This is a genomic window from Bradyrhizobium mercantei (genome assembly GCF_001982635.1).
Classification (GTDB): domain Bacteria; phylum Pseudomonadota; class Alphaproteobacteria; order Rhizobiales; family Xanthobacteraceae; genus Bradyrhizobium; species Bradyrhizobium mercantei.
In genome coordinates this window covers 1-57,671 of sequence record NZ_MKFI01000006.1, presented here as the reverse complement: position 1 = coordinate 57,671, position 57,671 = coordinate 1, and the positions used below count along the sequence as shown (strand labels likewise).

Below are 57,671 nucleotides of genomic sequence, written 5' to 3'. Positions count from 1 at the left end.
CGACGAATGCGCATGAAGCGGACGGCGAAATCGTGCAGGCCTGACGCCCTAGTGGTAGGTGTCTTTTCACAAAACGCTAACGCGTCTTGTGAAGGCGGTGACAACAAAGCCCAGTCTCGCCGGGGAGAGCACGTATAAGCCGTAACCCATCGCGCAGGGAAAGCCGGATTGCTCCGGTTACACCTGTGGTCCTACCCCCGAGCTTTCTACCCTTTTGCTCGGGGCCCATGGGTGCAATCGGCACCCGGCTTTCCCTGCGCCCTCTGAGTAAGAGAGGGCGGAACGAAATCCAAAAACTCGGACGATTCATGTCGCGAGAACGCGAAGCTGTATCCCCACCAATGCTGTCATCGCCCGGCTCGACCGGGCGATCCAGTACGCCGCGGCCTCTCGGTTCAAGCACTGCTGCCTCTGGAATACTGGATCACCCGGTCAAGCCGGGTGATGACACCGAGCAAGCTGTTATCGAGAACCATCCTCGTCGTCGTCCTGGCGAAAGCCAGGACCCATTACCCCGAATCTCAATTGTTGCGCGACGCTGGGGCCAGTATCTCGTTCATCACCGCATGCGGTGGTTATGGGTCCTGGCTTTCGCCAGGACGACACCGGTGGATGTGGCGCGGATGGAGATCGGTCGCGGGCTACATCCGCTGCTCCGCACCACCCCATGCCACTCCGCGCGACCCCGCAGCGCGCGCGACGGGCTACCCATTGCTGGTCCGATCTTCTATGGTGAACCATCCGGTTCGCATGCGGCGAACTCGATAATTCCACGATATCAAAGGCTTAAGGCTCGGATCGAGGCCTTTGGAGGGCGGTTTGACGCGGTATATTTCGACCAGGGGTGAGGCCCCGGTGCTTGGCTTCTGCGATGTGATGCTGACCGGGCTTGCCCGCGACGGCGGGCTTTACGTGCCCGAGACATGGCCGCAATTGTCGCACGAGACCATCGCCGGCTTGTTCGGCCGTCCCTATTGGGAGGTCGCGGTCGAAATCATCCGCCCGTTCGCCGCCGGCGAGATTTCCGATGCCGAGCTCGGCCGCATGGCGAATGAGGCCTATGCCACCTTCCGCCATCCCGCGGTGGTGCCGCTCGATCAGGCCGGGCCGAACCAGTTCCTGCTCGAGCTGTTCCACGGGCCGACGCTGGCGTTCAAGGACGTCGCGATGCAGCTGATCTCGCGGCTGATGGATCATGTGCTGGCCAAGCGCGCGCAGCGCACCACCATCGTGGTCGCAACGTCAGGTGATACCGGCGGCGCCGCGGTCGAGGCGTTCGCCAATCTCGACAATGTCGACCTCGTGGTGCTGTTTCCGAATGGGCGCATCTCCGAGGTGCAGCGCCGCATGATGACGACGACGGGCGCTGCCAACGTCCATGCGCTCGCGATCGAAGGCACGTTCGACGATTGCCAGGCGCTGGTGAAGGAGATGTTCAACAACCATCGTTTCCGCGACACGGTGGCGTTGTCGGGCGTCAACTCGATCAACTGGGCGCGCATCGTGGCGCAGGTGGTTTACTACTTCACCTCGGCGGTGGCGCTCGGCGCGCCGCAGCGCACGGTGGATTTCACGGTGCCGACCGGCAATTTCGGCGACATCTTCGCCGGCTATGTGGCGAAGCGCATGGGGCTGCCGATCCGCTGGCTGCGCATCGCCGCCAACGTCAACGACATCCTGCCGCGCACGCTGAAGACCGGCAATTACGAGGTGCGCGAGGTGCATGCCACGGCGTCGCCGTCGATGGATATCCAGGTGTCGTCGAATTTCGAGCGGCTGCTGTTCGAGGCGTCCGGCCGCGACGCCGATCAGGTCCGCCGACTGATGGCCTCGCTGAAGCAGTCCGGCCGCTTCGTGCTGCCCGATGCGACGCTGGCCGCGGTGCGCCGCGATTTCGACGCCGGCCGCGCCGACGAGACCGAGACGGCGGCCGCGATCCGCGCCGCCTGGCGCGAGGCGGGCGATCTGGTCGATCCGCACACCGCGGTGGCGCTCGCGGTTGCCGACCGCGACACCTCGGACTCCAGGATCCCGAACATCGTGCTGTCGACCGCGCATGCGGCCAAATTCCCGGACGCGGTCGAGGCCGCCTGCGGGGTGCGTCCGCAGCTGCCGGCCTGGCTCGGAGGGTTGATGACCAAATCCGAACACATGACGGTCATGAAGAATGATTCTGCCGAGGTCGAGCGCTTCGTGCTGTCGGTCAGCCGTGCCGCCAAGCAGGGAGTAGCCTGATGAGCGTTGAGATCACCAAGCTGCCGAGCGGCCTGACCATCGTCACCGACACCATGCCGCATCTGGAGACTGCGGCGCTCGGCGTCTGGGCCGGCGTCGGCGGGCGCGACGAGAAGCCGAACGAGCACGGCATCTCGCATCTGCTCGAACACATGGCGTTCAAGGGCACCGCCCGGCGCTCCTCGCGCGAGATCGTCGAGGAGATCGAGGCGGTCGGCGGCGACCTCAACGCCGGCACCTCGACCGAGACCACGGCCTATTATGCGCGGGTGATGAAGGCCGACGTGCCGCTGGCGCTCGACGTGCTCTCCGACATCCTCGCCAACCCGTCCTTCGTGCCCGACGAGCTCGAGCGCGAGAAGAGCGTCATCGTGCAGGAGATCGGTGCTGCGCAGGATACGCCCGACGACGTCGTGTTCGAGCATCTCAACGAGCTCTGCTATCCGGACCAGCCGATGGGCCGCTCGCTGCTCGGCACCGCCAAGACGCTGAAAGCGTTCAACCGCGACATGCTGCGCGGCTACCTCTCGACGCATTATCGCGCCCCGGACATGGTGGTCGCGGCTGCCGGCGCGGTCGATCACCAGCGCATCGTCGAGGACGTCACGCAGAAGTTTGCGAGCTTCGACGCCACGCCGGCACCGAAGCCGCAGCCGGCGATGTTCGGCAAGGGCGGCTCGAAGGTGGTGCATCGCGATCTCGAGCAGGCGCATCTGACGCTGGCGCTCGAAGGCGTGCCGCAGACCGATTTGTCGCTGTTCTCGCTGCAGGTCTTCACCAACACGCTCGGCGGCGGGATGTCGTCGCGGCTGTTCCAGGAGGTGCGCGAGAAGCGCGGGCTGTGCTACTCGATCTACACCTTCCACGCGCCCTACACCGACACCGGCTTCTTCGGCCTCTATACCGGGACCGATCCGGCCGACGCGCCGGAAATGATGGAAGTCATCGTCGACGTCATCAACGACGCCGTGGAGACCCTGACCGAGGCCGAGGTCGCCCGCGCCAAGGCGCAGATGAAGGCCGGCCTGTTGATGGCGCTGGAAAGCTGTTCATCGCGGGCCGAACAGCTGGCCCGCCATGTGCTAGCCTATGGGCGGCCGCAGACCGTCGAGGAACTGGTGGCGCGGATCGACGCGGTCTCAGTCGAATCGAGCCGCAACGCCGCTCGTGCCCTGCTGGCGCGCAGCCGGCCCGCCGTTGTTGCCCTCGGCAGTGGAAGAGGTCTGGACACGGCGGTGTCTTTTGCGGAAGGATTGACGAAGTCGAAGGCAAAGACGCTGCTGCATTAAAGGGGGCCGCAAGGCTCGGGGCAGGGTGTCACGCCCGAATGGGCGGGGGAGTGTTGGGCCATGGCCCTGTTTCGTTTGCCGTCTAATGGACCCGCTGCACTGATGCCGCGCGGTCACGGGCTGCTGCTGCGGGCGCCGCAGATGTCGGATTTCCCGCAATGGGCGCAACTGCGCGAATTCAGCCGCGCCTATCTCACCCCATGGGAACCGATCTGGCCCTCCGACGACCTGACCCGCGCGGGCTTCCGCCGCCGGCTGCGCCGCTACACCGAGGATATCGCCGCCGACCGCTCCTATCCGTTCATCATCTTCCGCGAATCGGACGGGGTGATGATCGGCGGCATCACGCTCGCCAATGTCCGCCGAGGCATCGTGCAGGCCGGCACGATCGGCTATTGGGTCGGCCTGCCGCACGCCCATCGCGGCTACATGACGACGGCGCTGCGGGTGCTGCTGCCCTCGCTGTTCGGCGAGCTCAATCTGCATCGCATCGAGGCCGCCTGCATTCCCTCCAATGCGCCGTCGATCCGCGTGTTGGAGAAGTGCGGCTTCACCCGCGAGGGCCTCGCCCGGCGCTACCTCTGCATCAACGGGATCTGGCAGGACCATTTGCTGTTCGGCCTGCTGCACGAGGATTTCCGCGGCTGAATCATAAGCCTATTGGCTGATGGCCGGCGCCGCCCGGTGTCTTCTAGATGCCTTGTTACGCCTTGGGTTCGCCGCCATTGCCTTGCTATAACGCCCGCGAAACGGGGAACCGGGTTTGGAGATTTGAGGGTATTGATGGCTGACAGGGTGATCAGGTTCGCGCTCGCGGCGGCGGTATCGATCGGACTCGGTGCCACCCTGCTGCCGTCAGCTGGCTCGGCGCAGTCGCTCAGCGACCGCTTCAAGAGCCTGTTCGGCGGCGGTTCGTCTGACCAGGACAAGCCGGCCGCGCCCGCGGCGCCGCAGCAACTCAACGACGCCGACGCCGAATTGACCTGCCCGCCGGTGCAGATCCGTTCCGGCGCCTCGACCTATTCCGTGGCCGCGAGCGGCAAGGAAGCCGTCGGGAACGACGTCAAGTTCCTGGCCTCGATCACCCGCACGGCGCGGCAATGCAATCTGGGCGGCGGCATGATCACCGCCAAGATTGGTATCCAGGGACGGATCATCGTCGGTCCGCAGGGCGCGCCGCCGAGCATTCAAGTGCCCCTGCGCGTCGCCGTGGTGCAGGGCGGCGTCGGCGAGAAGACGATCATGACCAAGGCCTACACGACCACGGTGCAGATGGACGAAAGCGGCAGCGTGCCGTTCAGCCTGGTCGCCGAGGATGTCGTCTATCCGGCGCCGTCGCCGGCCGACAACGACAATTACATCTTCTATATCGGGTTCGACCCGCAGGCCCTGAAGCCGGAGCCCAAGCCCCGCGCGCCGCACAAGAAGAAGTAGCAGCACAGCGTTTTCCAGCGGAGCGGGTACCGGTTCGCGTGAAGAGAAACGCGTCAAAACAAAAGTGCGCCGCGCGGCGCGGCCAGATTTGAATAAAGAAAAAGGCCGGCGCGATCAGCTCGCGCCGGCCTTTTCTGGAAGGAAGTGGGATCGCGTCAGTTCAGCTTGGAGCGGACTTCGGCGATGCCCTTGCCGACGAGGTCGTCGGCAACCGAGCCCTTGACCGACTGCGACAGGATGGTCGAGGCGGCGGTCACGGCGGCGTTGGCCGCGGCGGCGCGGACGTCGGCGACGGCCTGGGCCTCGGCCTGGGCGATCTTGCTCTCGGCGGTCTTGGTCCGCCGGGCGACAAAATCTTCCATCTTGGTCTTGGCCTCGGCCGCGATCCGTTCGGCTTCGGCCTTGGCGCTGGAGATGATCTCCTCGGCCTCGCGCTCCGCGCTGGCACGGCGCGCCTTGTACTCGCCGAGCAGCTTGTTGGCCTCGTCCTTCAGACGGCGGGCGTCCTCCAGCTCGGCCTTGATGCGCTCGGCACGGTGGTCGAGCGCCGTCAGCACGGTGCGATGGACGCCGAGGTAGCCGAACACGATCAGCAGAATGACGAAGGCGATCGCAACCCAGGTTTCCGGTTCGTAAAACATCGTCTATCCCTTCAGCGACGCGTCGACGGCGCTGTTGACCGCATTGGCGTCCGGCGTGACGCCGGCGAGTTGCTGGACGATGGCGCCGGCCGCATCCGCCGCGATGCCGCGGACGTTGCTCATGGCGTTGGTCCGGGTCGTGGCGATCTGCTTCTCGGCATCCGCGAGCTTGGCCGCCAGCTTTTCTTCCAGCGCCTTGCGTTCGGCTTCCGAGGCCGCGTTCAGCTTCTCGCGGGTCTCGTTGCCGATCGCCTGCGCGTTGGCGCGCGCATTCGCCAGCTCGGTCTCATAGGCCTTCAGCGCCGCGTCGGACTCGTCCTTCAGCTTCTGCGCCTCGGCCAGATCGCCCTCGATCTTGTTCTGGCGTGCATCGATCGTCCCGCCGACGCGCGGCAGTGCGATACGCGACACGATCAGATAGAGCGCGACAAATGCGATCGCCAGCGACACCAGCTGCGAGGCGAAATTGGACGAATCGAACGGCGGAAAGGCTCCGCCGTGATGTCCGCCATCGGTCTCGGTGTGGGCGCCGGCTTTCTGGCCTTTTGCCTCGCCATGACTCTCAGCCATGGTGTTCTCCTGTTGCTGTCATGCGCGCCGCCCTTGGTATCACCTTTGGGCGGCGCGACAGGTTACCGCTAAAGCGGAACCGGGGTGCCGCTCAGAGCGGAACGAACAGCAGGAGCAGCGCGATCAGCAGCGAGAAAATGCCGAGCGCTTCGGTCACGGCGAAGCCGAAGATCAGGTTGCCGAACTGGCCCTGAGCGGCCGAGGGGTTACGCACCGCAGCGGCGAGGTAGTTGCCGAAGATGATGCCCACGCCGACGCCCGCACCGCCCATGCCGATGCACGCGATGCCCGCGCCGATAAGTTTTGCTGCTGCCGGTTCCATTTGTAGCTCCTTGAGAAAGATAGACAGATTGGTGGGTGGAGATTCCCCGGACCGCTTAGTGTCCCGGATGAATGGCGTCGTTGAGGTAGATGCAGGTCAGGATCGCGAACACGTAGGCCTGCAGGAACGCGACCAGCAGTTCGAGGGCGTACAGCGCGATGGTGAGCGCCAGCGGCAGCACGCCGCCGACCCAGCCGAGCGCGCCCAGCGAGAAGCCGAGCATCGCGACGAAGCCTGCGAACACCTTCAGTGCGATGTGGCCGGCCAGCATGTTGGCGAACAGACGAACGCTGTGCGAGACCGGCCGCAGGAAGAACGACAGGACCTCGATGAACATGACCAGCGGCAGGATGTAGACCGGAACGCCTTGGGGGACGAAGATGCTGAAGAATTTCAGGCCGTTCTTGTAGACGCCGTAGATCAGCACGGTGAAGAACACCAGCAGCGCAAGCGCCGCGGTGACGATCAGATGGCTCGCGATCGTGAAGGTGTAGGGGATGACACCGACCAGGTTCGAGACGCAGAGGAACATGAAGAGCGAGAAGATCAGCGGGAAGAACTTCATGCCTTCCGAGCCGGCCGTGCTGCGGATCGTGGTGGCGACGAACTCGTAGGAGATTTCGGCGACCGACTGCAGCCGACCCGGAACCAGCTCCCGGCCGCTCGCCAGCATCAGCAGCGCGATCAGGAGCACCGCGATGAGCATGAAGAGCGACGAATTGGTGAAGGCGATCGTGTGATTGCCGATGTGGCCGAGCGTGAAGAGGGGCTCGATATTGAACTGATGGATCGGGTCGATTTTCATCCGCGCGGCTCTTGGTCCACCGGCCGTCGTGCCGGTTATCGAATTTCAAATGTCGTGACTTCCGCCAGCGCTCAACGCTTGCCCGAGGCTACGCCCGCGGACCTCACCACGTTGACCACCCCGGCGACGAAGCCGAGCAGCGTTAACACGATGAATCCGAATGGCGACGTCGACAGCCAATGGTCGACCCCCCAGCCAATCGCCGCTCCGACGGCAACGCCCGCGATCAGCTCCGAGGAAAGACGAAAACCGAGCGCCATCGCCGAAGCTCTGGCGGCACTGTCCCCGCTTTCAGTACCGGATTGATCAGTCTTGCTCCTGCGGCTGTCGCGAATTTCTGACAACCGATGATCGAGACTTCCGAGCCTTGCGGAAAGCGCAGCTTCGTCAGGCGACGATTGATCGCGACTTCCATTTGCGCCGTCGTTGGTGTTTCCAGCCATGCTGCAAACACTAACCGATGCCGCGGATGATGGAAATTGCGCCCGTCCCCGTCAAAAGCCGCGCGGACCATACTTACCGCGTCTAATCAAGTCAAGATTGCGTCGTCACCGCTTATTGCTTTGATTCTGCTGGTTTTATTTGGAGATATTCAAGGTCAGAGTGACGCAGTGATCGCAGTGCAACAGCTTGCGTGACATTGCGCGCTGTTGCGTGGCTTTTCCCGCTCTGCTGGGATCACCGAAAGTCCCGTCCTCTTATGCAGTCAAGGTTCCGCATGTCGCGCCAGATCGACTACTACTTCTCGCTGCAATCACCCTGGGCCTATATCGGCCACAAGCCCTTCGTCCGGCTCGTAAGCACTTACGATCTCACGGTAAATTATCGGCCCGTGCTGCTGGTCGATCTGTTCTCGGAGACTGGCGGGCTGCCGCTCGCCAAGCGCCATCCGGTGCGGCAACGCTACCGGATGATCGAGTTGCAGCGCTGGCGCGACAAGCGCGGGCTGAATTTTCACCTGCAGCCGGCCAACTGGCCGTTCAACGGGCGGCTCGCCGATGGCGTCGTGATCGCGCTGCTCGAGGCGGGTCTCGATCCCGAGCCGTTTTTGCAACGCGCCTATCCCGCGGTGTGGGAGCAGCAGCTCAACCTTGCCGATCCCGCGACGCTGGAGAAGCTCGCCGATGATGCCGGTTTGCCGGGCCGGCAGCTGGTGGAGCGCTCGGGCAGCGACGCGATCAGCGCGGCCTATGAGCAGAACCGCCAGGACGCATTGGACGCCGACGTATTCGGCTCGCCCGGATATGTGCTGGACGGCGAGGTGTTCTGGGGGCAGGACCGGATCGAATTGCTCGAGGACGCGTTGAAGTCAGGCCGCAAGCCCTATAGCTCTGTGGAGTAGGGGCAGGGATCAGGTTGAGGCGGAGCAAGCCATGCCCATCGCGATGTCGTCGCCGAGATTGTCGATCGCAATTGCTGCCGTCCTGATCTCGGGCGGCGCGGCAATGGCGCAAGCGGCGCCCGACACCGAGAATGGCCGCTACGCGCTGTCTCCGGCCGGCGACGGCTTCCTGCGGCTCGACACCCGCACGGGCGCGGTGTCGACCTGCACCAATTCCAGTGCCGGCTGGGCCTGCTACATGGTGCCCGACGAGCGCGCGGCGCTGGATGCCGAGATCGGGCGCCTGCAAGCCGACAATGACAAGCTGAAGGGCGAACTTGCCGCGCGCGGGCCGTCGGCCAAGACCGACGAGGCATTGCCGAAGTCGGACCAGCTGAAGAAGCCGGAGCCGAAGGTCGCCGAAGGCGAGCGCAAGATCGAGATCCCGCTGCCGAGCGACCGCGACATGGATCGCATGATGTCGTTTCTGGAGCGGGCCTGGCGGCGGCTGATCGAGATGGCCAACCGCGTGCAGCGCGACGTCAACGGCGGCAAGATTTGAGGCGGCGTTTGCAATATCCACAGCGTCGTCCCGGCGAAGGCCGGGACCCATAACCACCGAAGCGTATTGGTTATGAAAGACATCAACTCCGAGTCTTTCGAACTTGAGGGGCCGCGGAGTATGGGTCCCGGCCTTCGCCGGGGCGACGCGTTGAGAATGCTTAGATGACCTCACCAAGAACAACGTCCCGCTCGGCGCCATCCTCCATCGCGCCAACCAGCATCGTGTCGTCGCGATTGACCGTCGAGACGCAGGGCGCCGGCTTTACTGACATCACGCGCGAGGTCGCAAAATTCCTGCGCGAGGTGCGTGCCGGCGAGGGCGCGGTGACGCTGTTCATCCGTCACACCTCGGCCTCGCTGACGATCCAGGAGAATGCCGATCCGGCGGTGCTGGTCGACCTGATGACGGCACTCGATCGCACCGCGCCCGAGGACGGCGGCTGGCGGCACGACACCGAAGGTCCAGATGACATGCCGGCGCATATCAAGACCATGCTGACTTCGACCTCGTTGCAGGTCCCGGTACTCGATGGCGGGATGGCGCTCGGCACCTGGCAGGGCATCTACCTGATCGAGCATCGCGCCCGCCCGCACCGGCGCGAGATCGTGCTGCAATTCATCGGCGCCACGCGCTGACGCGTCTTCCAGAGCAGATGAGTTTAGATCGAGTCGCTTTGGCCGCGCGCTCGCTTCACCTCTCCCCATTGGGGAGAGGTCGATTTGCGAAGCAAATCGGGTGAGGGGACTTTAGCTCCAACGAGAGCCGTAACCCCTCACCCGGCGCGGAGCCTGTGCTCGGACGGCGCAAAGCGCCGATCCGAGTGCGCCGACCTCTCCCAAGGGAGAGGTGAAGCTCCGCTGCCGATCCGGTTCAACCTAAGCTCATCGCGCTTTAAGGCCTGGCTTCCAAAACGACATCGGCCGCGGATCGCTCCGCGGCCGATGCATGTGGTTCGAAACGTCGACGGCTCAGGTCTTGGTGATGTCGACGTCCTTGGTTTCCGGGATAAACAGCGCGCCGACCACGACGGTGATCGCCGCGAAGATGACCGGATACCAGAGACCGGAGTAGATATCGCCGGTCGATGCGGTGATTGCGAACGCGGTCGCCGGGAGCAGGCCACCGAACCAGCCGTTGCCGATGTGATAGGGCAGCGACATCGAGGTGTAGCGAATGCGGGTCGGGAACAGTTCGACCAGCATGGCGGCGATCGGGCCGTAGACCATGGTGACGTAGAGCACCAGGACGAACAGCAGGCCGATGACCGACGCCACCTGCGGACGGAACACGTCGAACGGGTTCGACATCTTCACGATGCCGGCGTCACCCGCCTTCGGATAGCCTGCCGCCTGGACCGCCGCTGTGATCGCGGGGTTCGACGTCTTGGCGTCCGCGTACGGCACTTCCTTGTCGTTGACCATGATCTTCACCGGCGAGCCGGCCGGGCCCGGCACGGTGGAGTATTTCACCGACGACTGGGCAAGGAAGGCGCGGGCGGTGTCGCAAGGCGCCGTGAAGACGCGGGTGCCGACCGGGTTGAACAGATCGCCGCAGCCGGCGGGATCGGCCACCACCTGCACCTTGACCGTCTCATAGGCCTTCTCCAGTGCCGGGTTGGCGTTGGTCGTGATCATCTTGAAGATCGGGAACAGGGTGAGTGCGCCGATCAGGCAGCCTGCCAGGATGATCGGCTTGCGGCCGATCCGGTCGGACAGGGCGCCGAACACCAGGAAGAAGCCGGTGCCGAGCAACAGCGACCAGGCGATCAGGAGGTTGGCGGTGTAGCCGTCGACCTTGAGGATCGATTGCAGGAAGAACAGCGCGTAGAACTGACCCGTGTACCAGATCACCGCCTGGCCCATGGTCAGGCCGAGCAGCGCGAGGATCACGATCTTGGCGTTGCTCCAGGTCGCGAAGGCTTCGGTCAGCGGCGCCTTGGAGGTCTTGCCTTCCTCCTTCATCCGCTGGAACACCGGCGACTCGTTCAGCCGCAGACGGATCCAGACCGAAATGCCGAGCAGCAGCACCGACACCAGGAACGGAATGCGCCAGCCCCATTCCGCGAAGTCCTTCTCGCCGGTGATGGTGCGGGTGAACAGGATCACCAGCAGCGACAGGAACAGTCCGAGCGTTGCCGTGGTCTGGATGAACGAGGTGTAGTAGCCACGCTTGCCGGGCGGTGCATGCTCGGCGACGTAGGTCGCGGCACCGCCATATTCGCCGCCGAGCGCGAGGCCTTGCAGCAGGCGGAGCGAGATCAGGATGATCGGCGCCGCGATGCCGATGGTCTTGGCGTTGGGCAACAGGCCGACGATGAAGGTCGACAGGCCCATGATCAGGATGGTGACGAGGAAGGTGTATTTGCGGCCGACGATGTCGCCGACCCGGCCGAACACGATCGCGCCGAACGGGCGAACCAGGAAGCCCGCGGCGAAGGCCAGCAACGCGAAGATGTCGCGGGTCGCCGGCGGATAGTCGGAGAAGAACTGCGCGCCGATGATGCCGGCCAGCGAACCGTAGAGATAGAAGTCGTACCACTCGAACACGGTGCCGAGCGACGACGCGAGGATGACGAACCGTTCATCCTTGGTCATGCCGGCGGGCCGCGCCGAAGTTGCAGTCATAGTGGACATCTGGATAGCTCCCCCCGAGTTGTTGCTGCCATGCTCGCCCCGCCTGGCGGGTTAGGCTCGAATGAGCCTCAAGCTTGAATTAAGGGTAACATCGCAGTGAAACCCGCCCCAATAAGACTTTTGGCTTTTGCACGGTCGAACTTATCTTGAGAGGTGAGGCCGGGGTGGAACGCCCCGGCCTGCGTCTATTGCGGCGCACAAGCTGAGCGGGTTAACTGCGTTGGCATCTGGTATTATCAAGCACTTGCGTGATACTGCCGCGCGGGCCAAAACCGAACCGCGCGGGTTTGCTGAAATCCGCTAGTGGGACTGAGATGACTGCTACTGCCAATACTCATCTTGTCATCGCCGACGACCATCCGCTGTTCCGCGATGCGTTGCGCCAGGCGGTGTCGAGCGTCGTGAGTTCGGCCACGATCAGCGAGGCCGGATCGTTCGAGGATTTGACCGCGCTGCTGGAACGGGACACCGAGGTCGACCTGATCCTGCTCGATCTGAGCATGCCGGGGATCAGCGGCTTTTCCGGCCTGATCTATCTGCGGGCGCAATATCCGGCGATTCCGGTCGTGATCGTCTCCGCCAGCGACGATGTCGGAACCATCCGCCGGTCGCTCGATTTCGGCGCCTCCGGTTTCATCCCCAAGCGCTTCGGCGTCGAGACGCTGCGCGATGCCATCATGAAGGTGATGGAGGGCGACGTCTGGGTTCCGCCGGACACCGATCTGTCGGCTGCCGGCGATCCCGACATGACCCGGCTGCGCGACCGCCTGGTGACGCTGACCCCGCAGCAGGTGCGGGTGCTGATGATGCTGTCCGAGGGGCTGCTCAACAAGCAGATCGCCTATGAGCTCGGCGTCTCCGAAGCGACCATCAAGGCTCATGTCTCGGCCATCCTGCAGAAGCTCGGCGTCGAAAGCCGCACCCAGGCCGTGATCGCCGCCGCCAAGATCGCCGGCGGCCAATGGCGCCAGGGCACGCCGCCGACTTAGGTCCCGGTCAGCTCCAACTGCGATTGCCGGGCTCGAACCTCGGCATTGCGGGTCAACGGGCGGCGCGAATGCGCGTCCGATGGCAGGCGTCCGCGACGTCATCCAGCTCTCCACCTGAAGTGTGCGTTGGTCGAAAACCGAGTATCCTGCCCGGCATCGGCCCGTGAGAGGCCGTTTGCTTTTGGGGAGAACGCTATGATCTCTGCAACTCGTGTCGCCGGATTGTCTCTGGCTGCGGCAATCCTTCTCGGTGCCGGCGCTTTCAATTGCGTTCAGGCCAAGCCGCTGATGATCGTCGGCCTGGACGAGAAACTGTTGTGGGACGACGACGGCAAGCCGGTGTTGTCAGCGTCCGGCAAGGATCAAGTGCTGATCGTCGATCTCGCCGATCCCGAGAACCCGAAGATTGCGGCTTCTCTCCCATTGAAGAACTCAGTGGTCGGTCCCCCGGTCAACGTCGCTATCGATCCGACCGGAACAGTGGCGCTGGTCGCGGATTCGGTCGACGTGGTCAAGGAGGGCGACGCTCTGAAGCAGGTGCCGGACAACAAGATTTATGTGATCGATCTCAAGACGACCCCGCCCAAGCTGGCGGCGACCATTACTGGCGGAAAGCAGCCATCAGGGTTGAGCTTCAGTCCCGACGGCAAGATGGCGTTGGTGGCCAACCGCGGGGACAACTCGATCAGCGTACTTTCGGTCAACGGCACTGACGTCAAGATCACCGACACGCTATCGATGCCTGACAGCGTCGCGCATGTCGCGTTCGCGCCAGACGGCAAGCACGCGCTGGCTGTGCGTTTTCCCGCGCACAAGATATCGGTGCTCGATATCGCCGGCGACAAGGTCACCTACACCAAGATAGACCTGCCGGCCGGTCAATGGCCTTACAACGTCGCAGTGACCCCGAACGGCAAGATCGCGTTGACGTCGGACAATGGCAACGCGGGCGCGTCGGACGGCAGCGTCGACACGACAAGCGTCATCGATCTCGAAGCGAAGCCGCCGCGCATCATCGATCGCGTGGTAGTCGGCGATGGACCGGAGGGGCTTGCCATCAGTCCGAAGGGGGATCTCGCAGTCTCTGTGATCCTGCGCGGCTCGAACATGAAGAATGCGTTCTTCCACGAGAAGAACGGCAGCGTCTCGGTCCTGAAGATCGACGGCAAGAAAGTGACCAAGACCGGAGATATCGAAGTCGGCGGACTGCCGGAGGCCGCGGTGTTCACGCCTGACGGAAAATACATCCTGGTCGGGAACTACCTCAACCAGGACTTCTCGGTCCTCAAGGTCGACGGAACGAACGTCACCGACACAGGCAAGCGGTTTCAGGTGCCAGGGCACCCTGCGTCGGCCAGAATGGGGCCGAACTAAACCGTCGCTTGATGATCTTGCGCTGGAGCATGTGGTTTCTGGTTGAGACGGCCACACCACATGCTCGCTTCACCTCTCCCGCTTGCGGGCAGGGCAATCGCATACGACGTCCGCAAACTCTGGGGCTGACGTTTCCGCGAGCCATGGCCGGGCTTGTCCCGGCCATCCACGTCTTTCTTCAGATGCTCACTCCGCCGCCACCATCTGCTGCGTCCGCCACTGCCCGAGCAATGCGCGCAGCGAGGCGGGTTTGACCGGCTTGTTCAGCACGGCGATATTTTCCTCGCGCGCGGCGGCCCGCACCGCGGGGCTGCGGTCGGCGGTGATCAGGATCGCCGGGATGTTGTCGCCGAAGCGGCGGCGGATCTCGCGGATCGCGGCGACGCCGTTGCCGCGGTCGAGATGATAGTCGACCAGCACGCCGGTGACGCGGCCGCCGGCGGCCTCGATCGCGCTGATCGCGCCGTCGGCATCGAGCACCGCGATCACCTCGGCGTCCCACGCCGTCAGCAGCGTCTTCATGCCGTCGAGAATCGCGGGATCGTTCTCGATGCAGACGATCAGCGAGCCGCTCATCGGCGTCTTCGACAGCGGCGTGGCGCTGGTGACGGCCGCGGTATGGTTCACCGCGGTCGCGACCGGCACGGTGACCGAGAATGCCGAGCCGCCGCTGACATTGGCCGAGATCGCGATGCGGTGGTTGAGCACGCGCGCCAGCCGCTCGACGATCGATAGTCCGAGGCCAAGGCCGCGGGCGATCCGGGCCCCCTGCTCGAGGCGGTGGAATTCCTTGAAGATCTCGCCGCGCTTCTGCACGGGGATGCCGACGCCGGTGTCGAAGATGCCGATCTGCAGCTTATCGCCGCGGCGGCGGCAGCCGATCAGCACGCGGCCGCGCGGGGTATATTTGATCGCATTGGAGATGAAGTTCTGCAGCAGCCGGCGCAGCAGCGAGCGGTCGGATTCGACCGGCAGCGAGCAGGCCACGAAGCGCAGATCGAGGCCCTTGTCGCGGGCGATCGGCATGAACTCGATCTCCAGCGAGCGCATCAAATCGGCCATCCGGAAGCTCGTGATCGCCGGCGTCATGGCGCCGGCATCGAGCCTCGAAATGTCGAGCAACGCGCCCAGGATGTCCTCGATCGCCTCGAGCGAGTCGTCGATGTTTTCGACCAGCCGCGAATCCTCGCCGCCGTTCTGGCGCTCGACCAGACTCGTGACATAGAGGCGTGCCGCATTGAGCGGTTGCAGGATGTCGTGGCTGGCCGCCGCCAAAAAGCGGGTCTTGGAGGCGTTGGCGTCTTCCGCGACGCCCTTGGCGAGCGCAAGCTCCGAATTCAGCCGCGTCAGTTCCTCGGTGCGGTCGCGCACCCGCTTTTCCAGCGTCGCATTGGCGCGCTCCAGCGCCTCGGCGGCCTCGAAGCTCGGCGTGACGTCGGAGAAGGTGATGACGAGGCTGCCGCCCGGCATTCGGTTGGTGCGGACCTCGATCACCAGATGGCGGTCGGTGAAGCGTTCCAGATAGGGCTCGCCCTCGGTGGTGTAGGCGCGCAGCCGCGCCTGCAGCAGGCTGTCGCCGTCGCCGGCCACCGGCGGACTGATCGCCCCCATGAATTCCAGGATCTCGGGCAAGGGTATGCCGAGCTGCACCAGATGCGGCGGCAGTCCGAGCAGTTCGGAGAACTGGCGGTTGGAGCAGATCAGCTGCAAATCGGCGTCGAACACCGCGATGCCCTGGCGCACGTGATTGAGCGCGGTCTGCAGGATCTCGCGGTTGAAGTGCAGCGCGGCGTGGGAATCGTCGAGCAGCTTCAGCGCGGCCTTGGCCGACACCGTGCGCCGCTGCAACAACAGCGACATCACGAGCCGCGAGGACGCCGCCCCGATCGAGGACGCGATCAGCCGCTCGGCGTGCTGCAGCAGCTCGAAATCGGCCGGCGCCGCCGCCAGCAGCACGATGTTGCGGTCGACGGCGAACGAGGCGAACGCCTCGCGGGTGCGGTCGGGGCCGAGATACTGCGTCACCGTGCTCTCGATGTCCTGCACCGTCACCGTGGTGCGCCAGCGCCGGAAGCTCGGAGCGATCGGCGCCAGCGCGTTGGGCACGAACACATCGGCCTGCAACAGCTCGATCGCGGACGGCGCGCGCGCCAGCGAGAACAGCACGTAGGTGAGGATGTTGAGCGCAAGGCTCCACAGCACGCCGTGCAGCAGCGGCGGCAAATCGGCGCCGAACAGCGCCTGCGGCCGCAGCGCCTCGATCCCGAACGGCCCGTGCTGCAACAGCATCAACCCGGCGGTCGAGTTTTCCAGGAAGCTCGGGATGAACAGCGTGTAGAGCCACGTCGCGAAGCCGACCAGCATGCCCGCCATGGCGCCGCGCGCGGTGGCACGGCGCCAGAACAGGCCGCCGAAGAACGCCGGCGCGAGCTGGGTGATCGCCGCAAAGGACAAAAGGCCGATCGCGACCAGCTGGGTGTTGCCGAGCGCGCGATAGTAGAAATACGCCAGCACCATGATGGCGAAGATCGAGAAGCGGCGTGCTTTCAGCAGGAAGTCGCCAAAGTCCTTCTGGCCGGCGCGGGCGTCGTCGCTGCGCGGCAGCACCAGCGGCAGCACGATGTCGTTGGAGACCATGATCGACAGCGCGACGCATTCGACGATCACCATCGCGGTCGCCGCCGACAGCCCGCCGACGAACACCGCGAGGCTGAGCAATTGCGAATTGCCCTCGATCGGCAGCGCCAGCACGAACATGTCGGCATCGACGGCGCCGAACGGGAAGATGACGAGGCCCGCGATCGCGATCGGAATCACGAAGATATTGATCGCGATGAGGTAGAGCGGGAACAGCCAGCGCGCCCTTGTGACTTCGGCGGGCGTCGAATTCTCGACCACGCTGACATGGAACTGGCGCGGCAGCAGCATCACCGCGCAGAACGACAACAGCGTCATGATCAGGAAATTGCCGATCGACGGCACATATTCGATCGCGCGCACCGCTTCCGGCGTCTTCAGGGCGCGCTCATAGAGCTCGACCGGTGAGAACATCCAGAAGGTGACGAAGGCGCCCGCGGCGATGAAGGCGACCAGCTTGACGATGGATTCGGCGGCGATCGCCAGGATCAGGCCGTGCTGGTGTTCGGTCGCGTCGGTGTGGCGGGTGCCGAACAGCACAGCGAACACCGCCATCGCCAGTGTCACCATCAGCGCGATGTCGCCGATCACGGGGATTTTCGAGAACGCCTGGTCCTCGCTCAGGATGGTCTCCAGCGACGAGGCCATCGCCTTCAGCTGCAGCGCGATATAGGGCACCGAGCCGATGATCGCGATCAGCGCCACGGTGGCCGCGACCGCCTGGCTCTTGCCGTAGCGGGCGGCGATGAAGTCGGCGATCGAGGTGATGTTCTGCGACTTGGCGAGCGCGATCACCCGGCGGAGCAGCGGCGTGCACAGCCCGACCATCACGATCGGGCCGACATAGATCGCCAGGAAGTCGATGCTGGTGCGGGTGGCGAAGCCGACCGAGCCGAAGAAGGTCCAGGAGGTGCAGTAGATCGCCAGCGACAGCGGATAGATCCAGTGGCTGGCACGGCCGCGCTCGCCCGCCGGCGTCCGGTCGCCGCGGCTGGCAATGAAGAACAACAATCCGATGTAGGCGAACGCCGTGGCGATGACGCCCCAGTCGTGCAGCATCGCTGCTCATCTCCTGTCCCGGCCGCCAAAAAGGGCCGGATCTCAGGATTATAACGCAAAGGCCGGCCGCGCGATGCACGGCCGGCCCAAATTCGGGGGTCGGAAGAGGATAGGGTTACTCGGCGGCCAGCGGCTTCTGGTGCAGCGGCAGGCCGAGCCGGTCCCAGACCTGGAGCAGGGCCTCGGCCAGCGCGTCGATCAGGCCGTCGTCATGATAGGGCGAGGGCGTGATGCGCAGCCGCTCGGTGCCCTTGGCGACCGTCGGATAGTTGATCGGCTGGATGTAGATGCCGTGGTCCTCGAGCAGCAGGTCGGAAGCGCGCTTGCACTTCTCGGGATCGCCGACGAACAGCGGCACGATATGGGTGTCGCTCGACATCACCGGCAGGCCGGCGGCGGTCAGGATCGCCTTGGTGCGGGCAGCGCGGTCCTGGTGGCGCTCGCGCTCCCAGCTCGAGGTCTTCAGATGGCGGATCGCAGCGGTTGCGGCCGAGCAGATCGCCGGCGGCAGCGCGGTCGTGAAGATGAAGCCCGGCGCGTAGGAGCGCACCGCGTCGATCACCTCTGCCTTGCCGGCGATATAGCCGCCGAGGCAGCCGAACGCCTTGGCGAGCGTGCCCTCGACGATGTCGATGCGGTGCATCACGCCGTCGCGCTCGGCGATGCCGCCGCCGCGCGGGCCGTACATGCCGACCGCATGAACTTCGTCGACATAGGTCATGGCGCCGTATTTTTCGGCGAGATCGCAGATCTTGCCGAGCGGCGCGACGTCGCCGTCCATCGAATAGAGGCTCTCGCAGATGATCAGCTTCGGCCGGTCTGGCCCCGCGGCGATCAGCAGCTCTTCGAGATGCGCGACGTCGTTGTGGCGGAAGATCTGGCGTTCGCAGCCGGCCTGGCGCACGCCTTCGATCATCGAATTGTGGTTCAGCGCGTCCGACAGGATCAGGCAGTTCGGGATCAGCTTGGCGAGCGTCGAGATGCCGGTCTGGTTCGAGACGTAGCCCGAGGTGAACAGCAGCGAGGCTTGCTTGCCGTGCAGGTCGGCGAGCTCGGCCTCGAGCGCCACCAGCGGATGATGGGTGCCCGCGATGTTGCGGGTGCCGCCGGCGCCGGTGCCGACCCGGGTCGCGGTCTCGACCATGGCGCCGACCACCTTGGGGTGCTGGCCCATGCCGAGATAGTCGTTGGAGCACCAGATCACGACGTTGCGGCTGCCTTTCGGCGAATGCCAGGTCGCGTGCGGGAAGCGTCCCGCGATCCGCTCGAGGTCGGCGAACACCCGATAGCGCCGCTCGTCATGCAGGCGGTTGAGGGCGGCATTGAAGAACTGGCTGTAATCCATCGGGCAAACCCAGAGCGCGGAACCTAACCGGAAGAGCTGCCTCTTCTTAGAGCTTTTCCAGCTCTAATGTCCATGCATTGACCCACATCTGGGCATGCGCCGCGGTTGGGCAAATTGCCATAGCCTGCTCGATTTGGCTTGATTTCGGTCAAATCGCCGGGCGCCGCGTCCGCCACCCGGCCCGGGCAGGCTCAGGTGGTCCTGAAGCGCAGCATGCCGTCGTCGTGCATTTCGGCCGTCAGGCGGCCCTCGACCAGCATGTAGTTGACATGGGCAACCAGCTCGCCGGCGGCAAAGCCCATCTGGTGCTCGTCCAGCACGTGCTTGTGGAACACCACGGGCACCAGCTCCTTGGAGGTCTGCGGCACCTCGCGGCAGGCTTCCGCGATCAGCCGGCAGCGCTCCTCATGGTGATCGGCGAGCTGCTTGATCCGGGTCTTCAGCCCGTAGAACGGCACGCCGTGGCCCGGCAGCACCATCACGTCATAGGGCAGGGTGGTGGTCAGGCTCGCCAGCGAGGCCAGATATTCGCCGAGCGAGTTCTGCTCGGGCTCGACCGCCCAGACGCTGACATTGGGCGAGATCTTGCTCAGCACCTGGTCGGCGGACAGGAACAGCTTGTCGGCGGCGCAATACAGCATCACCTGGTCGAGCGCGTGACCGCCGCCGGTGATCACCTTGAAGCGCCTTGTGCCGATCACGACCTCGTCGCCATGGGTAAGACGGTGATAGGACGGCGGCAGCACCGACACGCGCTTGAGATAGTCCTGGCCGCGGCCGAGCAGCTTCTCGGTCAGGTCCTCGTCCATTCCATGGCGGCGGAAGAACAGCCGCTGCGCGTTGCGCCGCTCCTCGGTGCCGCGGTTCTGGTGATAGACCGACTGCAGATATTCCACCTGCGACATGAACAGCGGGCAGTCGAAGCGCTCGGTGATCCAGCCGGCGAGGCCGACATGGTCGGGATGCGAATGCGTCACGATCAGCCTGGTGACCTTGACGTGCTTCAGCGGTCCCTCGAACAGCGTGGTCCAGGCCGCGATCGATTCCTCGTTGCCGAAGCCGGCATCCACCATGGTCCAGCCGTCGCCGTCGGCGAGCAGGTAGATGTTCACATGGTTGAGGCGGAACGGCAGCTTCAGCCGCGCCCACAGCACGCCGGGAGCCACCTCCACGACCTGGTCGTGGCCGGGATGATTTTCCCAGGGGTATCGCAGTGCCTCCGCGGAGGAGGGAAGGCTGTCGGTCTTCTTGTCCATGCTACGGGCTTAGCGGCACATTGCCCGCCGCGCCAGCCGAAAAATCAGATAGCCGTCCGGAGAATTGGACAGGAAATCCGCCGAATTCCGTAGCCCGGATCAAGCGAGGCCGTAATCCGGACTCCCTCTTCTCCTTCCCCCCGAAAGGGGGAAGGTCGGGATGGGGGTCAGCCGCAGGAAACGATGCGTTTGGTGAGAGCAGATCCCCACCCGCTTTGCTCTGACGAGCAAAGCGACCTCCCCTTTTCAAGGGGAGGTTGGAGCGCGTACGCGGCGTGCCTATGCCGCGCGGATATTCGACAGGAAGCCGTCGATCTCGGAGCGCAGCACGTCGGCCTCGCGGCGCAGCGCGTCGGAGGCGCTCAGCACCTCGCCGGCCGCGGCGCCGGCCTCGGCCGAGGCGGTCGAGACGCCGACGATGTTGCTCGACACCTCGCTGGTGCCGCCGGCCGCATGCTGGATGTTGCGGGCGATCTCGCGGGTCGCCGCGCCCTGCTCCTCGACGGCGGCGGCGATCGCGGTGGTGACGTCGTTGATCTCGCCGATCGTGCTCGAGATGTTGCGGATCGCGGAGACGGCGGTCGTCGTCACCTCCTGCATGCTGACGATCTGCTGGCGGATCTCTTCCGTCGCCTTGGCGGTCTGGCTCGCCAGGTTCTTCACCTCGGAGGCGACCACGGCAAAGCCGCGGCCGGCCTCGCCGGCGCGCGCCGCCTCGATGGTGGCGTTGAGCGCGAGGAGATTGGTCTGCGAGGCGATGGTCTGGATCAGATCGACCACGACGCTGATCCGCGCGGCGTTGTCGGCTAGGCCCTGCATCGTGCTGTCGGTGGCGCTGGCTTCCTCCACCGCCTTGCGGGCGATCTCCGCCGAGGTGACGACCTGGCGGCCGATCTCGGAGATCGACGACGACAGCTCCTCGGTGCCGGCCGACACCGTCTGCACGTTGACCGAGGTCTCCTCGGCGGCCGAGGCCACCGCGTTGACCAGCGCGCTCGACTGGTCGGCGGTCGCCGACATGCTCTGCGCGGTCGACTGCATCGAGTTCGCCGCGGTCTGCAGGCTGCCGAGCGCATTGCGGACCGTCGATTCGAACGTCGTGATCTGGGTCTCCATGCGCGAGGCACGCTCGGCCTTGGCGGAGCGGTCCTTGTTCTGGTTTTCGGTGAGCTCGCGGCTCTCGATCATGCTCTCGCGGAACACCTGCAGCGCGTCGGCCATCACGGCGATCTCGTCGCGCTGGCGGCTCTGCGGGATCTCGGTGTCGAGGTCGCCGTCGGACAGCAGCTGCATCGAGCGTTGCAGGCCGCGGATGCGGCGCAGGATGTTGCGCCCGACATAGAGCCAGACGAACAGAAACGAGCCGACCAGCGTCAGCGCGCCGAGGCCGATCATGACCGTGGTCGCGAGCGAGATCTGGTGCCGTGCCTGGAAGGTCGCAGCGTCGGTCTCCTTCTGCACACCGTCGACCAGCTGCTGGACGCTGATGCCGAGCCCGACATTGAGCTTGCGGGTCTCCTCCAGGATGGTCTGGCCGTAATCGATCGAGTCGAGCTCCTTCTGGCGGACCTTGAACACGCCGGTCTTGCCTTCGCCGAGCGTCAAGAGCTTCTGCGCGGTGTCGCGCACGGCGACGATCGCCGGATTGTTCGGCAGGTCTTCGAGGTTGGACTTGACGCGCTCGCGGCCCTTCTTGAACTCCGCCTCGATCGCATCGAGCGTCTCGCTGGAATTGGCCGACAGCGCCGCGGTCATGTCGGCGGCCATCAGATTGCCGGCGGCGAGCACGCTGCTGATCTGGCTGACGGTGCGGGCCGCTTCGGTCGCGTCGTCAGCGGACACCTCCGCCGCGGCGAGGATGGCGTTGAGCCGGGTCTGCGCGTCGAGCGTCGCGGGACCGGTGGCGGAGACGAAGGCGGCCTGCGCCTTGCGCAGCGCGTTGTATTGCTTGTCGCGCAGCGCCCCGACCTCGAGCCGCTCGCGCGCCGCCGAGATCAGGCTCTTGGTCGCCTCGTCGGTATTCTTGACGTTTTCCTGGAGCGCGCTGACGACCGATTTGTCGGCACCGAGCTCGATGATCTCGCCGAGCTTGGCATTGGTTTGCTGCGCGACCTCCTGCACCTTCTTGGTGCGGTCGTTCAGCGCATCCTCGCTCTGCACGGCGAGCAGGCCGGGACCCTGGGCTGCGAGCGAGGCGCTCTGCGCGGCGAGCTGCAGGCTCGCGGCAAGCCGCGGAATGTCGCGGCCGGAGAGATCGCTCATGGTGCCGCCGAGCTGATGCAGCACGATGCCGGCGCCTGCGCTGATCACGAGCGCCATGCCTGCGATCACGGCGAATGCCGCGAACAGGCTGCCCCTGACGCCCATCTGCGGCAGGCGGATACGCTTGAGATTTGGTTTGCCGAGCTTGAACCGAAACGCCATTGCCCCCGCACTCCCTGGCCCACGATGGCCACTACTCTTGGATGTTTCCCCGGCGCGGGAGTATCGGTGCGGCGGGTTAACAAAATCGGGAAAATTGCGACAATCTGCTGGATTTTTCAGGGCTTCCGCGCACCGGCTTGGTTCGCTGTGCGGAATCGATGCACGCGAACGGACGCAAAAAGGCCGGCTTGCGCCGGCCTTTCCACTCTTGGTTGAGGTGGCCCGTAACTTTAGTAGCGGCCGTAGGCCGGGCCGCCGCCGAAATTGCCGAGATTGAAGCGGTAGTTGAGGCCCGCCTTCACGGTGTGCTCGTCATTGCGGAAAGAGCCGTACTGCGCCAGCGCGCCCGGCGCGGTGAAGCGGCTGTCGCCGAAGTCGTAGTACTGGTACTCGACCTTGGCCGACCAGTTCGGCGCGAACATGTATTCGGCGCCGCCGCCGATGGTCCAGCCGTTGCTGTGGTTGTCGCTGAGCGCGAAGCCGACCGGCGCACCGCCAAGCGTCACCGACTCATTGTTGTCGGAATAGGCGTAACCGCCCTTCACATAGATCAGGCCCGGACCCCAGGTGTAGCCGACGCGGCCGGTGATCGAGGCGATGCCGCGCTGGTTGTTGTTGTAGACGTAGCCGCCCGGGAAGATCGCGTTGAGCTGGTGGCCGCTGAGCCAGGAATACTGGCCTTCGAGGCCGATCACCCACATCGGCGACAGCTGCCAGTCATAGCCGGCCTGCACGCCGCCCATGAAGCGCGCGTCGGAGTCCGACAGCGCGAGGCCGTTGAAGGTGCTGTTCTGCGAGAACACGCCGCCGAGATGGCCGCCGAGATAGAAGCCGGTCCAGTTGTAGAGCGGCGCGGCGTAAACAGGCGCGGGCGCCTTCTGGTAATAGCCACGGTTGAAGTCGGCGGCGTGAGCGGTCGCGCCAAGGGCAGCGAGGGCAGCAGCCGCGGCTGCGGTTGCGAACAGGAACTTCTTCATAGGGCAGTCTCCGGACAAGTCATGAGGCGCAGCGTGAATGGGGCGCCATCCATGGCCGAGGGCGTAGACCGCATTTGAATAAAATTTCTCACCGAACGGCGGCTTCGCGCGTTAAGTCGCAGCCTTTGCGGCGAAAGGTTTTGTTGTGCCTAACGAACGCTTAAAGGGGACTGACGGAAGGCTTAACGCGCCGCGCGCGACACGCTTCTCCCGTTAACCAAAGCCGTCTGCTGATCGGGGCGGCTTGCTAAGCGAGCCGCTTGCGCACGTCGTCGCGGATCTGCTCGCGGAACGCCTGGCGGCGCGCGGCGCGATCCCCAACCGGAACGTCGTGGCGATCGAACACGTCGAACTTCTCCAGGATCGGATAGTGCTCGCTCGCCATCGCCAGCACGCGGAGCAGGCCGGCGACCTTCGGGGTCGGGCCGGTGACCTCCCACCGCCGCAGCTTCTCGGCGCCACCGGCACCCGATAGCCCGCACAGCTTCGCCATGTCAGCCACCGTCAGCTTGCGGCCGAGCGCCTCGCCGAGATGATCGCGCAATTTCCTCAGTTCTGGGCCGGTCACTCTTAAGTCCGCTCCGCGAGGGCAAAATGTGAAGTGAGTCACATGACGTGCTCGGGGCGAGGTCTATACGCCGCGCATGCGACTTCTCAAGGAAATCATCATGCACGGCATCATCGAAAGCCTCAGCCCCGAACACGGACGGATCGATTGGAAATGGGTCGGCAGTGTGTTCGTGGTCTACGTCGTGCTGATGATCGGCGGGGCGGGCGTGCTGCTCGCGCGCTGATCCGCGGCACGGCGCGCCGCGTGCGGATGACGACCATCGTTTGCGAAGATCCTGGTGCTGCCAGACAGGATTGAACTGTCGACCTCTCCATTACCAATGGAGTGCTCTACCACTGAGCTACGGCAGCATGCCCGGGAAAAATTGAATCGGCCCCAAGGGCCCGTCCAAGCGGGCGGTTCTTGCCACAGGCCTCCCTTTCGCGCAAGCGAAACAGCGCCCCTCGTGGCGCCGAAATCGGCAGAAATTGACGTTCCGCGCCGGTCATTGCGTCCAATCGGGCCGTTTTCGGCTGGAATCGGTTCCTTATCCAGCCGAAAGGCTCCCGATCTGCCGACCTGCGAATCATGATCTCCTGCGCAACTGGCTGACCGGGCAGGGTGCGCTTGCGCCGGCCATTGGCTATGCTCAGCCTATCCTCCCTTCGCGCAAGGCGTCGGCGGTTCGAGAGTTTCTTAAATGACAGGCGATCAGGACAGAGGCGGCGGGCAGGCCGGAGCCCGCGTGAAGGATTCACGACAGGATCGTCTCAAGCTGGCGCTGCGTGAAAACCTGAAGCGGCGGAAATCGCAGGCGCGCGGTCGCGAGGATGTGGCTTCCGATGCGGCCGACGCGCCGCTAGATGACGGCGGCGGAAACGAGCCGGGCCGTTAAATCGGCTCGTGTGTGTTGCAAGAGAAGCGGGTCGCCGAAAATGGCTGTAGATGACACGACGATCAATCGGCTGAACGCGACGGCCTATGCCTTCCCGCGCCATGAGCAGACCTTTCCGACCTTGACCGCGCAGGAGATCGAGCGGATGCGCCGCTTCGGCGAGCCGCGCGCGTACCAGGACGGCGAGGCGCTGTTCGAGACCGGTACGCGGGGTCCCGGCATGTTCGTGGTGCTGTCGGGCAGCGTCTCGGTCACCCAGCGCGACGGCCTTGGCCACGTCACGCCGATCATCGACCAGGGACCGGGGCAATTCCTCGCCGAGATCGGCCAGCTCTCCGGCCGCCCGGCGCTGGTCGACGGCCATGCCGACGGTGCCGTCGAGACGCTGTTGCTGCCGCCCGACCGGCTGCGTGCGCTTTTGGTCGCCGAGGCCGATCTCGGCGAGCGCATCATGCGCGCGCTGATCCTGCGCCGCGTCAGCCTGATCCAGGGCGGCGCCGGCGGGCCGGTGCTGATCGGCCCTGCCTCGGTCGGCAACATGGCGCCGCTGCAGAATTTCCTGGCGCGCAACGGCCAGCCGCACCATGTGCTCGATCCCGAGGCCGACACCGATGCCGCCGACCTTCTCGCGCGCTATTCGCCGACCCGCGCCGAACTGCCGCTGGTGGTCTGTCCCAACGGCACGGTGCTGCGCAATCCGTCCGAGACGGCGCTTGCGATGGCGCTCGGCATGATCGGCAACAGTGCGGAGAACAAGCTTTACGATGTCGCGGTGGTCGGCAGCGGCCCGGCCGGGCTTGCCACCGCGGTCTATGCGGCCTCGGAAGGCCTGTCGGTCGCGGTGTTCGATTCCCGCGCCTTCGGCGGCCAGGCCGGCGCCAGCATGCGCATCGAAAACTATCTGGGCTTCCCGACCGGCATCTCCGGCCAGGCGCTGGCCGGACGGGCCTTCAACCAGGCGCAGAAATTCGGCGCCGAGATGCTGATCCCGGTCTCGATCAAATCGCTCGATTGCTCGAAGGCCTCCGGTGCGTTCGCGCTCGATACCGCATGCGGGCATACGCTGCGCGCCCGGTCGGTCGTGGTCGCGAGCGGCGCGCGCTATCGCCGGCCCGTGATCGACAATCTCGAGCACTATGAGGGCCGCGGCGTCTGGTATTGGGCCTCGCCGATCGAGGCGCGGCTCTGCGCCCAGCAGGAGGTCGTGCTGGTCGGCGGCGGCAACTCCGCGGGCCAGGCGGCGGTGTACCTGTCGGCGCATGCCCGCAGGGTCAACATGATGATCCGCGGCGGCGGGCTCGGCGCCAGCATGTCGCGCTACCTGATCGAGCGCATCGAGGCGACGCCGAACATCGAATTGATGTTCAACACCGAGGTGGTCGGGCTCGAGGGCGCGGAGACGCTGGAGCGCGTGCGCTGGAAGAGCCGGCTCGCGCCCGACGAGTTCACGATGGACATCCGCAATCTGTTCCTGTTCGTCGGCGCCGATCCGGCGACCGGCTGGCTCGAGGGCTGCGGCGTGCAGGTCGACCGCGGCGGCTTCGTGATGACCGGCGTGCAGAACGGTGAGGGCGCGCGCGCCGTGCCGCTGCTCGAGACCACGGTGCCCGGCGTGTTCGCGGTCGGCGATGTCCGCTCCGGATCGGTCAAGCGCGTCGGCGGCGCGATCGGCGAGGGTGCGCAGGTCGTGGCTGCGCTGCACGGCTATCTCGCGGATGCCGGTAGTCCGACGTTGTAGTGATGATGCGGCGGGGAAGCTCTATTCCCGTCATCCTGAGGTGCGAGCGGAGCGAGCCTCGAAGGATGAATCGGCCACAGGCGGGGCCGTGCATCCTTCGAGGCTCGCCGAAGAGGCTCGCACCTCAGGATGACGGGTCCATCAAGCGCGACTAGTAAAGAGGCCAGACATGACAAAAGGCTGCAGCCATATCGCCGGCATCCAGGACGTCACGCCGAGTGCGCTCGGCTGCGAGGAATGCCTGAAGAGCGGCAGCCGCTGGCTGCATTTGCGGATCTGCCGGACCTGCGGCCATGTCTGCTGCTGCGACGACTCGCCGAACCGGCATGCGACGGCGCATTTCCATGCCACCGGCCATCCCGTGATCGAGGGCTACGATCCGCCGGAAGGCTGGGGCTGGTGCTATGTCGACGAGGTGCTGTTCGACCTGTCGAAGCGCAAGACGCCGCATCATGGGCCGATCCCGCGCTATTATTGATTCAACTTCTCACGAGGCGCACGTGCACGCGACGTGCAGCACCGGTGCGGAATTTTCAGCAAGCGGCGGCGTCGGCAAGTCCAATGAGATGTCGGACATCCTGGCATCGATCATGTAGCAATTTTTCGTCACGCATCGTAACCTGAGGCGCGGGTCTCAGCGGGGAGTGTGCCACATGACGACGTTAGTGCTCGTGCATGTCATTATTAGCTTGATTGCGATCGTCGCCGGCGTGATCGTGATGTTCGGCTTGCTCGGCTCGCGCGCGATGCCGGGGCTGACTGGGATCTTCCTGCTGTTCACGATCCTGACCAGCGCCACCGGCTTCGTGATCCCGCCGCTGATCACCGAGAAGGTGCTGCCGTCGCAGATCATCGGCGGGCTCTCGCTGGTTCTGCTCGCGATCGCCTGCATCGCGTTGTATGCGATGCAGCTCAAGGGCGTCTGGCGCCCGATCTATGTCGTGACCGCGATGGTCTCGCTTTATCTCAACGTCTTCGTGCTCGTCATCCAGAGCTTCCTCAAGGTGCCGGCGCTGAAGGCGCTGGCACCGGCCGTGCCGCCGAACCCGCCGTCCGGGCCGGTGTTTGCAGCGGTGCAGGGCATCGTGCTGGTGTTCTTCGCCGTGATGATCATCGGCGCCTGGCGCAGGTTCAGGCCGGTCAATTTCGCCTGATCCAGGGCGGATCACATCAATTCGAGGCGACGCACAGCATAGATGAGGATGTGCGGCGGCGTGTCGGGGACATGCCGTCGCCGAAGGTCCGTTCACGTCTGGCGTGTCCGGACCACAAGACCAGCAACAAGAGGAGCAATCAAATGCCCACCATCACCACCAAAGACGGCGTCGAGATTTTCTACAAGGATTGGGGTTCCGGCCAGCCGATCGTGTTCAGCCATGGCTGGCCGCTGTCGTCGGACGACTGGGACGCGCAAATGCTGTTCTTCGTGGGGCGCGGCTTTCGCGTCATCGCCCACGACCGCCGCGGCCACGGTCGCTCCGCCCAGGTCGCCGACGGCCACGACATGGACCACTATGCCGATGACCTCGCTGCCGTCACCGCACATCTCGACCTGAAGAACGCCGTGCATGTCGGTCACTCCACCGGCGGCGGCGAGGTGGTGCACTACATCGCGCGCCATGGCGAGAGCCGGGTGGCGAAGGCCGCGATTCTCAGCGCCGTGCCGCCCTTGATGGTGCAGACGGCGAACAATCCCGGCGGCCTGCCGAAGTCGGTGTTCGACGGCTTGCAGGCGCAGCTCGCCGCCAACCGCTCGCAGTTCTACCGCGATCTGCCGGCCGGACCGTTCTACGGCTACAACCGGCCCGGCGCGAAACCGTCGGAAGCCGTGATCCAGAACTGGTGGCGGCAGGGCATGATGGGCGGCGCCAAGGCGCATTACGACGGCATCGTCGCCTTCTCGCAGACCGACTTCACCGAGGATCTGAAGAAGATCAACGTGCCGGTGCTGGTGATGCATGGCGACGACGACCAGATCGTGCCCTACGCCGATTCCGCCCCGCTCTCGGCCAAGCTTCTGAAGAACGGCACGCTGAAAACCTACAAGGGCTTTCCGCACGGCATGCCGACGACCGAAGCCGAGACCATCAACGCGGACCTGCTGGCGTTCATCAAGGGCTGAGGCGAACGTCGCCCAGCATCACCGCTTGAGATCCTCAACTGCGCTCAAGTGAGGAAGCCATAGGCGGTAGGGTTCCCTCCCCCTTGCGGGGGAGGGTTAGGGAGAGGGGTGGCCACACGACGCGCTCTCTCGAATGCCATTCGCTAGCGTGATCAACATTGCGAAGACGGTGACCTCGTCATCCATCTCGCCCGGGGCTTACCCCTCTCCCCACCCTCCCCCGCAAGGGGGAGGGAGCCTGACGAGCGTGCTCACCTGACGTGTCAAGTTGGCATGTCGAACGCCGCCGGCGCCGTCAGCTCCTTTGCATGGGGTTGTTTTCGATATTTTGCTCGTGCGCTCGCCGGTTCCCTCGAGCGGGATTTCCTTGCGGCCGTTTGGTACCTCCGGGGCCGCAAGGCGTTATAACTACCGCATGTCCCCACCCGCGCCGCTGAAACTGATCGCCCTCGATGCCGATGACCTCGCGGTGATCTCCGCCCACGTCCAGGACGCCCGCGTCCAGCCTTCCGACATCATCTGGCGCCAGGACGAGAAGCGCCTGGTGGTCGGGCTGAACCGGCTGGACTGGGAGCAGACCCTGTCCGGCGGCACCTGCTCGCGCCGGCTGATCGCCGCGCTCAGGTTCGACCGGGTGCTGGCATGCAAGTCGCGCAATATCGACCTGGAAGCCCCGGAAGCGACCCTGGAACTGCTCGGGATCGAATTCCATGCCTCCGACCCGCCGGGCGGCAGCGCACTCCTGATGTTCGGCGAGGGCGCGGCGTTGCGGCTCGATGTCGAGTGCCTGGAGTGCGAATTGACCGATCTTGGGGCTGACGATCTCGGGATGGCGCCGGGGTAAATTCCGGGCCGTCGTCCCAGCGAACGCGGGGACCCATAACCACCGCTGCACTTGTTAGGGCGGGATGGGCCCCAGCGCCCTGTAACAATTGGAATTTGTGGCTATGGGTCCCTGCTTTCGCAGGGACGACAGCGTCTCTCGGGTCCTCCAAGGGTTGACGGCCATTATCCGCCGCGCCATTGAGCAGGGAGCTGAATTCCTCCTAAGAAAGCCGCCATGCCCGTTCGCCTGGACCGACAGAGCGCCGATTTCGACCAGCGTTTCCGCGATTTCCTGGCGGCCAAACGCGAGGTCTCGGCTGACGTCGAGCGCGCTACCCGCGCCATCGTCGATGATGTGGCGGCCCGCGGCGACGCGGCGCTGCTCGAGGCGACCAGGAAGTTCGACCGGCTCGATATCGACGCCGCCGGCCTGCGCATCACCACAGCCGAGATCGACGCCGGGGTCGCGGCCTGCGACCCCAAGACCGTCGAGGCGCTCAAATTCGCGCGCGACCGGATCGAGACCTTTCACCGCCGCCAGCTGCCGAAGGACGAGCGCTTCACCGATGCCGCCGGTGTCGAGCTCGGCTGGCGCTGGAGCGCGGTCGATGCGGTCGGGCTCTACGTGCCCGGGGGGACCGCGGCCTATCCGTCCTCGGTGCTGATGAATGCGGTGCCGGCCAGGGTCGCCGGCGTGCCGCGGGTGGTGATGGTGGTGCCGGCACCGGACGGCAAGCTCAACCCGCTGGTGCTGGCGGCCGCCCATCTCGGCGGCGTCTCGGAGATCTACCGCGTCGGCGGCGCCCAGGCGGTGGCTGCCTTGGCCTACGGCACGGCAACGATCGCGCCGGTGGCAAAAATCGTCGGCCCCGGCAACGCCTATGTCGCCGCCGCCAAGCGGCTGGTGTTCGGCAAGGTCGGCATCGACATGATCGCCGGCCCTTCCGAGGTGCTCGTCATCGCGGACGACACCGGCAATGCCGACTGGATCGCGGCCGATCTGTTGGCGCAGGCCGAGCATGACGTCAGCGCGCAGTCGATCCTGATCACCGACAGTGCGCGGCTCGCCGCCGATGTCGAGCGCGCAGTCGAGGCGCAGCTTGCGACGCTGCCGCGCGCCGAGATCGCCCGCACCTCGTGGAACGATTTCGGCGCCGTGATCAAGGTGGCAAAGCTCGACGACGCGGTCGAGCTCGCCAATGCGATCGCGGCCGAGCATCTGGAGATCATGACCGCCGATGCCGAGGGCCTGTCGAAGCAGGTCCGCAACGCCGGCGCGATCTTCCTCGGCGCCCATACGCCTGAGGCGATCGGCGACTATGTCGGCGGCTCCAACCACGTGCTGCCGACCGCGCGCTCGGCGCGGTTCTCCTCGGGCCTCGGGGTGCTTGACTTCATGAAGCGAACCTCGATCCTGCGGTGCGGGCCGGATCAGCTTCGTGCGCTCGGGCCCGCCGCGATGACGCTCGGCCAGGCCGAGGGTCTCGATGCCCATTCACGTTCCGTCGGATTGCGCCTCAACCTCTCATGACCAAGTCACCAGACGACGAGGATTCCAACAATCGCATCGTCGCGGTGACGCTCGACGAGGAATCGATCGGCCGTTCCGGGCCCGACATCGAGCATGAGCGGGCGATCGCGATCTACGATCTGGTCGAGCAGAACCTGTTCGCGCCCGAAGGCGCCGCCGGGCCGGGCCCGTACACCCTGCATATCGCGATCACCGGCAACCGGCTGATGTTCGATATCCGCAAGGAGGACGGCGCGCCTGTCGTGGCGCATCTGTTGTCGCTGACCCCGTTCCGCCGGGTCGTGAAGGACTACTTCATGATCTGCGACAGCTACTATCAGGCGATCCGCACCGCGACACCGGACAAGATCGAGGCGATCGACATGGGCCGCCGCGGCATCCATGACGAGGGCTCGCGCACCCTGCAGGAGCGGCTCAAGGGCAAGGTGCGGGTCGACTTCGAGACCGCGCGGCGGCTGTTCACGCTGATCACCGTCCTTCATTGGAAAGGCGAGGGCGCATGATCCCGATGATGATCGCCGCCTCGGCAAACGACGGGGGCGTACCCCGGTCGAAAAAAGCCTGATCGCATGGCAGCGCCAAGCGCGCGCACCCCGCAAGCCGTGCTGTTTGCATGCGCCCATAACGCTGTGCGCTCGCCGATGGCCGAAAGCCTGCTGCAGCACATGTTTCCGCAAGGCCTCTATGTCCGCTCGGCCGGCGTCAGGAAGGGCGAGCTCGATCCGTTCGCCGTCTCCGTGATGGCGGAGTTCGGCCAGGACATTTCCGGCCACAAGCCGCAAACCTTCGAAGAGCTCGAGGACTGGGAGGGGCTGAACTTCGACCTCATCATCACGCTGTCGCCCGAGGCCCACCACAGGGCGCTGGATCTGACCCGGACGCTCGCCGCCGACGTCGAATATTGGCCTACCGTCGATCCCACCGGCACCAGCGGCAACCGCGAGCAGAAGCTCGCCGCCTATCGCGAGGTCTGCGATGGCCTGTTGCTGCGCATCCGCCGCCGCTTTGCCAAGGCGGGCGCCGCGAACCTGTGAGGCGCGCGATGAGGTTCCGATTCGCAGAACCGCTCGTTGTCGCCAGACTGACAAACAGCTGTGCTTATGGGGCCTTGTCTCCAACGGGGAGCCCGATTCGCGGCCGGTTCCAAGGTTGTGCATCCATGCCCCATCCGATAGGTTCCGCCCGCGTCCGTCCCCCCGATTCAGCCCAAAAGCCCGCATGCTAGGCCGTCCCAAATTCGTTCTTGCTTCCGGTTCGCCACGGCGGCTGGCCCTGCTCAACCAGGCCGGCATCGAGCCCGACGCGCTGCGCCCGGCCGATGTCGACGAGACCCCGCGGCGGGCCGAATTGCCGCGCGCCTGCGCCAACCGCCTGGCGCGCGCGAAGGCGGACGCGGCGCTGAAGTCAGTTCAGCTCGACGATGATCTGCGCGGCTCCTTCATCATTTCCGCCGACACCGTGGTCGCAGTCGGCCGCCGCATCCTGCCCAAGGCCAATCTGGTCGACGAGGCCGCGCAGTGCCTGCGGCTGCTGTCGGGCCGCAACCACCGCGTCTACACCGCGATCTGCGTGGTGACGCCGCGCGAGGCGTTCCGCCAGCGCCTGGTCGAGACCCGCGTGCGCTTCAAGCGGCTCAGCGAGGACGACATCCAGGCCTATATCGGCTCCGGCGAATGGCGCGGCAAAGCCGGCGGCTACGCCGTGCAGGGCATCGCCGGATCCTTCGTGGTCAAGATGGTCGGCTCCTACACCAACGTGGTCGGCCTGCCGCTCTACGAGACCGTGACGCTGCTCGGCGGCGAAGGCTTTCCGATCCGCCACGGCTGGCTCAACTCCGTCGCGGTCTAAGGCTAGGGAACCTCCCGCCCAGAGCGCCCTTGCATCTCGATTGACGTAAGCTACGTCCGAGCCATGACCGACCAAGCCCGAACGCCCCCGGCCACCACGCGCGCCTGTCCGATCTGCGGCAAGCCCGTCGAGCAGGCCTTCCGCCCGTTCTGTTCGCCGCGCTGCCGCGACGTCGACCTGAATCGCTGGCTGACCGGCCGCTACGTCGTTCCCGGCCGCGAGGACGACGCGGAGGACCCGGAATAGCCAATATTTCCCAACAAGTTGGGGAAACTCCGGAAAGCGGGCCGCGGCCGGCGAAGCGTTTCGCGAAGCCGGGTGGACACAGCGCCCCGACCTCTCTATAAACCGCCCGCTCGCTCCGGCCTTTTCGGCCCCGCGGGTATGCCCAGGTAGCTCAGTTGGTAGAGCATGCGACTGAAAATCGCAGTGTCGGTGGTTCGATCCCGCCCCTGGGCACCATTAGCACGTTCCCCAGCTTCCCCATTTGTTCGCTAATGTGCTAGAAGTGCTTGAATATAAGCGCTTTCTTGTTCGCTGACATTCGCGACTTTCCGCCACCAGCCGCCGATCTTGTTGGTATCCCGTCGGTCGCGTGTTGGTAGATTTGACCGCGGGGATCTAATCGATGCCACTTTCGGATGCCGCCTGCCGTTCCGCGAAATCCGCCGAAAAGCCCTACAAAATCAGTGATGGAGGTGGGCTGCATTTGCTCGTTGAAAAGAACGGATCGCGGCTTTGGCGGCAGGCGTATCGGTTCGACGGGAAGCAGAAACTGATCGCGCTGGGCGCCTATCCGGCGGTCAGTCTCGCCGACGCCCGCACCGGTCGAGACGCGAACAAGGCACTCCTAGCCAAGGGCATTGATCCGTCCGCGCAGCGCAAGTTGGATCGCAGCGCCGCGCGCATCGCGCGCGCGAACACCTTCCGGATCGTCGCCGACGAGCTGATCGTGAAATTCGAGGCCGAGGGCGATGATCCAAAGACGATCGAAAAGAAGAAATGGCTTCTCGGCTTCATCAATGCCGATTTGGGCGACCGACCGATCGCCGAGATAAAGGCGTCGGAATTGCTGGATGTGCTTCGCAAGATCGAGAGGCGAGGGCGATATGATACGGCCCGGCGCGCCCGCAGCATTAGCGGTCGTGTTTTCAAGTACGCGATCAGCACCAATCGCGCCGAGCGCGACCCATCGGCTGATCTGGCGGGGGCCCTCATCGCTCCAAAGGTCAATCACCGTGCCGCCATCACCGAGCCGAAGGCCGTCGGCGCGCTTCTCCGCGCGATCGACGACATAGACGGTCAGATCACAACACGTGCAGCGTTGCAGCTGATCGCCCTTACGTTCGTTCGGCCGGGCGAACTGCGGCACGCGGAATGGATGGAATTCGATCTGCAGGGCGCTGTCTGGAACATTCCGAAGGAAAAAATGAAGATGCCGCGGCCGCACAAGGTACCGCTATCTCGTCAGGCGATTGCAATCATCAATGACCTTCGCGAGGTCACGGGTTCGTCGCGCTACTTGTTTCCGCAAATCCGCTCCTGGCATCGCCCTATCTCGGACGGCACGCTGAACGCTGCGCTGCGGCGGCTTGGGTACACGAAAGCGGAAGCGACGGCACATGGCTTCCGCTCGACCGCGTCGACGCTGCTGAACGAAAGCCGCCGTTCGGACGGCAGGCGCCGCTGGGATAGCGACGCTATCGAGCGCCAGCTAGCGCACCAAGAGGAAGACGAGGTTCGCGGTGCCTACAACGGCGCCGAATATTGGGAAGAACGCGTTCCGATGATGCAATGCTACGCTGATTACCTGGACGACCTGCGCAAGTCCGGGGCCGTTCTGTCGATCGCGAAGGCTCGGCGATCCCGATCGTCGTCAGGATCCTAGCCGTACAACCTGCGGATCAATCAGAGCAACGTAGATGCGCTCTGTTCGTGCGGGTAGAGGCACTCTCGGCGGATGCGGTCAACGATCACGATGATCCTAATACCGAGGCTCCCTGGACGTCGCGACGCCACGCGCCCGGGCTGACGCCAACCAACGTCGAAAATACTCGCGTAAAGTGGCTCTGGTTGGCGAAGCCGGCTGCGATCGCTATTTCGGCAAGTGTCAGGCTGCGGACCGTCATCAATTGCTTGGCCGCGCTGACTCGTTGGCGAAGCAGCCACTGATGCGGCGGCAGGCCGACAGAGGCGCGAAAAGCCCGTGAAAAATGGCTGGACGAGATGCCTACCTCGGTCGCGATGTCCTCAAGCGTCAGTTTGCCAGCGAGGTCAGCCTGAAGCCTATCGCATGCCCGCTTCACCTGCCATGGCGCAAGGCCGCCGCTCAGGGGTTCGCTATTGCGCAGGTCCCCGTAGGCCTGAGCGATGTACGCCGCGAGCGCCAGTATCATGTGATCGACGAAAAGCTGGTTGGGTTCAGATTGCTGGGGCAAGCCCTGCAAGTGCAACGCGCCGGTGTGATGCACGGCTTCGTCGCGAAAGCCGGTTCCGAACAGACAGTCGAGCTGGCCGACACGCCGAGCGCCGTATTGTTCCCGGATGCTGCTGAGCTCGGTAGTCGGAACGTAGAAGTGAATGGAGCGAAATGGCTTGTCGATCGCAAGACGACGATCGCATTTCGTCTCGTGCAGATGTGTCGCACCGTCGTTGAGGGAGGTCGAATCTGCAACATCGATAACAATATCAGCTCCCGAAAGCGCCGAGCCGAGACTCTCGCCCGCGATCGTGTTGAGGTCCGTCCTGTGAGATGCTGGGACCACCTTGTGGCCCTTCTCACAGAGCGCGCTCGTGAGTTTCGTTGCGACGAGCTTGGTACCGCCAATAATGACGACCTTCATGGCTTTCCCCTGATTTTCAGGCCGCGAATGGCTCTGTTCGTGAAAGCGGGGGGAGACTGCGCCCAAACTGGATGAAAAGCCTTGCGGCCACATTGGAATGCGATTGGATGCGCCTTGGAAATTCGTCCAAGCCATGCGCTGAAGCGTCAGGATTGTGGGAAGATTATTGTCCGGGCGCCAGCCGGCGAGAGGTCAATGACCATTCCGTCGCATCCGGTTTTGAGTTTCTGCACTTTAGGGCGGAATCGGGAGCAGGCCGTGCCGTCACTCTGGCAACCCGGCTCGTCGCAGGCCTTCAGCTGCTACCGCAAAGTCTTTCGGTTGGACCAGCAGCCAATCATCGAGCTTGCTAATGCATAGCGTGGGGTCGAGCCGCCGCACGTGCTGCATGGCCTTTCGCGCCTCTTCCTCCCGCCCTGCCAGCGCATGGCTTGCGGCCATGAAGGCCGCTACCCGCAGGACATTCGGTACCTCCCTCCAAGCCATCTCCAAACAGGCGACAGCAGCGTCAAATCGGCCAGTATACAAATGCCCCATCGCAATTCCGGTCTGCATTTGAAATGTTTCCGGATCCAGCGGACTGAGGCGCATGGCACGCTTGAAGTATTCGATCGCACTATCGTGCTTGCCGAGGGAAATTCGCTGGTACCCGCCGAGGTACCAGATCGTTGAGAGATTGGGATTTAGCACCATCGCCCTGTCGAGATAGGTGACGCAACTCTCGAGGTCTCCACCAAAATGAGGCCATGCGTGACCGCCTCTGGTCAGAGCGACCGCGTCGTTTTTTCCCAGCGTCACGGCGTTTCGGCACAATCGCGCGGCCTCATTGCCTTCTGCCTCGCGATCCGTGATCCAACGATTCATCTTGCGCCAGTAGTAGCACCACGCCGCCATTCCATATGCGGAGGCGAACTCCGCATCGAGCTCGATCGCCTTGTAGAATAGCGGCAATGCCTCATCGAGGCCGGCCTTGTTCGCAAGATGAAATTTGGTCAATCCGCGCAAGTAATAGTCGTAGGCGTGGAGGCTTTCGGTCGGCTTTCGGCTTGCACGGTCGATTTCGGCAAGCTCAAGCTGTGGAGCGATTGCACCAACGACGCCTGCGGCGACCGTATCCTGCAGCTCAAAAATATCGTCGAGGGTGCCTTCGAAACGCTCGGCCCATAGATGCATGCCATTAGTCGCATCAATGAGTTGCCCGGTGATGCGCACTCTTGTTGCCACCTTGCGCACACTGCCTTCAAGCACATATCGCACGCCCAACTCGCGCCCCACCAGCCGGACATCAACGGACCTGCCCTTGTAGGTGAAGCTCGAATTCCGGGCGATTACGAAGAGCCAGCGCATCCGCGACAAGGCGAGGATGATGTCCTCAACCACGCCGTCGGCAAAGTATTCCTGCTCGGGATCGCCGCTCAGATTCTGGAACGGTAGGACAGCAACCGAAGGCTTGTCAGGAAGAGACAGCTCCTGGCTCTCATCCGAGCCAGCCTGCTCCGTGTTTCGGACGATGACGATATCGGGCCCTCTTGCCTCAACCTGGCCCACGAACCGGAAGCCCTTGCGGGAAATCGTTCGGATTAGGCGCTGTTCCTGGCCGCTATCACCGATCACCTTGCGCACCGCGTTGATATGGCTGGTGAGCGTTGACTCAGAGACGATACGCCCGCTCCAAACAGCGTCCAGCAGTTCATCTTTGGTGACGACATGGTCACGGGCTCGTACCAGGTAAGCCAGGAGGTCGAAAACTCTTGGGCCAACTGCAATTGCCTCCGAGCCGCGGGTGAGCTCCCGCCGCTCAAGGTCCAGCACGTAGTTGGCGAACAGGAACTGCACTTCCGTCCCCTTGATTTATGCGCGAGGTGGTAAGCGAGGGGGCGCGGCTCCCAAACGGGCCACCAGCAAGCAATTGATAGCACGCTAATATTCGGCAATTTGCCGGCTTTGGACGTTCAGTCGCAAAGGAAGATTGTCGACCAGACGAACGGCGAGATCAATGTCGAAACGTTGCTGGCGTGGGGCGGGCCGGCCGTTGTGTGCCAACCAGCTTGCAGGCCGAGAATTGGCCGGTTTGCCGTGCGACCTTGGTTTTGGGTGCCGGTCGCGAGGCGATACCCTTGGGACGGGGACTAAGTTTCGGCTTTGCCCCTCGAAACCGGACATCCCGGATTTAATCGAAGGCGCCTAGGTCGGCAGGGTTCTCATTTGCAGCCCTGACTCAATGTTCGCGCTTCGTTCTTTGTACTTGACAGTTACGGTACCGAACCTTACCTCCGTCGCGGTACGGGTCGTTACCACCTTTTTGATTCCGGTGAACACAGGCCGATTCTGGCGGCCTCACAGCCCGCGCTAATGCCCGAGCAAGAACCGATTGATTTCCTTGATGAGAGGGAAGCTAACCCCGCCCGATCGTTGGCAGGTCCCTAAGTCTTCACGCACGGAGTGTTGGTCCATGAGCAATCGCGATTGTTCGCCGAGGGATCTTCCTTTTGTATTCGAGACCCTCGAGGGCGATCCTTCCATCGCCGGTCAAAATCCTGCCGATGCCGAAATGACGCGCGTGCTGAAAGTTGCGCCACTCCAGATGGCTTCTGACGCTTCCAACAACGTGATCACCTTCTGGAGACACGATCCCCTGCACGATGTCGTGCGTCCCATGGGCGACCACGTCATCATGGCGTTCCCTGCCGAGCCAGTGCGCTATGAGCGCCGCAATGGAAAAGGGTCCGTAAAAGGAATGACAGGGCCTGGGACTGTGACAGTCATTCCGGCCGGCTCAACGTCGAGATGGGACATCTACGAGCCTCTGAGTGTCCTTCAGTTCTACCTTCCGCAGGCAACGCTCGATCGCGTTGCGCACGAAGCTGGCACTACCGTTACTCGTGAACTTGTGGAACGAACTGCGCATCCAGATCTTACTACAGCCCGGTTGCTGCTGAGCGCAGCCGATGCCCTGGAGGGCTGCGCGGCGCTGGATACGCTGTTCAGACGCCAGCTGACCGATGTATTGGCTACGCGTCTTCTCGCGGTGCACGCTGACTTGCCAACGACATTCCAGCCGACGATCGGCGGGCTGTCGCCCAAAGTGCTGCGTCGCGCCATCGAACGCCTGCGTTCGGACAAGAATGCTGACGTTTCTCTCAGAGCGCTGGCTGAAGAGGCCGGCCTGTCCCGCTTTCACTTCTGCCGCGCCTTCAAGGAGAGCACAGGACTTTCGCCTCACGCCTGGCTACGCCAGCACCATCTCGAGCGAGCCATGATGATGCTGCGCGACACTGATGATGCAATCGCGTCGATTGCAGCCGCTCTTGGTTATTCCTCGCAAGCTGCCTTCGCTGCGGCATTCAAGAAGCTAACAGGTGCGAGCCCGAGCAATTGGCGGCGACGCATTCGGTGAATCGGCATACGCCGACGCAGTCCTATTCACAGTAGGTGGTTTCGTACTCGTTCCCAGCTTGGACTGATGTCTAGATCAGAGCCGGCAAGTCCGGTATCGCGCCTTGGCTTCTCGCCGCGAACAGTGGTTCGTCGAGATTGACCATACAGGTCGGCGTTCCGACCCGTAGGAGCCAACAACAGCACCCGCTTTCGTGCCCGTGGAGGAGTCGTCCACGGCGTCATCAATGGAAGCCACAAGCCTCCCGGCAATTTGGTCGAACCATAGGCAAAACCGGCGGCCCCCACGCGACTAGCGTAGGTCCAAGCTTAGCAGCAATCGCTCTAAAGGTACGGCAATCGCTCTGGCGCAACCGCAGTACCGATCAACTAGGTCGTCAGGGTGCCAAATCGCGCAGATTCTGGAAGCGCAAACAACGGAGTAATGACATGCGAATCGTCATCATAGGCGCCGGCTTTGCCGGCTTATACGCGGCGCTTTCCGCGGCCCGTCTGCGCGATATCCAGGGTGTCTCGCCCGAGAAGCTCGAAATCGCACTGGTCGCACCCGAGCCGACACTGGTAGTCCGCCCGCGTCTCTACGAACCGAAGCCCGAGACTTTGACGGCGCCTCTGCTCGACGTGCTTAAGGCCATCGACGTCGTTTACATGCAGGGCAGCGCCGAGACGATCGACGCGAAATCGAAGTTCGTCGGCATCGTCGCAGCCAAGGGCGCGAAGAAGGAGCTCCCCTACGATCGCCTGATCGTCGCCACCGGCAGCCGACTGTTCCGGCCGAATATTCCGGGCCTCGCCGAGCATGGTTTCAGCGTCGATACGCTCGATGACGCGGTTGCTCTCGACAAGCATTTGCACAGCCTGCCAGGTCGCCCGGCCGTGAAAGGACGTGACACCGTTGTCGTTGTCGGCGGCGGCTTTACCGGCATCGAAGCAGCTACCGAAATGGCAGCGCGGCTACGGGAGATCTTCGGCAAGAATGCCAAACCGCGCGTGATCATCGTCGAGCGCAGCCCCGCGATCGCTCCCGATATGGGCGAAGGCGCCCGCCCAGTCATCGAGGATGCTCTGCGCAAGCTTGGCGTGGAGACACGCGTCGAAGCGTGCATAGGCTCGCTCGACGAGGCCGGCGTCACGTTAACCTCCGGCGAACGGATAGAGGCCGAGACCGTGGTCTGGGCGGCGGGCATTCGCGCCGCGCCATTGACGCAACAGGTGCTTGCGGAGCGTGACAGTTTCGGCCGGCTGCTCGTCGATCGCGATTTGCGTGTGCCAGGAGCGCCGGGAGTCTTTGCGACCGGCGATGCTGCCCGCGCCGCCTGCGACGATGAGGGAAACTACGCGTTGATGTCGTGCCAGCACGCCACCCGAATGGGTGCCTTTGCCGGCAACAACGCCGCTGCCGAGCTGCTGGGCGTTCCGACCAAGCACTACCACCAGAAGGGTTACGTCACGTGTCTTGACCTCGGCGAGGCCGGCGCGCTGTTCACGACCGGCTGGGAACGCAACGTCAAAATGATCGGCGACGTTGCTAAGAAGACTAAGCGGGAAATCAACACCGTCTGGATCTACCCGCCGCAGGCCGAGCGCGCTGTCGCGCTGGCCTCGGCCAATCCGGAACGTGTGACTGATGTGACCGGCTTCCTCTAGCTCTTCACGCGCAACAGGCACTCCCTCACGGAAACGCGGCCGGCTCATCTCAGATCACTCTGGAGCTTCACAACGATGAAACACGAGACCGTGCGTACAACGGCGTTCGCCATGCCGCTGACTAGCCCTGCATTTCCACCGGGCCCTTATCGCTTCATCGATCGGGAGTACTTCATCATCCAGTACAGGACTCACCCGGAAGCACTGCGCCGGATCGTGCCTGAGCCGCTGGAGTTGACCGAGCCCGTGGTGAACTACGAATTCATCCGCATGCCCGACTCGACTGGCTTCGGCGACTACGCCGAAAGCGGTCAAGTCATCCCGGTGAGATACAAGGGCCAAGCCGGCAGCTTCGTCCACCAGATGTTCCTCAACGACCATCCACCGATCGCCGGCGGTCGCGAACTATGGGGCTTTCCCAAGAAGTTGGCACAGCCGAAGCTGGCGGTCGAGATCGATACGCTAGTCGGCACGCTGAACTACGGGTCCGTGCGGATCGCGACCGGCACGATGGGCTACAAGCATCGCGCTCTCGACTTATCAGTCGAAGCCAGAAGGCTCGCGGCCCCGAATTTCCTGCTCAAAATCATCCCGCATGTCGACGGCACCGCCCGCATCTGCGAACTGGTGTGCTTCCATTGCGAGGATATCACCTTGAAAGGCGCCTGGACTGGTCCTGCGGCGCTCGATCTCTATTCGCATGCGCTGGCGCCCGTCGCCGAGCTTCCGGTGCTGCAGGTGTTGTCGGCCAAGCACCTTGTCGCCGACCTGACCCTAGGTCTCGGCACTGTGATTCACGACTATCTGGGCTCGGCAGCGGTTGCGCGACAGCACGGGGCCGGCTCCGAAACCATAATTGAGACCAATGTTGGCTGACCGGATCAGGCTGCGATGCAGGGAGTTTGGCAATGTTGAACGTGATGCGCGAGCAGATTGGTTCCGTGATGCAGCAGACCAGGTCGCTGCCTTACGATGTTGTTGCGCTGGTGCTGCAGGGGGGCGGGGCGTTGGGTGCCTACCAGGCCGGAGTCTATGAGGGCCTCCACGAAGCCGGTATCCGGCCGAACTGGCTGGCTGGGATTTCGATAGGGGCACTGAACGCGGCCATCATTGCAGGCTCGCCCGAAGACGAGCGCGTAGGCAGGCTGCGCGAGTTTTGGGAGACGATCTGCGCCAATTCGATAGAGTTGCCCGCCGGCGAAGGGCTAGTCGACGCTCTGCCCTTTGCTTTCGACATCAAATCGATTCGCAACATGCTGGCGGCAATGCGAGCGTTAGTCCAAGGGCAGCCAGGCTTCTTCAGGCCGCGCTTTCCATCGCCGTTGTTCTCGCCATTCTCGGGCGATGCCGCGACCAGCTTCTACGACACGGCACCATTGCAACGGACCCTGGAGCAGCTGGTCGATTTCGACCGGCTCAACTCGGGTGAAGTGCGCGTCAGTGTCGGCGCGGTTAACGTCCGCACTGGCAACCTGACCTATTTCGATACTGCCGATCGCCGGCTGGGACCGCGGCATTTCATGGCTTCGGGCGCGCTGCCGCCGGGATTCCCTGCCGTCGAAATTGACGGCGAGCACTACTGGGATGGCGGGGTGGTCTCGAACACACCTCTTTCCCGCGTGCTCTCCGGGAAACCGAGCGACACTCTGACATTCCAGATCGATCTCTGGTCGGCGAAGGGCCGTGTTCCCTACGACATGATGGAGGTGTCCAGCCGGCAGAAGGACATCCAGTATTCGAGCCGCACGCGCGCGGTTACCGACCAGGCGTTGCGGATGCAGGAGATGCGTCAAGCGTTGCAACGGACGCTCGACAAGCTGCCCAAAAGCGCGAGGCAAGATCCGGAAATGCTGGCAGTCGCAGACTTGGCCCGTCATCGCTCTCACAACATCATCCACCTGATCTATCAGACCAAGCTTCATGAGGGCCATTCAAGGGACTACGAGTTCGGCGCAAGCGCGATGCGCGCGCATTGGCAGAGCGGGCTTGAGGATATCCGCCGTACGCTCGCCGACGGGCGACGGCTCGACCGACCGCCGCCCGAGCTCGGCATCGTCACCCATGACGTCCATCGCCGCGATTGAGCTTGGCTCTCTGTGGCGTCGATCAAGGAGAACAACGATGACACCCGTGATGAAAGGCCGCCAGGCGCGGTTGGATCCACCCGTATCTGCCAAGGCGGCGCCGGCTCGTCTCGGTGCAGGATCATGGGTGCTTCTGATCGTGCTGCTTTTGCTGTTGGTCGGTACCGGCTTCCTCGTCTACCTCGGCTGGACACTCGCAGATGGCATAGAGGTAACGACGGCGGGTTATGTCGCCATGGCAGCCGGCGTGATCCTTTCGCTTGTCGTCGGATGTGGTCTCATGGCGCTCATATTCTACAGCAATCGACGTGGATACGACGAGCCACCGGTACTGATCCTGCCTGACGACGAGCCCGTACGCCGAACGCGTCCACCGGCAGTTTGACGTGAGTAAGTGCGGCGCGCGTCGCAATGTTTCGAACAGAGCAAACGAACCTGCATCGAAAGGAAATCTTATGTTGAGCGGCAAGGTAGCCATCGTTACCGGATCGACCAGCGGCATCGGGCTCGGCATCGCCAATGAGCTCGCCAAGCTCGGCGCTGACATCGTGTTGAACGGCTTCGGCGACGCCGGCGAGGTCGAGAAGATCCGCCGCGGTATCGCACTGGAGCACGGCGTGCGCGTCGTCTACAACGGTGACGACATGTCAAAAGGCGAGGCCGTGCGTGGAATGATTGATGCCACGATCAAGCAGTTCGGACACCTCGATATTCTCGTCAACAATGCCGGCATCCAGTTCACCGCGCCAGTGGAGGAATTCCCGCCGGCCAGGTGGCAAGCCATTCTCGACATCAATCTGTCGGCAGCATTCCACGGCATCGCAGCCGCTGTACCCCAGATGAGAAAACAGCGCTGGGGGCGCATCGTTAACATCGCTTCCGCGCACGGCCTCGTTGCTTCGACGCACAAGGCCGCCTATGTCGCGGCCAAGCATGGTCTCGTCGGTCTCACCAAGGTGGTTGGCCTAGAGACCGCCGGCAGTGGAGTGACCTGCAACGCAGTCTGCCCCGGCTGGGTGCGAACTCCGCTGGTAGAAAGGCAGATCAGTGACATGGCCACCGACAAGCACATCACTCAGAAGGAAGCTGCGAACGAGTTGCTAGCGGAAAAGCAGCCATCGCTCGAGTTTGTCTCTCCCGCACAACTTGGCGGGACCGTCGCCTTCCTCTGCTCGGCTGCGGCAGACCAGATCACCGGCACAGCGATCTCAGTCGATGGCGGTTGGACCGCACAGTAACCCCGAGTGATTGGCCCGGGTGTTGACCGGGAACTTCATTCGTGTCGGTGGGCACTCCGCATGCATGAAACGGTAACTGCTAGTAGGGAGATCTTCGCGTTCGGGCCCTATCGGCTCAACGTGACGGAAAAGCTCTTGGAGAGGGATGGAGCCCCCGTCCTTCTTGGGAGCCGTGCGTTCGATCTGCTTGTTGCCCTGGTGGAGGACGCCGGCGTCGTTGTTACCAAGCGCGACTTGATCGCTCGCGTTTGGGGAACCACGGCAATCGAGGAAGTTGGGCTACGCGTACATATTGCTAATCTTCGCAAAGCACTCGGAGATGGAAACGGCGTGCGCTACATCATCAACGTCGCCGGCCGTGGGTACTGCTTTGTAGCTCCCCTGTCCCAATCCAAACCCAGCGCACCGTCCACTCCCCGCCGGACCGCCATTGAGCCCGGGAGGAGATTGCCGCCGCAGCTGATCGGGATGGTCGGAAGAGAGGGGTCAGTACGACGCATTTCACAGGAGGTGCAGGCTCATCGATTCGTGACGATCATCGGACCTGGCGGAATCGGCAAGACCGCCGTCGCCGTGTCGGTCTCCCATGCTCTGTCGGAGGAGTTTCCTGGCGCTGTCTACTTCGTTGACCTCGCATCGGTGATCGATCCAGGGCTTGTTCTCGGAACCTTGGTCTCGGCGCTGGGAGTGGCGATACAATCCGGTGATCCCCTGTCGGGTCTTTTGGCCTTTCTTCGCGATAGACACGCCTTGTTGCTTCTGGACAATTGCGAGCATGTGATCGACGCCGCGGCTTCCGTAGCGGAAGCCATTTTCAAGGAAGCGAGTGAAGTCTGCATCATCGCAACGAGCCGCGAGCCCCTCCGGGTGGAGGGCGAGCGCGTGCATCGCTTGCTCCCGCTCGCATGTCCCTCCGCGGGTGCCGAACTGACGATCACAGATGCGCTTCAGTTTCCGGCAGTACGCTTGTTTGTAGAACGCGCATTGGCAGCCGATAGCAGTTTCTCGGTTACGGATACTGACGCCCCGACCGTCTCGCTGATTTGCCGAATGCTCGATGGTATCGCGCTGGCAATCGAGCTCGCGGCCGCGAAGGTGATTACTTACGGCGTTGAAGGCCTGGCCGATCTCATCGATGACCGGCTAGGCTTGCTCACGAACGGAAAACGGACGGCGCCATCTCGACACCAAACCCTCCAGTCCCTCTTGGACTGGAGTTACGATCTACTGCCCTCATTCGAACAGCGAGTGTTGTGCCGCCTTTCCCGTTTCAGCGCCCGCTTCACACTGAACGCCGCCAGGGCGGTTGCGGCCGAGAACGACGCAAACTTGCCTTCCATTGCGTCCGTGCTCAGCAACCTTGTCTCGAAGTCGCTTGTCTCGAGCGAGGTAGTGGGTAAGGGGATACGTTACCGACTTCTCGATACGATGCGCGAGTATGCTTCGGTAAAACTCAGGGCCAACGATGATCCCAACATTGTTGCACGACGCCACGCACTGTATCTCTCGGAGTTACTGGAAAACGAGCCAAATGCACCCAATTCACAAGATGAACGGTGGCTTATCCTCTCGGAATATCTAGGAGATGTACGGGCTGCGCTGGAATGGAGCTTTTCGGAGCATGGTGACATCTCTATCGCGATGGTCCTCGCTCGAAGGGCGGTCCGGCTTTTTCACGAGCTTTCGCTTCTTTCCGAATGCAATCGGTGGGCCGAGCGGGCAATTTCACTTATGGGAGACGAAGACCGCGGCACCGTGAGTGAAATGGAACTGCAGGCGGCACGTGCCCATGCTCTTATGTTTACGGAGGGGAACTTCGAGGAAGTGCGGCTCGCTTTCATGAACGCTCTGGTGCTCGCTGAGCGTTTGAACGACGCCCGTTACGAGATGCGATTGAACGCAGGGCTCCACATGTTTTCACTTCGAACTAGCGATTTCCATGGAGCACATCGGTATGCCCAGCGATGCGCGAGCATCGCAGAGAGAATTCCGGACCGCGTCGCAACAGACATCGCCAATGCCATGCTGTCGGTGTCGTGCCATCTGTCTGGTGATCAGGCGAATGCGCAGCGTCATTGCAAGGCGGCGCTGAGTTCTCCTGCGCTTCATCACCGCAGTCACGCGATTCACTTTGGATTTGATCTCGCCAACCGTGCGAGGATCTGTCTTTCTCGGGAGTTGTGGCTCTGCGGGTTTCTCGATCAGGCCGCGACGGTTGCGAAGGCGAGTATCCGGGAGGCCGCCGAACTGGAGCACCCCGTCACGCTGTGCATTGCACTGATATGGACCACGCCGGTCTTCCTCTGGGTCGGCAATCTGGATGCCGCCGAAGAGAATATTGAATGGTTCGTACAGCATTCGGAGCGACATAACCTCGCGGCTTACCGCGGGGTCGGACTTGGACTAAAGGGCGAGCTGGCGATCAGGCGAGGTGATGTCGATCGTGGTGTAAGACTGCTAGGTGAAAGCCTGAGCAGTTCGCACGCTGGCCGATACAACATGACAACAACGGTTTTCGCGAGCGCGTTAGCGGAGGGTCTTGCGCTGAGCGGTCGTACTGCCGAGGCGCTGCATACGGTCGAGCTGCAAATTTCCCAGATCAGGGAGAAGGGAAATCTCTTGTACATGCCCGATCTCCTGCGGATCAAAGGCGATATCCGCGGTCGGCTTCCAAGCCAGGAGTCTCACGCGGAGCGAGCCTTGCTGCAGGCAATGGACTTGGCCAGACGACAGCAAGCGCTTTCATTTGGGTTGAGAAGCGCCAACAGCCTCGCAAGACTGTACCGTAGAACAGGTAGGTCCGCTGAGATCGCGCCGCTGTTGAAGCCGATCTACGACGGCTTCACAGAAGGATTCTCAAGCGTCGATCTCGTACAAGCAAAACAGCTGCTTAGAGAGTGCAGATGATAGCGACGTTTGGACGAGACCGCTGCACACACGTTTGGCCCTCTATCGAACAACAACATTTAACAGGTCTCAACGAGCCAACAGCTCTCCGGTGAAGCAATCTCCTCTCTGCCCCGGCAGCCAAGTGGTTGCCGGGCGAGCAAGGAGAGAGTCCATAAACACGTTCGCATCCATCGCGGCGCTTGTCGCGTTCGTGGCCCCCGCGGCGATCGACCGCGCGAAGGCCGAGTCCATCAATGCGCCCATCCACAACATCGTTATGGTGCACCGCGGGATCGTGAACCGTTCCGAATGGAGCGGTTCATGAATGCTCCGCTGACCATTGGGTCCATTAACCCTCGATCCGATCGCGACATTTCGGGCTGGTTGACGAACGATACGCGCGACGAACGCTTCATTGACAACATCTTTGCGGAGATGTGCCTCCGGCTCGAGCGGGTGGGTATTCCTCTCAAGCGGGCGTCGCTCCATCTGCTCGTCGAGCACCCACAATGGCTCGGCGCGCGCATCGTGTGGATGGAGGGGATGAGGGAAGCAACCATCACCCGTGTCGGCTACGACATGTTAGATCGGGCCGAATACATTGGCGGTCCCATCGACGAGATCCAGGAGGGCGCGACCGAAGTGCGTGAAAATCTTGAATGTGACCCGTCGTTGGCCCGTCGACATAGCGTCTACGACGGACTGCGCTCGGACGGTCTCACGGATTATGTGGCCTGGCCGCTGTACCACACGCTCGGCAAGCGACATGTCGTAGCCTTCTCGACCGGCCGACCGGGGGGGTTCGACGAGGCTCACATCGTTTGCTTGTCGGGGTTGCTACCAATCTTGGCGATGGTCAGCGAAATCCGCATGAAGAACCAACTGGCGCGGACGCTGCTGGAGACATACGTCGGGTCGCACGCCGGCGATCTCATTCTGGCAGGCGCCAACAAGCGCGGCGCAGGGACAACGATGCGCGCCGCTATCATGATCTGCGATCTGCGCGATTTTGCCAGGATCTCCGAAAGCTGGTCGCGGGACGTCGTTATTGATCTGTTGAACGACTATTTCGATGCGATGTCGGGGCCGATCGGTCGACACGGCGGTGAAATATTGAAGTTCATCGGCGACGGCTTGCTGGCTATTTTCCCGCTGAGCCAGCCGTCGGCCTGCACGGACCTGCTGCACGCAGTGACTGAGGCGCGTCAGACCATGGCCACCTTGAACCAGAAGAATCGCGAGACGGGCCGCGCACGCCTAGACTATGGCATCGGCGTCCATGTCGGCGATGTCATGTTCGGCAATATCGGTTCTCAAGACCGGCTCGACTTCACCGTCGTAGGTCCTGCTGTCAACTTGGCCTCGCGTCTCGAGGCTCTCACCAAGCGGTTGGGGAAGAAAGTGCTACTGTCCGGCGCATTCGCCGACCTGGTCGGAGGTGACTTCGATCTCGAAAGAATCGGCGAACATTCCATTCGCGGTTTTAGCGCCCCTGTCGAAGTATTCGCACATCGCGGCTAAAGCGCCTTTGACAGAAACGGGAAGATTCACCTCGTCGACCGGCTTCCCTCAGGGCGATGTGCCGCACTTTGCGCGCAGCATGCGTCTCGCTGATCGTAGGGCAGTTGGTCGTTCCCGGCGTTTGTTCGTCAAGAAGGGCGCGCGATCTCTGGAAATGCTTCCTTGCACTTCTGTCAGCGCGCGATGTGGCTCGGCCGGATGGCTCAATATGCAGCGGGGCTTATCCGACCGGATGCAGCGCTGGTCGGTGTCTACCGCACATCGCAACGCCGACGTCGTCGAGTTAGCCCTTCAATCGCGGTGTCCGCACAAGGACAAGCTTCTCGGGTCGTTGAATGACAGCTGCGCTGACGCATTTGAGTAACGTGAAGTTCTAATTATTCTTCCGTCGCCACCTGCTCGCAGTCGGCCGCGCTCAACTTGACGAGATAGTAGGAACATTTTCATGTCGCGCTCTCGCGCCGTCGAATAGCCGAATGGATCGTTAGGCCAACGAAATCCGACAGCGAGCGCCCGAGGCGTTAGCAGCAATCGCTCTACAGGGTCGGCAATCGCTCTGGCGCAGCTGCGGCTCGGATCCGCTAGATCATCATGGTGCCGATATCCAACCGGAGAACGAAGATGATCTGGGAAAACATCGTCAGACACCGTGAGATCGCGCCGACCTACGCTCGCCGGGCCGCATTGCCAAACCTTGCCTACAAGACGGTCGAGGCAGTCTCCGACTTTGCTGGCGTCGTTCACAGCCTAGTTATGGATATACGCGATAGTTATCGGCCCGAGCTTCACTATATGCGCGGCCCCGGTCCGAAATGGCGAGCGAAGCACCAATCCTGGCCAAGAATCGGGTCAGAGGCTGCGATGCCAGTCGAACAACACCACTTGTCGCCAGTGTGTATAAGCCGACGCGGCTGTCCAAAGGCGCAGTAGGGCCACTGCAAGCGACCTCCGTTGGCAGCTTATTCGCATCTGGGGTTATTTCCTGCGGACATTTGAGAGAGGAAATCAGCCTGGACCAAAGAACGCGGGAATGTACGAAAGGATGAGGAGCGAGTAATGGGTTGGATGTTCGATGTTCTCGGACGTTTGATTGCTCGATTGCGGAAACCGGCCAACCACCGAGAGTCGCTCACTTCGAACGTTCTGACCGCCTTGCGTGAGACTCTCCAGCCCGGCGATGTCTTGCTAGTCGAGGGCAAGGGTGGCATTTCCGGCATCATCAAGTATCTTACCCAGTCGACCTGGTCGCATTCGGCGCTGTATGTCGGGCCGATAGAGGGCGTCGCAACGGACGGCGAACCCCACGTCCTCATCGAAGCCAACATCGATGAAGGTGTCGTGTCGGCCCCGTTGTCGAAATATTCGCAGTGTCGAACCCGCATCTGCCGACCGGTGGATCTAAGCAAAGCGGACTGCGCAATGATCTGCCGCTACGCTTCCGATCGCATCGGTCTCGGCTATGATTTCAAGAACGTAATCGGTCTGATGCGCTATCTATTTCCTTGGCCAGTGACGCAGCGTGGACGCCAACAAACGATCGCGCTCTCCTCTAGAGATGCCGGCCGCATCATCTGCTCATCATTGATCGCGCAAGCATTCGACGCCGTGCGATACCCAATTCTGCCCACGATCGCTCGCGTCGAGACCCAAACGGCGCGGCGTGAGATCGCCGAGATCCGCCACCCGTCACTCTATGTGCCCGGCGACTTCGATATGTCTCCCTATTTCATGGTAGTAAAGCCGACGCTCGCGCAGGGCTTCAATTACAAAGACATGGATTGGGCCGATCTTCATGTGGTTCCCACCACAGGTCACGCTTATGCGCAGTTCCTGTGAGCGAGCCGACTTCCCGGCGCTCGCGGACGAGCTAGGTTCCGGCGCGCCAGGGCGATAGACCGATCGCTGGCCGGCGTCCTGCCTCAGTCGGCTCTCACAAGCTGGAGCCGCACACCGGGAAACAGTTCCGATAGGATGGCACGGCCCGCGCTGTGACGATCATTCTGGCCGGCGCTCAATGGACATTCATCAGATCATGAATGTCGTTCAACTCCATCTGCCGCAGGCAACGCTTGAGTACATTTCAGATGGGGCCCAGCGGTTCTCCCCGAGCGAACGTCACATCCCGCCGTGCAGCGGCAGCTCTCTAACGCAGCCAACACCACGGGGTCACGGCGCCGCCCATCTCCGTCGCAGTCGACGTACATCTGACCGACATCGCCCGGCACGTGATGCGATCCGCCGTTCGATGATCACACTTCTTTGAATGAGCAGAGAAGCTTGGCTTCAGGCAAGGGTGTTATGCCTTGACGGGAAAGGTACTGTACCGTACCGTACCAGCAACTTCGGAGCGGATCGATGAACAAGCACCACGACCTCGTCGAATTTCACGAAAGCCCTGCGTTCGACGAGAGCGACGCTCGGGACGTTTTACGCGAACTCAAGGAAAACGGCCTTGGCGACCAGGACCCCGATGCAAAGGGCTCGAAAAGGAAGGGCAAGAGCCGAAAGCGGCGGCTCCTTCTGGCGATCGGCGCCGTCCTGCTTCTGGGTATCGGCATCTACTACGGCACTTGGTACTGGACGACCGGAAGATTCGAGGAGACGACGGACGACGCGTACGTAAAGGCGGACTCAACGATTATTGCCCCGAAGGTCTCCGGGTATCTCCGCAAGGTCGCCGTCTCTGACAACCAGCCGGTCAGAGCCGGGCAGACCCTCGCGCAAATCGACGACCGCGATTATAGGGTGGCGTTGAAGCAAGCGACTGCCAACGTCGAGGCGGCGCGCGCGACCGTCGCGAACATCGAGGCCAACATCGAGCAGCAGACGGCAATCGTCGCGCAGGCGCGCGCAAGCGTTGTAGTGGACCAGGCCAACCTGATCTTCGCCCAGCAGGAAAACGACCGCTACGTTACGCTCGCCAACAGCGGCTCCGGGTCGGTCCAGAATGCGCAGAACGCGGTCTCCAAGCTTGGCATCGCGAAGGCGACGCTCGAGCGAGACGGCGCCGCCGTAATCGCAGCCGAGAAGCAGGCCGGTAGCCTGAAGGCCCAGCTCGCGAAGGTCCAAGCAGATCTTGTACACGCACAGGGTCTGGAGGAGCAGGCGCAGCTCAATCTGAGCTACACGACGATCGTGGCACCCGTCGATGGCGTCGTCGGCAACCGCGCGCTGCGGGTCGGACAGTACGTTCAGGCTGGCACTCCGTTGATGAGCGTTGTCCCGTTGATGGACGTATACGTCGTAGCGAATTTCAAGGAAACGCAATTGACCTACGTGCGCCCGGGCCAGCCGGTCCGGATCGCGATCGACACCTATCCGGGCCACGACGTTATCGGAGCGGTGGATAGCATCTCGCCCGCCAGCGGGCAGGATTTCGCGCTACTACCGCCGGACAATGCGACCGGCAACTTCACAAAGATCGTGCAGCGCATACCCGTGAAGATCACCGTCTCCCCTGACTTGCCGCCCGCCGGCCGGCTGCTGTCCGGCATGTCCGTCGTGCCGACGATTGACACCAGGGCGGAGCGCTTGCGATGACGAGCGACGCGCATACCCGCGAGCAGCCGTTGACCGGCAAGACCTGGATCGCTGTCGGCGGCGCCCTGCTGGGCGCGTTCATGGCCGTGCTGGACATCCAGATCACGAACTCGTCACTGCCGAACATCGAAGGCGGCATCGGTACGGGCGGCGTGTACGGCACTTGGATCAGCACCGCCTATTTGATCGGCGAGATCATCGTAATCCCGATGACTGACTTCCTGACGCGGGTGTTCACCCTTCGGCGATACCTGATCACCTGCACAGTCATGTTCCTGATTTTCTCAGGGTTGTGCGGACAGGCCAGCAGCCTGAGCGAGATGATCGTGCTTCGTGGGCTGCAAGGTTTCTTCGGCGGCGTGCTGATTCCGCTGGCCTTCACGATCATCGTTTCGATGTTGCCGCCCTCCAAGCAGAAGATCGGCTTCGCCGGCTTCGCGATCACGGCGACCTTCGCGCCGTCGATCGGACCGACCATCGGCGGCTGGCTCACCGACAACTATGGCTGGCCGATGATCTTCTATCTCGGCCTCGTCCCCGGCGTCGTCATGCTGGGGGCGCTGATTTACGCGCTTCCGCACGGCAAGCCACGGCCCGAACTGCTGCGTCAGGGCGACTGGCTAGGAATAGCGCTGATGGCCATTGGTCTTGCCGCCCTCCAGACGGTGCTTGACGAGGGCAACGTATACGACTGGTTCGGCTCGCCGTTCATTGTCAAGCTCAGCGTCGTCTCGGCTCTCGCTCTTACCGGGTTCGTCGTTGTCGAGATGAAGCGAGAGCATCCGCTAGTGAACTTGCGGCTCTTGGGCCGCCGCAACTTCGGGTTCGGCACAGCAAGCAACTTCCTACTCGGCTTCGCGCTCTACGGTTCGGCTTATTTGCTTCCCCAGTACCTTGCAGTCTCGCAGGGATTGAATGCCCAGCAGAGCGGCGAGATCATGGCGTGGACCGGACTGCCCCAGCTATTCATCATCCCCTTGGTGCCACTCGTCCTCATGCGCTTCATCGATCCCCGGCTCATCGTAGGGGTAGGCTTGGCGATATTCGCATTGAGTTGCTTCATGAACGTCCACCTGGATCCAAACTACGCCGGTCCGCAGCTGTTCGTGCCAGACGTCACCCGGGCTTTTGGCCAGGCGCTGGTCATGGCGCCTCTCTCGGGCATTGCCATGGTCGGCATCACGTCGGAAGAGGCCGGCGCAGCGTCGGGCCTATTCAACATGCTGCGCAATCTGGGCGGCGCAATAGGCGTCGCAATGATCGAGACGTTCTCAACCAAGCGCGAGCAGTACCATTCTTTCGTCATTAACAGCCACGTGTCGATGTTCGAACCGGCGACGCGGGAGAGGCTGGATGCGCTCCAGCAGTTTTTCATAAGCCGAGGAATGACCGATCCGCAGGACGCTTGGCGCCAAGCCGTCGTCGCCGTCGGCAAAATCATCCACTCCCAGGCTACGTTGATGGGCTACGCCGACGCCTTCGGCTTGATCGGGGTGATCCTGGTGATCGCAACGGTATCCGTGGCGCTGCTCAAAAAGGGAGTGGCCGCGAGCGGGGCCGCCCACTAAGCGACGTTCGCCGCAGCCGCGGGCGCAGCGGCCGGACCTCGACGCTTACGACGTCTCGCCTGATGAATTGATCACAAGCCATGCGTTGGATACTGACGACGACACCCAAGTCAGGTCCTCTCTTCCAAAAAGGAAGCGGGCTCTTTAACTGAGCCCGCTTCAGTTGCCTTCGCTTTGCCAAGCGAGGGAGGAGAGTCTGATACACCCGTCAGTCTAGGCCTTATCCTGGTTTCGACACCATTGCAGCCTAGCTTGAGGACTTCGATCTAGTTGCCGCTCTGATTCTGAAACGAGTTCACTTTGCGAACATGGGCTTCGTTAATGGTGGTGAAGGCTCGTCGGGTGCCCATAGGCGATAGCTTATGTTGGCAAAAACAGAAAAGCCCTTTGAGATTGAAGCCGAATCGATGCCCGGCACTCGTGGGGTACCCCCGGATGCATTGGCCGAGAACTCCTTCAGACCATAAACCGTCAGGGCAGCAGGTCCGAAATCGTAGGCCAGGAGAGGTCCTGCCGCCCAAATGTTGTATCGATTGACGTTGACGGCGCCGTGATAGAAGTCACTCGACTTGTCGTCGGTAACTTGGCCGATATAGTAAGCGACTGGACCAAACGTCCATTTTCCGATTCTTTTGGTCGCGGTAAACTCCGCGTGCATGACGTTGCCACTGGTGTAGCCAGTGATTGTATTCTTCGTGTTGAACTCACGAAACAGATTGGCGGTGAGATTCCAGCCATCCTTAAGGTAGGAAATTACTAGCTCCGGCTGAAAAGTGTACCAAGGAGAGCCAATGTTGCCTAACCCACTCGGACCCGAGATGTCTCCGGTGGGCACATAGACACCTAGGCCCGCCTTCACGAAAAGGCCGGAGTTTCCAAGCTTCCAACTCAACTCGGCAGGTACGATGTAGGTGTTGTGCATGCCGGATGGATTTTTGTTAATCGGGCTGCCCACGTCACTCATCATCCAAGGTTGCACGATTACAGCATCGTATGTCGCTCCGAGGAATTGCCAGCCGGGCACCCAAAGCAAACCTGACGCTTCGCCCGCGGCGTGGGCCGAGGTTTGTGCGCCACCAACATTGGGAGCGCCTGGACCCACGATCTTCGCTTGATATGTGATAAATTGATTGAACATGTAGAGCCCTGGTGGCGGAACGCCAGCGCTTCCACCGCCGAGTGTAAGTCCCGCCTTCTGTTGCCACCCAGTGTAGCCAGACTCAAATGCCTTAACCGGTCCGCACGAAGCGATCACGGAAAGCCCGATGATCGCGATTGACGTATTGGTGTCTTTCATATCCCCCTCCAAAGTAGACTAGAGTCGCTTGCGGCCGTTATGACCGTTGCGCTTCTTCTTTTTGTTGTGGTGATGTGCGTCCAGAAGACGAAGCATCAATTGCTCGTTGCGTGTGTGCGCTTAGTCGAACAAACGCGATTTTACTAATCGGGAAGCTGACCTACACTCGCCTAGAGGATTTCATAGACATAGTAGATCGGTCCAACTGGCTTTCGATCGCCGGTGGCCACCGCGATAATGTTGTTAAGCCAGTAGTACTTCTCAGAGCCGGTTTCGAACTGCAGCGATGTGCGCATATAGTAGTCAGCGGCGTTCACAACCTCACCGCGCGCGATCGCCGCGATAGCGTCCTTGCTTCCATGACGCAGCCCGCGATACTGGCAATAGATGAGCTCGTTGTCCGTTGTTTCGAGGGTCATTCGTACATCAAGAACGGTGGTGCCATCCGGACGATTGAGGATCCAGTCCGCGCCATTTGGCCGGATCTTGCCCTCGAGCCTGTCGCCGCTAAACTCGCCGCCCTGAATGCGCATGATCTGCCGGTCGCCGTGCGGTGTGCCCCTAAGCGTGGCCGGCGGAGGATCGGCAAAGAGTTGGAGTGTCATTAAGTATCTGGATTCCAATTTCATCATTCGGCCTCTCCCTTATTCAAGGTGCTGTCGACGCTACATTGTTGAGGTGTGCAACGAGTTGGACGGTTCGGCCGTCGTGCAGAGAGGTGGGCATCGTGTTGCTCCGGTCTCTGATTCGTCCTGATGTCCTGGTCCGTGCGCAATAAGTATCCGAGGGGAGGCCGATTCAGCGGTTCGTATTCGGCCATCGGTGCGGTGAAAACGGTTCTGTGCGAACCGATGCCTTGTGCGTGGGCGATCGTGCAATCGGAGGAAATCGAGGTGCCGGTCTGACCCGGCCAGCCGATTGCCGGCGTGGAGATCGAGCCAACGCTTGTAAGAGTCCGGAAATGGCCTTGACGGAAGCGGCCTGGTTCACGGATGGCGCATGGATCTTCCGAGTGATGCGGGTGATTTGAGTCATCCTGTTTGCGCGAAGGAGAACGGTTGAAGGGCCTACCGTACGCCGAGCAAGCGGGCACAGCATGCGCGAAGGAGCCGTTCATCCCCACGACCGTGGCGGGCGTAAGTGCCGCTGCCGTCGTGTCTCCAAACTCAATCGACGCGATCATTGCGAAGCAGTTCGGACGTCGATATGCGTCTTTAACAGCTTTCATGCTCGTCTCCAGAGTTCGGGCCCGGACCCGAATGCAGCCGCGCGAACGTGCTCGCCGCGCTGCGTCTCGCGAGCGTGATACGAAAGGAGGGCTGCGACTATGGCCGAAAAGAAATAGATACTATGTACCGTGGAAGACGCGCGCATACGGTGTTCAGTCATGTGTGCGGCTTGCGGCGGGACTGTCTCGCGGATGGCCATTCTAAGTACCTGACTGGAGAAGCCGACGATGCGCCAAAAGGTGGCGAGAGACCGTAGAGTCAATTAATGTCCGGCCTATCAGCCGGCATGCGGCGCTTATCAATCGCGACGCCAAAGCGAGCAAAGCCCGCATCGATCGAGCGACGAACGACCCGGCTCGTGCGATCGCGCGAGCCGGGAGTTTGATTTCAGTTCATTCCTTTGACGATCGTCTCGGACACCTTTTTGGCGTCGCCGAGCAACATCATCGTGTTGTCGCGGTAGAACAGCGGATTGTCGATGCCGGCGTAGCCCGAGGCCAGCGAGCGCTTGATGAACATCACGGTGCCGGCCTTCCAGACCTGCAGCACCGGCATGCCGTAGATCGGCGAGGTCTTGTCCTCTTCAGCGGCCGGGTTGGTGACGTCGTTGGCGCCGATCACGAAGGCGATGTCGGCCTGGGCGAACTCCGAGTTGATGTCCTCGAGCTCGAACACCTCGTCATAGGGCACGTTGGCTTCGGCGAGCAGCACGTTCATGTGGCCGGGCATGCGGCCCGCGACCGGGTGAATGGCGTACTTCACCTCGACGCCTTCCTTCTTCAGGAGGTCGGCCATCTCGCGCAGCGCGTGCTGGGCCTGCGCCACCGCCATGCCGTAGCCCGGCACGATGATGACCTTGGAGGCGTTCTTCATGATGAAGGCCGCATCGTCCGCCGAGCCGAGCTTGGCGGGCTTCTGCTCGCCCGAGCCGCCGCCGGCTGCCGCGGTCTCGCCGCCGAAGCCGCCGAGGATCACCGAGATGAACGAGCGGTTCATCGCGTGGCACATGATGTAGGACAGGATCGCGCTCGCGC

At 62.9% G+C, this 57,671-nt stretch carries 49 protein-coding genes, 2 tRNA genes and 1 pseudogene; 34 read left to right on the top strand and 18 right to left on the bottom strand.

What is annotated here, in order from left to right; genetic code table 11:
• Positions 1-819 precede the first annotated feature (819 nt).
• The 4 genes from thrC (at position 820) to BI327_RS27035 (ending at position 4,958) form a co-directional block, all read left to right on the top strand.
• The gene (gene thrC / locus BI327_RS27050) at positions 820-2,235 is read left to right on the top strand and encodes a threonine synthase (protein ID WP_076864808.1); all 1,416 of its coding nucleotides are present in this window, start codon (positions 820-822) and stop codon (positions 2,233-2,235) included.
• Positions 2,235-3,524 carry a M16 family metallopeptidase gene (locus BI327_RS27045; protein WP_076864350.1) on the top strand — a complete coding sequence of 430 codons (1,290 nt, stop codon included), beginning with the start codon at positions 2,235-2,237 and terminating at the stop codon, positions 3,522-3,524. The genes thrC and BI327_RS27045 overlap by 1 nt, the downstream gene beginning before the upstream one ends.
• Positions 3,525-3,584: 60 nt before the next feature.
• Positions 3,585-4,172 carry a GNAT family N-acetyltransferase gene (locus BI327_RS27040; protein ID WP_076864349.1) on the top strand — a complete coding sequence of 196 codons (588 nt, stop codon included), beginning with the start codon at positions 3,585-3,587 and terminating at the stop codon, positions 4,170-4,172.
• Between the two features lie 135 nt (positions 4,173-4,307).
• Positions 4,308-4,958: a hypothetical protein gene (locus BI327_RS27035; RefSeq protein WP_076864348.1), complete on the top strand. Its 651-nt coding sequence runs from the start codon at positions 4,308-4,310 to the stop codon at positions 4,956-4,958.
• Positions 4,959-5,113: 155 nt separating this feature from the next.
• Here the strand turns inward: BI327_RS27035 and BI327_RS27030 are convergent, their stop codons facing one another.
• From BI327_RS27030 to BI327_RS27010, 5 genes are all read right to left on the bottom strand, one after another.
• Complete coding sequence (locus tag BI327_RS27030; RefSeq protein WP_076864347.1) at positions 5,114-5,599, bottom strand: F0F1 ATP synthase subunit B family protein; 486 nt, start codon at positions 5,597-5,599, stop codon at positions 5,114-5,116.
• A 3-nt stretch (positions 5,600-5,602) separates the two neighbouring features.
• Complete coding sequence (locus BI327_RS27025; protein WP_076830944.1) at positions 5,603-6,169, bottom strand: F0F1 ATP synthase subunit B; 567 nt, start codon at positions 6,167-6,169, stop codon at positions 5,603-5,605.
• A gap of 91 nt (positions 6,170-6,260) precedes the next feature.
• A complete protein-coding gene (locus BI327_RS27020; RefSeq protein WP_016847054.1) occupies positions 6,261-6,491 on the bottom strand; it encodes a F0F1 ATP synthase subunit C in 231 nt (76 codons plus the stop codon).
• Between the two features lie 55 nt (positions 6,492-6,546).
• Entirely contained in the window at positions 6,547-7,296 is a 750-nt protein-coding gene (locus tag BI327_RS27015; RefSeq protein ID WP_076864346.1) for a F0F1 ATP synthase subunit A, read from the bottom strand.
• Positions 7,297-7,367: 71 nt separating this feature from the next.
• Positions 7,368-7,739, bottom strand: coding sequence for an AtpZ/AtpI family protein (locus BI327_RS27010; RefSeq protein ID WP_076864345.1), 372 nt, complete (start codon positions 7,737-7,739; stop codon positions 7,368-7,370).
• A 275-nt stretch (positions 7,740-8,014) separates the two neighbouring features.
• On the opposite strand from BI327_RS27010, the gene BI327_RS27005 reads away from it, so the two are divergent.
• The 3 genes from BI327_RS27005 (at position 8,015) to BI327_RS26995 (ending at position 9,817) form a co-directional block, all read left to right on the top strand.
• Entirely contained in the window at positions 8,015-8,638 is a 624-nt protein-coding gene (locus BI327_RS27005; protein WP_076864807.1) for a 2-hydroxychromene-2-carboxylate isomerase, read from the top strand.
• Between the two features lie 31 nt (positions 8,639-8,669).
• Complete coding sequence (locus BI327_RS27000; RefSeq protein WP_076864344.1) at positions 8,670-9,179, top strand: hypothetical protein; 510 nt, start codon at positions 8,670-8,672, stop codon at positions 9,177-9,179.
• Positions 9,180-9,343: 164 nt separating this feature from the next.
• On the top strand, positions 9,344-9,817 hold the full coding sequence (locus tag BI327_RS26995) for a secondary thiamine-phosphate synthase enzyme YjbQ (RefSeq protein ID WP_076864343.1): 474 nt from the start codon (positions 9,344-9,346) through the stop codon (positions 9,815-9,817).
• A 333-nt stretch (positions 9,818-10,150) separates the two neighbouring features.
• Here BI327_RS26995 and BI327_RS26990 read toward each other — a convergent pair whose 3' ends face one another.
• A complete protein-coding gene (locus tag BI327_RS26990; RefSeq protein ID WP_394329892.1) occupies positions 10,151-11,776 on the bottom strand; it encodes an MFS transporter in 1,626 nt (541 codons plus the stop codon).
• Positions 11,777-12,129: 353 nt separating this feature from the next.
• On the opposite strand from BI327_RS26990, the gene BI327_RS26985 reads away from it, so the two are divergent.
• Entirely contained in the window at positions 12,130-12,804 is a 675-nt protein-coding gene (locus BI327_RS26985) for a response regulator (protein ID WP_076864341.1), read from the top strand.
• Between the two features lie 45 nt (positions 12,805-12,849).
• Positions 12,850-14,178, top strand: coding sequence for a lactonase family protein (locus tag BI327_RS26980; protein WP_245334951.1), 1,329 nt, complete (start codon positions 12,850-12,852; stop codon positions 14,176-14,178).
• Positions 14,179-14,364: 186 nt separating this feature from the next.
• Here the strand turns inward: BI327_RS26980 and BI327_RS26975 are convergent, their stop codons facing one another.
• The 6 genes from BI327_RS26975 to BI327_RS26950 all read right to left on the bottom strand — a co-directional run bounded on the left by BI327_RS26975 (position 14,365) and on the right by BI327_RS26950 (position 24,444).
• Complete coding sequence (locus BI327_RS26975; protein WP_076864339.1) at positions 14,365-17,874, bottom strand: PAS domain-containing hybrid sensor histidine kinase/response regulator; 3,510 nt, start codon at positions 17,872-17,874, stop codon at positions 14,365-14,367.
• A 115-nt stretch (positions 17,875-17,989) separates the two neighbouring features.
• Positions 17,990-19,219 carry a 5-aminolevulinate synthase gene (gene hemA / locus BI327_RS26970; protein ID WP_076864338.1) on the bottom strand — a complete coding sequence of 410 codons (1,230 nt, stop codon included), beginning with the start codon at positions 19,217-19,219 and terminating at the stop codon, positions 17,990-17,992.
• A 191-nt stretch (positions 19,220-19,410) separates the two neighbouring features.
• Positions 19,411-20,475, bottom strand: coding sequence for an MBL fold metallo-hydrolase (locus tag BI327_RS26965; protein WP_076864337.1), 1,065 nt, complete (start codon positions 20,473-20,475; stop codon positions 19,411-19,413).
• A gap of 279 nt (positions 20,476-20,754) precedes the next feature.
• Positions 20,755-22,899: a methyl-accepting chemotaxis protein gene (locus BI327_RS26960; RefSeq protein ID WP_076864336.1), complete on the bottom strand. Its 2,145-nt coding sequence runs from the start codon at positions 22,897-22,899 to the stop codon at positions 20,755-20,757.
• A 230-nt stretch (positions 22,900-23,129) separates the two neighbouring features.
• Positions 23,130-23,876, bottom strand: coding sequence for an outer membrane protein (locus BI327_RS26955; RefSeq protein ID WP_076864335.1), 747 nt, complete (start codon positions 23,874-23,876; stop codon positions 23,130-23,132).
• Positions 23,877-24,123: 247 nt separating this feature from the next.
• A complete protein-coding gene (locus BI327_RS26950) occupies positions 24,124-24,444 on the bottom strand; it encodes a hypothetical protein (protein WP_076864334.1) in 321 nt (106 codons plus the stop codon).
• A 100-nt stretch (positions 24,445-24,544) separates the two neighbouring features.
• On the opposite strand from BI327_RS26950, the gene BI327_RS43590 reads away from it, so the two are divergent.
• Positions 24,545-24,670: a hypothetical protein gene (locus BI327_RS43590; protein WP_283807815.1), complete on the top strand. Its 126-nt coding sequence runs from the start codon at positions 24,545-24,547 to the stop codon at positions 24,668-24,670.
• A gap of 52 nt (positions 24,671-24,722) precedes the next feature.
• On the opposite strand, the gene BI327_RS26945 is transcribed toward BI327_RS43590, so the two are convergent.
• Positions 24,723-24,797: transfer RNA gene (locus BI327_RS26945), tRNA-Thr, on the bottom strand.
• Between the two features lie 329 nt (positions 24,798-25,126).
• Here BI327_RS26945 and BI327_RS26940 point away from each other — a divergent pair.
• The 13 genes from BI327_RS26940 (at position 25,127) to BI327_RS26880 (ending at position 35,273) form a co-directional block, all read left to right on the top strand.
• On the top strand, positions 25,127-25,321 hold the full coding sequence (locus tag BI327_RS26940) for a hypothetical protein (protein ID WP_143271700.1): 195 nt from the start codon (positions 25,127-25,129) through the stop codon (positions 25,319-25,321).
• Between the two features lie 40 nt (positions 25,322-25,361).
• Entirely contained in the window at positions 25,362-27,059 is a 1,698-nt protein-coding gene (locus BI327_RS26935; protein WP_076864333.1) for an FAD-dependent oxidoreductase, read from the top strand.
• Positions 27,060-27,228: 169 nt separating this feature from the next.
• A complete protein-coding gene (locus tag BI327_RS26930; RefSeq protein WP_076864332.1) occupies positions 27,229-27,537 on the top strand; it encodes a UBP-type zinc finger domain-containing protein in 309 nt (102 codons plus the stop codon).
• Between the two features lie 175 nt (positions 27,538-27,712).
• Positions 27,713-28,213, top strand: a complete 501-nt coding sequence (locus BI327_RS26925) for a hypothetical protein (RefSeq protein ID WP_076864331.1) — start codon at positions 27,713-27,715, stop codon at positions 28,211-28,213.
• Positions 28,214-28,356: 143 nt separating this feature from the next.
• On the top strand, positions 28,357-29,181 hold the full coding sequence (locus BI327_RS26920) for an alpha/beta fold hydrolase (protein WP_076864330.1): 825 nt from the start codon (positions 28,357-28,359) through the stop codon (positions 29,179-29,181).
• Positions 29,182-29,596: 415 nt separating this feature from the next.
• On the top strand, positions 29,597-30,025 hold the full coding sequence (locus BI327_RS26915; protein WP_076864329.1) for a DUF2948 family protein: 429 nt from the start codon (positions 29,597-29,599) through the stop codon (positions 30,023-30,025).
• A gap of 216 nt (positions 30,026-30,241) precedes the next feature.
• The gene (gene hisD / locus BI327_RS26910) at positions 30,242-31,537 is read left to right on the top strand and encodes a histidinol dehydrogenase (protein ID WP_076864328.1); all 1,296 of its coding nucleotides are present in this window, start codon (positions 30,242-30,244) and stop codon (positions 31,535-31,537) included.
• Entirely contained in the window at positions 31,534-32,040 is a 507-nt protein-coding gene (locus BI327_RS26905; protein ID WP_076864327.1) for a UPF0262 family protein, read from the top strand. The genes hisD and BI327_RS26905 overlap by 4 nt, the downstream gene beginning before the upstream one ends.
• A gap of 66 nt (positions 32,041-32,106) precedes the next feature.
• Complete coding sequence (locus BI327_RS26900; RefSeq protein WP_076864326.1) at positions 32,107-32,571, top strand: arsenate-mycothiol transferase ArsC; 465 nt, start codon at positions 32,107-32,109, stop codon at positions 32,569-32,571.
• Positions 32,572-32,755: 184 nt separating this feature from the next.
• Positions 32,756-33,385 (top strand): Maf-like protein, encoded by a 630-nt coding sequence (locus tag BI327_RS26895; RefSeq protein WP_076864325.1) that lies wholly within the window; start codon positions 32,756-32,758, stop codon positions 33,383-33,385.
• A 63-nt stretch (positions 33,386-33,448) separates the two neighbouring features.
• Positions 33,449-33,631, top strand: a complete 183-nt coding sequence (gene yacG / locus BI327_RS26890) for a DNA gyrase inhibitor YacG (protein ID WP_076864324.1) — start codon at positions 33,449-33,451, stop codon at positions 33,629-33,631.
• Positions 33,632-33,771: 140 nt separating this feature from the next.
• A tRNA-Phe gene (locus BI327_RS26885) sits at positions 33,772-33,847 on the top strand.
• Between the two features lie 166 nt (positions 33,848-34,013).
• Positions 34,014-35,273 carry a tyrosine-type recombinase/integrase gene (locus BI327_RS26880; RefSeq protein WP_076864323.1) on the top strand — a complete coding sequence of 420 codons (1,260 nt, stop codon included), beginning with the start codon at positions 34,014-34,016 and terminating at the stop codon, positions 35,271-35,273.
• Positions 35,274-35,358: 85 nt separating this feature from the next.
• Here BI327_RS26880 and BI327_RS26875 read toward each other — a convergent pair whose 3' ends face one another.
• Entirely contained in the window at positions 35,359-36,228 is an 870-nt protein-coding gene (locus BI327_RS26875) for an AraC family transcriptional regulator (protein ID WP_076864322.1), read from the bottom strand.
• A gap of 264 nt (positions 36,229-36,492) precedes the next feature.
• On the bottom strand, positions 36,493-38,064 hold the full coding sequence (locus tag BI327_RS26870) for a winged helix-turn-helix domain-containing tetratricopeptide repeat protein (protein WP_076864321.1): 1,572 nt from the start codon (positions 38,062-38,064) through the stop codon (positions 36,493-36,495).
• Between the two features lie 616 nt (positions 38,065-38,680).
• On the opposite strand from BI327_RS26870, the gene BI327_RS26865 reads away from it, so the two are divergent.
• The 11 genes and pseudogenes from BI327_RS26865 to BI327_RS26805 all read left to right on the top strand — a co-directional run bounded on the left by BI327_RS26865 (position 38,681) and on the right by BI327_RS26805 (position 54,111).
• Positions 38,681-39,625, top strand: a complete 945-nt coding sequence (locus BI327_RS26865) for a helix-turn-helix domain-containing protein (RefSeq protein ID WP_076864320.1) — start codon at positions 38,681-38,683, stop codon at positions 39,623-39,625.
• Between the two features lie 428 nt (positions 39,626-40,053).
• Entirely contained in the window at positions 40,054-41,271 is a 1,218-nt protein-coding gene (locus BI327_RS26860; protein WP_076864319.1) for an NAD(P)/FAD-dependent oxidoreductase, read from the top strand.
• Between the two features lie 75 nt (positions 41,272-41,346).
• Positions 41,347-42,147, top strand: coding sequence for an acetoacetate decarboxylase (locus tag BI327_RS26855; RefSeq protein ID WP_076864318.1), 801 nt, complete (start codon positions 41,347-41,349; stop codon positions 42,145-42,147).
• Between the two features lie 32 nt (positions 42,148-42,179).
• Positions 42,180-43,355 carry a DUF3734 domain-containing protein gene (locus BI327_RS26850; protein ID WP_076864317.1) on the top strand — a complete coding sequence of 392 codons (1,176 nt, stop codon included), beginning with the start codon at positions 42,180-42,182 and terminating at the stop codon, positions 43,353-43,355.
• A gap of 37 nt (positions 43,356-43,392) precedes the next feature.
• Entirely contained in the window at positions 43,393-43,740 is a 348-nt protein-coding gene (locus BI327_RS26845) for a hypothetical protein (RefSeq protein ID WP_245334950.1), read from the top strand.
• Between the two features lie 70 nt (positions 43,741-43,810).
• On the top strand, positions 43,811-44,593 hold the full coding sequence (locus BI327_RS26840) for a 3-hydroxybutyrate dehydrogenase (RefSeq protein ID WP_076864316.1): 783 nt from the start codon (positions 43,811-43,813) through the stop codon (positions 44,591-44,593).
• Between the two features lie 60 nt (positions 44,594-44,653).
• Entirely contained in the window at positions 44,654-47,500 is a 2,847-nt protein-coding gene (locus BI327_RS26835) for an ATP-binding protein (protein ID WP_076864315.1), read from the top strand.
• Positions 47,501-47,803: 303 nt separating this feature from the next.
• Positions 47,804-49,003 (top strand): adenylate/guanylate cyclase domain-containing protein, encoded by a 1,200-nt coding sequence (locus BI327_RS26825; RefSeq protein ID WP_076864805.1) that lies wholly within the window; start codon positions 47,804-47,806, stop codon positions 49,001-49,003.
• 1,056 nt (positions 49,004-50,059) lie between these two features.
• Positions 50,060-50,791: pseudogene (locus tag BI327_RS26815) on the top strand (YiiX/YebB-like N1pC/P60 family cysteine hydrolase); the annotation flags it as partial.
• Between the two features lie 567 nt (positions 50,792-51,358).
• A complete protein-coding gene (locus BI327_RS26810; protein ID WP_076864311.1) occupies positions 51,359-52,543 on the top strand; it encodes an HlyD family secretion protein in 1,185 nt (394 codons plus the stop codon).
• Entirely contained in the window at positions 52,540-54,111 is a 1,572-nt protein-coding gene (locus BI327_RS26805; RefSeq protein ID WP_076864310.1) for a DHA2 family efflux MFS transporter permease subunit, read from the top strand. The genes BI327_RS26810 and BI327_RS26805 overlap by 4 nt, the downstream gene beginning before the upstream one ends.
• Before the next feature lie 295 nt (positions 54,112-54,406).
• On the opposite strand, the gene BI327_RS26800 is transcribed toward BI327_RS26805, so the two are convergent.
• The 3 genes from BI327_RS26800 to BI327_RS26790 form a co-directional block, all read right to left on the bottom strand.
• The gene (locus tag BI327_RS26800; RefSeq protein WP_143271699.1) at positions 54,407-55,408 is read right to left on the bottom strand and encodes a SphA family protein; all 1,002 of its coding nucleotides are present in this window, start codon (positions 55,406-55,408) and stop codon (positions 54,407-54,409) included.
• Positions 55,409-55,578: 170 nt separating this feature from the next.
• Positions 55,579-56,040: a DUF3237 domain-containing protein gene (locus BI327_RS26795; RefSeq protein WP_083742234.1), complete on the bottom strand. Its 462-nt coding sequence runs from the start codon at positions 56,038-56,040 to the stop codon at positions 55,579-55,581.
• A gap of 984 nt (positions 56,041-57,024) precedes the next feature.
• Positions 57,025-57,671 (bottom strand): NAD(P)(+) transhydrogenase (Re/Si-specific) subunit beta (locus BI327_RS26790; RefSeq protein WP_143271698.1); only part of this gene is annotated, 647 nt, incomplete at its 5' end.

Coding starts and splice junctions, on each gene's coding strand:
- BI327_RS27045 (WP_076864350.1), top strand. CDS start 2,235: ATGAGCGTTGAGATCACCAAGCTGCCGAGCGGCCTGACCATCGTCACC.
- BI327_RS27040 (WP_076864349.1), top strand. CDS start 3,585: ATGGCCCTGTTTCGTTTGCCGTCTAATGGACCCGCTGCACTGATGCCG.
- BI327_RS27035 (WP_076864348.1), top strand. CDS start 4,308: ATGGCTGACAGGGTGATCAGGTTCGCGCTCGCGGCGGCGGTATCGATC.
- BI327_RS27030 (WP_076864347.1), bottom strand. CDS start 5,599: ATGTTTTACGAACCGGAAACCTGGGTTGCGATCGCCTTCGTCATTCTG.
- BI327_RS27025 (WP_076830944.1), bottom strand. CDS start 6,169: ATGGCTGAGAGTCATGGCGAGGCAAAAGGCCAGAAAGCCGGCGCCCAC.
- BI327_RS27020 (WP_016847054.1), bottom strand. CDS start 6,491: ATGGAACCGGCAGCAGCAAAACTTATCGGCGCGGGCATCGCGTGCATC.
- BI327_RS27015 (WP_076864346.1), bottom strand. CDS start 7,296: ATGAAAATCGACCCGATCCATCAGTTCAATATCGAGCCCCTCTTCACG.
- BI327_RS27010 (WP_076864345.1), bottom strand. CDS start 7,739: ATGGCTGGAAACACCAACGACGGCGCAAATGGAAGTCGCGATCAATCG.
- BI327_RS27005 (WP_076864807.1), top strand. CDS start 8,015: ATGTCGCGCCAGATCGACTACTACTTCTCGCTGCAATCACCCTGGGCC.
- BI327_RS27000 (WP_076864344.1), top strand. CDS start 8,670: ATGCCCATCGCGATGTCGTCGCCGAGATTGTCGATCGCAATTGCTGCC.
- BI327_RS26995 (WP_076864343.1), top strand. CDS start 9,344: ATGACCTCACCAAGAACAACGTCCCGCTCGGCGCCATCCTCCATCGCG.
- BI327_RS26990 (WP_394329892.1), bottom strand. CDS start 11,776: ATGACCAAGGATGAACGGTTCGTCATCCTCGCGTCGTCGCTCGGCACC.
- BI327_RS26985 (WP_076864341.1), top strand. CDS start 12,130: ATGACTGCTACTGCCAATACTCATCTTGTCATCGCCGACGACCATCCG.
- BI327_RS26975 (WP_076864339.1), bottom strand. CDS start 17,874: ATGCTGCACGACTGGGGCGTCATCGCCACGGCGTTCGCCTACATCGGA.
- hemA (WP_076864338.1), bottom strand. CDS start 19,219: ATGGATTACAGCCAGTTCTTCAATGCCGCCCTCAACCGCCTGCATGAC.
- BI327_RS26965 (WP_076864337.1), bottom strand. CDS start 20,475: ATGGACAAGAAGACCGACAGCCTTCCCTCCTCCGCGGAGGCACTGCGA.
- BI327_RS26960 (WP_076864336.1), bottom strand. CDS start 22,899: ATGGCGTTTCGGTTCAAGCTCGGCAAACCAAATCTCAAGCGTATCCGC.
- BI327_RS26955 (WP_076864335.1), bottom strand. CDS start 23,876: ATGAAGAAGTTCCTGTTCGCAACCGCAGCCGCGGCTGCTGCCCTCGCT.
- BI327_RS43590 (WP_283807815.1), top strand. CDS start 24,545: ATGCACGGCATCATCGAAAGCCTCAGCCCCGAACACGGACGGATCGAT.
- BI327_RS26940 (WP_143271700.1), top strand. CDS start 25,127: ATGACAGGCGATCAGGACAGAGGCGGCGGGCAGGCCGGAGCCCGCGTG.
- BI327_RS26935 (WP_076864333.1), top strand. CDS start 25,362: ATGGCTGTAGATGACACGACGATCAATCGGCTGAACGCGACGGCCTAT.
- BI327_RS26930 (WP_076864332.1), top strand. CDS start 27,229: ATGACAAAAGGCTGCAGCCATATCGCCGGCATCCAGGACGTCACGCCG.
- BI327_RS26925 (WP_076864331.1), top strand. CDS start 27,713: ATGACGACGTTAGTGCTCGTGCATGTCATTATTAGCTTGATTGCGATC.
- BI327_RS26920 (WP_076864330.1), top strand. CDS start 28,357: ATGCCCACCATCACCACCAAAGACGGCGTCGAGATTTTCTACAAGGAT.
- BI327_RS26915 (WP_076864329.1), top strand. CDS start 29,597: ATGTCCCCACCCGCGCCGCTGAAACTGATCGCCCTCGATGCCGATGAC.
- hisD (WP_076864328.1), top strand. CDS start 30,242: ATGCCCGTTCGCCTGGACCGACAGAGCGCCGATTTCGACCAGCGTTTC.
- BI327_RS26905 (WP_076864327.1), top strand. CDS start 31,534: ATGACCAAGTCACCAGACGACGAGGATTCCAACAATCGCATCGTCGCG.
- BI327_RS26900 (WP_076864326.1), top strand. CDS start 32,107: ATGGCAGCGCCAAGCGCGCGCACCCCGCAAGCCGTGCTGTTTGCATGC.
- BI327_RS26895 (WP_076864325.1), top strand. CDS start 32,756: ATGCTAGGCCGTCCCAAATTCGTTCTTGCTTCCGGTTCGCCACGGCGG.
- yacG (WP_076864324.1), top strand. CDS start 33,449: ATGACCGACCAAGCCCGAACGCCCCCGGCCACCACGCGCGCCTGTCCG.
- BI327_RS26880 (WP_076864323.1), top strand. CDS start 34,014: ATGCCACTTTCGGATGCCGCCTGCCGTTCCGCGAAATCCGCCGAAAAG.
- BI327_RS26875 (WP_076864322.1), bottom strand. CDS start 36,228: ATGAAGGTCGTCATTATTGGCGGTACCAAGCTCGTCGCAACGAAACTC.
- BI327_RS26865 (WP_076864320.1), top strand. CDS start 38,681: ATGAGCAATCGCGATTGTTCGCCGAGGGATCTTCCTTTTGTATTCGAG.
- BI327_RS26860 (WP_076864319.1), top strand. CDS start 40,054: ATGCGAATCGTCATCATAGGCGCCGGCTTTGCCGGCTTATACGCGGCG.
- BI327_RS26855 (WP_076864318.1), top strand. CDS start 41,347: ATGAAACACGAGACCGTGCGTACAACGGCGTTCGCCATGCCGCTGACT.
- BI327_RS26850 (WP_076864317.1), top strand. CDS start 42,180: ATGTTGAACGTGATGCGCGAGCAGATTGGTTCCGTGATGCAGCAGACC.
- BI327_RS26845 (WP_245334950.1), top strand. CDS start 43,393: ATGACACCCGTGATGAAAGGCCGCCAGGCGCGGTTGGATCCACCCGTA.
- BI327_RS26840 (WP_076864316.1), top strand. CDS start 43,811: ATGTTGAGCGGCAAGGTAGCCATCGTTACCGGATCGACCAGCGGCATC.
- BI327_RS26835 (WP_076864315.1), top strand. CDS start 44,654: ATGCATGAAACGGTAACTGCTAGTAGGGAGATCTTCGCGTTCGGGCCC.
- BI327_RS26825 (WP_076864805.1), top strand. CDS start 47,804: ATGAATGCTCCGCTGACCATTGGGTCCATTAACCCTCGATCCGATCGC.
- BI327_RS26810 (WP_076864311.1), top strand. CDS start 51,359: ATGAACAAGCACCACGACCTCGTCGAATTTCACGAAAGCCCTGCGTTC.
- BI327_RS26805 (WP_076864310.1), top strand. CDS start 52,540: ATGACGAGCGACGCGCATACCCGCGAGCAGCCGTTGACCGGCAAGACC.
- BI327_RS26800 (WP_143271699.1), bottom strand. CDS start 55,408: ATGAAAGACACCAATACGTCAATCGCGATCATCGGGCTTTCCGTGATC.
- BI327_RS26795 (WP_083742234.1), bottom strand. CDS start 56,040: ATGATGAAATTGGAATCCAGATACTTAATGACACTCCAACTCTTTGCC.